Genomic DNA, 55,567 nt, shown 5'->3' with positions numbered 1-55,567 from the left:
TCGGTGAAGTCGAGCTCGACGCTCTCCATCTCGAACAGCTTCTGGTACTGCTTGACCAGCGCGTTCTTCGGTTCGGACAGGATCTTGACCAGCGCCGCGATGTCGAGGTCCTCGAGCGTCGCAATGACCGGCAGACGGCCGACGAACTCGGGGATCAGGCCGAACTTCAGCAGATCCTCGGGCTCGGTCTGGCGCAGATATTCGCCGGTCCGCTTCTCTTCCGGAGCGGCGACATAGGCACCGAAGCCGATCGATTTGCCCTGCAGACGGTCGCCGATGATCTTTTCGAGACCCGCGAATGCGCCGCCGCAGATGAACAGGATGTTCGTCGTGTCGACCTGCAGGAATTCCTGCTGCGGATGCTTGCGCCCGCCCTGCGGCGGAACGCTGGCGGTCGTGCCTTCCATCAGCTTGAGCAGCGCCTGCTGAACGCCCTCACCCGACACGTCGCGGGTGATCGAGGGATTCTCGGCCTTGCGGCTGATCTTGTCGATCTCGTCGATATAGACGATGCCGCGCTGCGCCCGCTCGACATTATAGTCCGACGCCTGGAGCAGCTTCAGGATGATGTTCTCGACGTCCTCGCCGACATAACCGGCCTCGGTCAGCGTCGTCGCGTCCGCCATGGTGAACGGCACGTCCAGGATGCGCGCCAGCGTCTGCGCCAGCAACGTCTTGCCGCAGCCGGTCGGCCCGACGAGCAGGATGTTGGACTTGGCAAGCTCGACATCGGCACCCTTGGCGCCGTGGTTCAACCGCTTGTAATGGTTATGCACCGCGACCGACAGGACACGCTTGGCCTGCTTCTGCCCGATGACGTAATCGTCGAGCACGTTGCAGATTTCCTGCGGCGTCGGCACGCCACCATCCTTCTTGGAGACAAGCGCGGACTTGGTCTCCTCACGGATGATGTCGTTGCACAGCTCCACGCACTCGTCGCAAATGAAGACGGTCGGCCCCGCGATCAGCTTGCGCACCTCGTGCTGCGACTTTCCGCAGAACGAGCAATAGAGGGTGCTTTTCGAGTTGCCACCGCTCACCTTGTCCATCAATCACCTCTCGCACGCGATACCGGTGCGCTACCGTTGCCGGGGTGCGCATCGTACCGCACCCCGATAAAGTCACAATCGAAATAAACCGTTCACAACGAACGGACCATCTTACGCCGAGGCCGACATATCGTCGGTCGGGGCCGGACGCTTGTCGAACACCTGGTCGAGCAGGCCGAATTCCTTGGCTTCCTCGGCGCTCATGAACTTGTCGCGGTCCATCGCGCGCTCGATCTCCTCGAGCGGCTTGCCGGTGTACTTGGCGTACAGCGAGTTCAGGAAATGCCGCATGCGAAGGATTTCGCGCGCCTGGATCTCGATGTCGGCCGCCATGCCCTGCGCCCCGCCCGAAGGCTGGTGGATCATGATGCGGCTGTTCGTGGTCGCCACGCGCATGCCCGGCTCACCGGCCGACAACAGGAAGCTGCCCATCGAGGCGGCCTGGCCGATGCACAGCGTGCCGACGCGCGGGCGGATATACTGCATCGTGTCATGGATCGCCATGCCCGCCGTGACGACACCGCCCGGCGAGTTGATGTACATGTAGATGTCCTTCTTCGGATTCTCCGACTCAAGGAACAGCAGCTGCGCGCAGATCAGCGAGGCCATGCCGTCCTCGACACCGCCGGTGACGAAGATGATGCGCTCGCGAAGCAGGCGGCTGAAGATATCGAACGACCGTTCGCCGCGGTTCGACTGCTCGATGACGATCGGAACCAGACCGGCCTGCGTCTGCCGGAGCCCGACGCCAGCCTGCGCCAGCGGGCTCGCGAAATCGCCGGTCTCGAACGGATTGTGCATGAAATTCTCTCTTATGCCCAGAAGAGCCCCTATGTCGCGTGACGGCTGCCCATATTCAAGCCCCGTCGTTGGTCCGCCGTGCCGCGATGCAGCGTTTACCCTTTTTGGGTACCGGACAGAACGCGATCACCCCGCCGAACCCGGCGCGGGCAGTGCCAGATAGGCCAGCCGCCGCACTTCCTGCCGCCCGCGCACCACGGTATCGAGGATCAATCCGGTGAACAGATTCAGCCCGGCCAGCAGCATCAGCCCGGTCGACAGGATGGCGGTGGGGAAGCGCGGCACCTGATGGGTGTCGAGATAGGTCAGGGCGAGCGGAATCGCGAGCAGCACGGCCAGCGCGGCGAACAGCGCGGCGATCGCGCCGAAGAACCACATCGGCCGTTCGATACGGTACAGCTTGATGATCGTGCGCAGGATGCGCCAGCCGTCCGAATAGGTGCTCAGCTTCGACGCCGAGCCTTCGGGGCGCGCATAATAGGGCGTCGCGATTTCGGCGCACGGCATCTTCAGTTCCAGCGCATGGACGCTGATCTCGGTCTCGATCTCGAAGCCGACCGACAGGACCGGGAAACTCTTGACGAAACGACGCGAGAAGACGCGGTAACCCGACAGGATATCGGTGAAACTCCGCCCGAACAGCTGCGCCAGCATGCCGGTCAGCATCGCATTGCCGAACCGGTGCCCGCGACGATAGGCGAGCTCGGCCTCGCTCACCCGCTGGCCGACGACCATGTCGAGCTGTTCCTCGACCATCCGGCGCACCAGGTCGGGGGCGGAGGCGGCGTCATAGGTCGCATCGCCGTCCGCCATCACATAGATGTCGGCGTCGATATCGGCGAACATGCGGCGCACGACCGCGCCTTTGCCCTGGATACGCTCCGACCGGACGATCGCACCCGCCGCGCGGGCGACCTCGATCGTGCGGTCGCGGCTGTTATTGTCATAGACATAGATGGCCGCCATCGGCAGCGCCGCGCGGAAACCCGCAATCGTCTGGGCGATCGCCGCCTCTTCATTATAGCAGGGCAACAGCACCGCGATCCGGGGTTCGTTCACAACCTATCCTCGTGCATGGTCGGGCGATCCGGCCCCCCGTCACGTCCCGACATCCCTATGCGCCATGACGGCCGGGCGGGACAGCCCGTTAGACGATCCTCCCCTGCAAGGGGAGGGGGACCGCCGCGAAGCGGGGGTGGAGGGGGCGTACCACGACGGACATCCCTTGAGGCGCCCCCCTCCACCATCCTGCGGATGGTTCCCCTCCCCGTGCCGGGGAGGATCGTATGAACGCAGGAAGGGCGACCGCTTGCGCGACCGCCCTTGCCTGTTCGTCACGAACGCGAAGTCCGGCGTCGACCTTATTCGGTCGGCGCGGCCTTCTTGGCGCGCGGCTTCTTGGCAGGCGCCTCGGCGGCTTCCGCTTCGCCTTCGGCCGGAGCGGCCTTCTTGGCACGTGCGGCCTTCTTGGGCGCGTCCTCGGTCGTGGCTTCCGCCTCGTCTTCGGTCGCCGCCTTCTTGGCGCGGGTCGCCTTCTTCGGGGATTCCTCGGCCGCCGCGTCGTCCGACGCCGCTTCCTCGGTCACGTCCGCCTTCTTGGCCTTCGCCTTCGACTTCTTGGCACCGTGGTCATGGCCGTGGTCATGATCATGGTCGTCATGATTGTGGACATGGGTGCCGGTCGCGAAACCGTCTTCGCTCTCGATCGCGGCTTCCAGCTCCTCGCGGGTGGTTTCGCGGTCGGCGATCTCGGCCTTGCCGAACAGGAAGTCGACGACCTTGTCCTCATAGAGCGGGGCGCGCAGCTGGGCGGCGGCCATCGGCTCCTGCTGGACATACTGGATGAAGCGCTGGCGATCTTCCGGGCCGTACTGCTGTGCGGCCTGGGCGATCAGGCGATTCAATTCCTGCGCGGTCACTTCGACGCCATTGGCCTGACCGATCTCCGAGAGGAGCAGGCCCAGACGGACGCGGCGCTCGGCGATCTTCTTATAATCGTCGCGCTCCTTCTCCATCTCGGCCTTGGCGGCCTCGGGGTCTTCCTCGTGCGTGGCTTCATGCTCGAGCTGCGCCCAGATCTGCGAGAACTCGGCCTCGACCATCGACGGCGGCACTTCGAAGTCGTGACCGTCGGCCAGCTGGTCGAGCAGCTTGCGCTTCATGTACGTGCGGGTCAGGCCGTTATGCTCCTGCTCGATCTGCCCCTTCAGCAGGCCGCGCAGCTGCTCCAGGCTCTCGAGGCCCAGATTCTTGGCCATCTCGTCGTCGATCTTGGCTTCGCCGGCGGTCTTCACCGACTTGATCGTCAGGTCGAAGGTCGCGGGCTGACCGGCCAGGTCCTTGGCGGGATAGTCCTCGGGGAAGGTGACCGAGATCTGCTTCTCTTCACCGGCCTTCACGCCGACCAGCTGGTCTTCGAAACCGGGGATCAGGCGACCGCCGCCGATCTCGACGGCCATGTCCTCGCCCGAGCCGCCCTCGAAGGCGACGCCGTCGGTGGTCTTGCCGACGAAGTCGACGGTGACCTGATCACCCTGCTCGGCGGCCTTGTCGCCCGCATCGTCCCAGCGCTTCTGCTGGTCGGCGAACTTCTGCAGCTGCTCGTCCACCGCCTCGTCGGCGACCGGCACGGTCAGGCGCTCCAGCTTCAGCGCGTCGATCGCGGGGGTCGGAACCTGGGGCAGGACCTCCAGCGTGACGGTCAGCTTGGCGTCCTGGCCGGGCTCATAACCCTCGGCCAGCTCGACCTGCGGCTGCATCGCGGGACGCAGATTCTGCTCGGCGATCAGCGACTGCACGCCTTCCTGCAGCGCGGTGTTCAGCGCGTCCTGCAGCAGGGCCGGGCCGTGCATCTTGCGGACGAGGTTGGTCGGCACCTTGCCGGGGCGGAAGCCGGGCATCTTCATCTGCGGAGCGATCCGCTTCAGCTCGGCATCGACCTTGCCCTCGATATCCTTGGCAGTGATGGTGAGCGTGTAGGCGCGCTTCAGCCCCTCGTTCAGCGTCTCGACAGTCTGCATCTAAAGGCCTTCAATCTGGAGAAATTCCGTGTGGCTGTCGCCCCGTTCTTGACCGGGGACTGGTGCGGGCGAAGGGACTCGAACCCCCACATCTTACGATACTGGAACCTAAATCCAGCGCGTCTACCAGTTCCGCCACGCCCGCACGAGGACACCGCCGATGGGCGCGCGTCTATATCACCCTGGGCCGCTTCGGCAAGGGACAACAGGCAACATGTGCGCGGGACATGCGTTTAAACCGTCCCCAGCCCGAAATATGGCATGAAACGGAGAGCGAGAATGGCGACCCAACCCCCGCCCGAGAGCCCGCAGCCGACCCAGCCGGCGCAGCCCGATACCCCGCCGCCCGAAATCGTGCCGCCCGGCCCCGATATCGACCAGCCCTCCCCCGGCGTCGGCCCGAGCGATCCCGGCACCCAGCAGCCCTTGCAGATTTGAGGCAGATGATGGCGACCAACCCCGTAAACCATCCCGACAGCCCGCCCAGCGAGGTGCCCGAGAACAACCCGGACAGCCCGCCGCGTGAGGATGAGCGCAGCGACATCGAACAGGCGGTCGAGGCGCGTTCGGACGCGGTGGAGCGTGGCGAGGGCGGCGAGGAACCGGCGACGTTTACCGATACCGGCGAGCATGACGGTGTCGGCGGGACCGGTGGCGTGGTGCGCAATCAGGATCTGGATGCGCAGTAACTAAGGGGTGGGCTCGGTGAGACACCGTTGCCCTCCCCCAGCCCCTCCCGCCTGCGGGAGGGGAGAGGCGCGTGATGAGGCGAGAGGATTATCGCAAGCCTGAACTTTCGATAATGCACAACGCTCACCCCAAGCACGCCCCTCCCGCAAGCGGGAGGGAATGGGGGAGGGAAAGCCGCAAGTCGTAGCCTCTGCGAGGCTCTCTGCCTCCCCCGGCCCCTCCCGCCTGCGGAAGGGGAGAAGAAGGGGGAGAACTCGCGCTGTTAGCCCGCCAACACCTTCTTCAACAGGTCATTGACCACTGCCGGGTTGGCCTTGCCGCCCATCGCCTTCATCGTCTGACCGACGAAGAAGCCGAACAGCGCCTCCTTGCCTCCACGATACTGACCCAACTGGTTCGGATTCTTCTCCAGAACCTCGGCGATCACCGCCTCGATCGCGCCGGTGTCGCTGGTCTGCTTGAGCCCGCGCTCCTCGACGATCTTGGACGGACCGTCACCCGTCTCCAGCATGATCTCGAACACCTGCTTCGACAGGCTACCCGACAGCGTACCGTCGGCGACCAAGGCCAGCAGCTCGGCGGCCTGGGTGGGCGATACCGGGCTCTCGGTGATGTCCTTGCCCAGCCGGTTGAGCGCGCCGAACAGCTCGGCCGCGACCCAGTTCGCCGCCTGCGCGGGCTTGGCCTGCGAGCCCTCCAGCGCCTCCAGCAGGGTATCGAACCAGCGCGCCGTCTCGACCTCGGCAGTCAGGACGCCAGCATTATACGGGGTCAGGCCCAGCGCCTCGTAACGGCGGCGCTTGGCATCGGGCAGCTCGGGCAGGCTGGCGCGGCATTCCTCGAGGAAGGCGTCGGTCAGCTCCAGCGGCAGCAGGTCGGGATCGGGGAAGTAGCGGTAATCATGCGCGTCTTCCTTCGACCGCATCGAGCGGGTGGTGCCGCTCTCGACGTTGAAGAGGCGCGTTTCCTGGACGATCTTGCCACCGTCCTCCAGCACCGCGACCTGACGTTTGGCCTCATATTCGATCGAGGCCATCACGAAGCGGACCGAGTTGACGTTCTTCGTCTCGGTCCGGGTGCCGAGCTCGTCGCCGACCTTACGCACCGACACGTTGACGTCGGCGCGCATCGAGCCTTCCTCCATGTTGCCGTCGCAGCTGCCGACATAGCGGAGAATGGCGCGCAGCTTGCGCAGATACGCCCCTGCCTCCGCTGGCGAAGCCATGTCGGGACGGCTGACGATTTCCATCAGCGCGACGCCCGAACGGTTGAGGTCGACATAGGAGCGCGTCGGATGCTGGTCGTGCATCAGCTTGCCGGCGTCCTGCTCGACATGGATACGCTCGACGCCGATCCGCTTGGTCGGGCCATCGGGGTTCTTTTCGTCCAGGCTGATCTCGATCGCGCCCTCACCCACCAGCGGGTGGTAGAGCTGGCTGATCTGATAACCCTGCGGCAGATCGGCGTAGAAATAATTCTTCCGGTCGAAGCGCGACCATGTGTTGATCTGCGCATCGATCGCCATGCCGGTGCGCACCGCCTGGCGGATGCACTCCATGTTCGGCACCGGCAGCATCCCCGGCATCGCGGCGTCGACCAGCGAGACCTGGGTGTTGGGCTCCGCACCGAACGCGGTTGCCGCGCCGGAGAACAGCTTGGCATTGGTGGTGACCTGGGCATGGACTTCCAGGCCGATCACGACCTCCCATTCCCCCGTCGCGCCCTGGATGCGATATTCGCTCATGTTCGATCTCGATGATGAAGATAGTTGATCGCCGTCAGGACGGCGTTGCTGCCCAGCAGCGCGACGATCCAGCAAGTCGACAGGATGCGCAGGATCGCGGTCTCGAAACCTAGGTTCCGCGCCTCGCGCAACCCGATAAAGGCCGCGCCCGCCCCCAGCAGCAGGAACAGGATACCCAGCCGCACCTCACCACGCAGGATCACGCTGTTGCCCACGCACAGGCACAGGATGAAGCCCGCCACGCCCAGAAAGAAGCGCGCCAGCGTGTGGTGGTCGAAGGGGTGGTTGTCGATATTGCTTAAGGATACGCCGACATAGGCGCTGAGGATCGCCCCGAACGCGACGTTCAGGGCGCCCTGCGCCTCCCGCAACACGGCGATGTTGCGGGCCGAAAAGGCTCGGTCGCTTACCACCAGGCCTGCGGACGGGCGGTGAAGCCCGCGCGCTGCTCGATGGCCAGGCTGGCGTTCAGCACGCCCTGCTCGTCCAGCGCCTTGCCGATGATCTGGAGGCCAAGCGGCAGCCCGTCCTTGTCCAGACCGCCCGGCACCGACATGGCGGGCAGCCCGGCCAGCGAAGCAGGCACTGTGAACACGTCGTTGAGGTACATGGCCAGCGGATCGGCCTGCTTCTCGCCCAGCGCGAACGCCGCCGACGGCGCGGTCGGGGTGAGCAGCACGTCGCACTGCTCGAACGCCCGCTCGAAATCGCGGGCGATCAGCGTGCGGACCTTCTGCGCCTGGGTGTAATAGGCATCGTAGAAGCCCGCCGACAGGACATAGGTGCCGATCAGGATACGGCGCTTCACCTCGTCGCCGAAGCCGGCGGCGCGGGTCGCGGCGTACATGTCCTGCAACCCCGCCCCTTCGGGCAGGTCGCGCAGGCCATAACGCACGCCGTCATAGCGGGCGAGGTTGGACGACGCCTCGGCGGGCGCGATGATATAGTAAGAGGGCAACGCGTATTTCGTATGCGGCAGCGAGACCTCGACGATCTCGGCGCCCGCATCGCGCATCCAGTCGATACCCTGCTGCCACAAGGCCTCGATCTCGGCGGGCATACCGTCGACGCGGTATTCCTTGGGCACGCCAACGCGCTTGCCCTTCAGATCCGCCGACAGCGCGGCTTCCCAGTTCGGCACGTCGAGCTTCAGCGAGGTCGCGTCCTTGGCGTCGAAGCCCGCCATCGCCTCCAGCATGATCGCGCAGTCGCGCACGTCGCGCGCCATCGGCCCCGCCTGGTCGAGAGAGGAAGCGAAGGCGATCGTGCCCCAGCGCGAGCAGCGGCCATAGGTCGGCTTGATGCCCGAAATGCCGGTAAAGGCGGCCGGCTGGCGGATCGAGCCGCCGGTATCGGTGCCGGTCGCACCCGGCGCCAGACCTGCCGACACCGCCGTCGACGAACCGCCCGACGACCCGCCGGGAGCGAGCGGCGCGGTGTCGTTCGGACGACGCCAGGGCGAGATGACGTTGCCGAACGCGCTGGTTTCGTTGGACGAGCCCATGGCGAACTGGTCGAGGTTCAGCTTGCCAAGCATCCCTGCACCGGCGTTCCACAGATTCTGCGAAACCGTCGATTCATAAGGAGGCACGAAGCCTTCCAGGATCTTGCTGGCGGCGGTGGTCGCGACGCCCTTGGTCGCGAACAGGTCCTTCATGCCGATCGGCACGCCGGCCAGCGGCTTGAGCGTCTCGCCCGCCGCGCGCGCGGCATCGGCGGCATCGGCAGCGGCGAGCGCATGGTCTGGCGTCTCGACCAGGAAGGCGTTGAGCGCCTTTGCAGCCGCAACCTTGGCGTTGAACGCCTCGGCGACTTCGCGCGCCTTGAACTGGCCGTCGCGCACGCCGTCGCGGATGGCGGCAATGCCGAGTGTGGTGAGATCAGTCATTATTCGATCACCTTGGGCACCGTGAAGAAGCCGTGTTCGGCCTGCGGCGCATTCTGCATGAGGAGGTCGCGGATGCCGCCGTCATTGACGACGTCGTCGCGCAGGCGAAGCTGGTTCGGGATCACCGCGGTCATCGGCTCGACCCCTTGGGTGTCGACCTCGCCCAGTTGCTCGATCCAGCCCAGGATGTTCCCGAGCTCGGGGGCGAGGCGCGTCGCGTCCTCCTCGGTGATCGCGATGCGGGCAAGGCTCGCGATCTTCTTCACGGTTGCGGTATCTACGGACATGGATTTGCGGCTAGCATCGCCGCGCGGCTTCGCGCAACGCTTTTGCCGCAAGAGCGATTGCAATGGGGGCAAGCGGGGCATCATGGATAGCAATTGCAGGCGATCCAGTTTTGCCGCACCGCACAACGGAGTGATGATTTGGCGCGCAAATTCCTCTATGTCGTGGCGGCGCTCATCGTGCTGACGATCGCAGCGGCCTTTGCCTATCGCCTGTTCGGCAACCAGCTGCTCCGCTGGTCGACCGTCCCCTCCGAGTCGTTCCGCGAACAGGCCGCCCCGCCGAGCGAACTGTACAAGCGGCGCGTGATGTGGCTGGCGCGGCCCGATATTCCGGGCAACCCGGCGCTGTGGACGCCGACCGGCTACACCCCCAGCCAGCCGGGTCAGGGGGCGGCGGTGTTCTTCATCCACCCCACCTCCTACATCAACAAGGCGCACTGGAACGCGCCGATCGACGATCCCGATACCAATGCCCGTGCCGAACTGTTCCTGCGCGGCCAGGCCAGCGCGTTCAACGGAGCGGGCGACATCTGGGCGCCGCGCTATCGCCAGGCGACCTTCGGCGCGTTCCTGACCAGCGTTTCGGATGCGGAGCGCGCGCTCGATCTGGCGTATCGCGACGTGGATGCGGCCTTCACCGCCTTTCTGGAACAGGTCGATCCCAAGCGCCCGCTGATCCTGGCCGGACACAGCCAGGGCGCGCTGCATTTGTCGCGCCTGCTGACCGACCGGGTGGCCAAGGACCCTGCGCTGAAGCGCCGGATCGTCGCGGCCTATGTCGTCGGCTGGCCGATCTCGATGACCGCCGACCTTCCCGCCATGGGCCTGCCCGCCTGCGAGCGGGCGGACCAGACCGGCTGCGTCCTGAGCTGGCAGAGCTTCGGCGAGCCTGCCGATCCGTCGCTGATCCTCGATGTGTTCGACCAGACCAACGGCTATACCGGCGCGTCGCGAAAGGGCACGGCGATGCTGTGCACGAACCCGCTGACCGGCACCCCCGACGTCGCCGCGCCAGCGACCGCCAATCTGGGCACGCTCTATCCCTCCGCCGACCTGACGACCGCGGCCATCGCGGCGGGCAAGGTGCCCGCCAGATGCGAGGGGCGCGGTTTCCTGACCATCGGCGAGGGGCCGAGCGTCGGGCCCTATGTGCTGCCCGGCAACAACTACCACGTCTATGACTACAGCCTGTTCTGGGCGAATGTCCGCGCCGATGCGGAGCGCCGTTTGAAAGCCTTTCGATGAGCCTGATCACCACCGACCGTAGCGAATTCCGCGCCGTCCTCCCCTCGGGCGGGCGGCTGATCGGGCTGGACGTCGGCACCAAGACCGTGGGCACCGCGCTGTGCGATGCCGGATGGAGCTTCGCCAGCCCCGCGACCCTGATCCGCCGGACCAAGTTCACCAAGGACAAGGAGTTGCTGGTCGCGATGATCGCGCAACAGGGGGTGAAGGGTCTGGTCATCGGCCTGCCGCTCAACTTGGACGGCAGCGAGAGTCCAAGGTCGCAATCGACCCGGTCCTTCGCCCGCAACTGTGCGGACCTGGGCCCGATCCTGCTGTGGGACGAACGCTGGTCGACCGTCGCGGTCGAACGTACGATGATCGAACAGGATATGAGCCGCGCCAAGCGTGCCGAGCGGATCGACAATCTGGCGGCCGCGCACATCCTCCAGGCCGCGATCGACGCGCTTGTAATGGCGTAAGAACCATTCCTCCCCTGCAAGGGGAGGTGGCGCGCTAAGCGCGTCGGAGGGGTGTCGCGCTATCGAGAGGGGTACACCCCTCCGTCAGGCCTCCGGCCTGCCACCTCCCCTTGCAGGGGAGGAATGGCTGCCTGCCGCCATTGATCGCAAATCCACCAAATCCGGCCAATATGTCATCAATTGGACTTGGCCCGGTCTCCAAGCCGTCATTCGAGCCCCCTAGCTGCGCCGCTTCTTCGAAGCCTTTGGGGGGCCCAGTCGTGAGCCGTTTTTCCATTCTGTCCCGTTCGATGCTGATGATCGGGGCCGCCGTCATCGCCGTGCCCGCCTGGGCGCAGCAGCAGGCCGATACGCCGTCGAGCGAGTCCGCGACCAATGGCGACCAGATCGTCGTCACCGCGACCCGCACCACCCGCTCGTCGGTCGAACTGGGCGCGGCGGAAATCCAGAAGGTGCTGCCCGGCGCGAACCCGGTGAAGGCGATCCAGACGCTGCCCGGCGTACAGTTCGAGACCGCCGATCCCTGGGGCAATAACGAACAGAATATCTCGCTGTTCGTCCACGGCTTCAACCAGAACCAGCTCGGCTTCACGCTCGACGGCGTGCCGCTGGGCGACCAATCCTATGGCAATTACAACGGCCTCAGCCCGCAGCGCGCGGTCATCAGCGAAAACGTGTCGCGCGTCCGCCTGACCGCCGGGGCCGCCGACCTGGGCACTGCCTCGGCCAGCAACCTGGGCGGCGGGATCGAGACCTATTCGAGTGATCCGGCCGCGACCATGGGGGTCCGCTTCGCCCAGACGCTGGGCAGCTATGACGCCAGCCGCACCTTCCTGCGCATCGACAGCGGCGAGGTCGAGGGGATGGGCGGCACCAACAGCGGCTATCTCTCGGTCGTCCGGCAAAAGGCCCGCGCCTGGGAATTCGATGCGCGCCAGGGCGGGTGGCAGGGCAATGCCAAGTTCGTCCACAAGGGCGAAAACGGCACGCTGACCGGCTATTTTAACATCTCGGACAAGGCCGAGCCGAACCAGGATTCGGTCGCCCACAATGCGGGCGGGATCGAGCCCTATTACCGCTCGCTGCTCTATCCGAACTGGCAGGCCGCCCTCGCCTATGTCGACGCCAACGGCGCGCCGCCGTCGAACAACCCGAACAACTACATGAACTATTTCGGCGACGCGCAGCGCACCGACTATCTGGGCTATATCAAGTACGAACACCGCTTCGGCGATGCGGTGACCTGGTCGAACCAGGTCTATTACCATCATGACGAGGGCCAGGGGCAGATCACCGGCCCGATCGCGGCGGCGGGCCTGCCGGGCCTGTTCCGCATCTATTATCCGGGGCAGAATCTGAAGGACGTCTTCGGCGGCTCGGGCTATGCACTGCGCACCACCGAATATGGGATCGACCGCAAGGGCGGTATCTCGACGCTGGCGATCCACGCGGGCGACCATGAGATCGAGCTGGGCGGCTGGTACGAGCATAATCGCAACACGATCTTCCGCCGCTGGTATGCCGCGCCGATCGACAATCCCCCCTCACCCTATGAATGGGCCGATCCCGCCAAGCGCCGCCTGACCCAATATGCCGCGATCACGAAGTACGACCTGGTCCAGACGCATATCCAGGATCGCTGGCACGTCAGCCCGACCGTGACGGTCGAGGCGGGCTTCAAGTCCAGCCTGCAATTCGCCGATGGCCGCGTGCCGACCCAGCCGCTGCCCGGCGCGTTGCCCGGCACCTCGACCGGCTATCCCGAAGGGCGGCTGAACACGAAGAAGTGGTTCCTGCCCGCCATCGGCGCGATCTGGGACATGACCGACAACGACCAGCTGTTCGGCCATATCCAGAAGAATGTGCGCCAGTTCCAGGCCTCGGTCGCGGCGGGCCTGTCGCCCTTCGCGGTGGGCAGCCAGCAGGCGTTCGACCAGATCAAGGCGAACACCTCGCCCGAAACCTCCTGGACCTATGAAGCCGGTGTGCGCTCGCACCACGCACTGGACCTGGGCCCATTGACCGCGATCGAGGGGCAGGTCAGCGCCTATCATGTCGATTTCGACAACCGCCTGCTCCAGATCAGCGCGACGCCGGTCATCGCGTCGGTCATCGGCGGTGTGTCGATCCTGCAGAATGTCGGTCGCGTGCAGACCAACGGCGTCGATGCGGCGGCAACCCTGCGCTTCGGTCCGCATCTGTCGGTGTATAACGCGCTGTCGTACAACAGCTCGAAATACCGCGACAATTATGTCAGCGGCACCACCACCATCGCGACCGCAGGCAAATATGTGCCCAACACCGCCAAGTGGCTGAACAAGACGGTGGTGTCGATCAATGACGGTCCGTTCGAGATCCAGGCGATCGGCGACTATGTCGGCCCGCGCTTCGCCACCTATACCAACGACCAAGGTATCGGCGGGCGTTATCTGCTGAACCTCCAGGCCAGCTACAGCCTGCCGCAGATCGAGGGGTTCGGCGTCAAGGACCTGCAGCTGTCGGTCAACGTCACCAACGTGACCAATCGCAAGGGCATCTACGAACTGGTCGTCGGTGCCGCCGCCCGGACCTGGAACAGCTATGCCCAGCCGCCGCGCATGGGCTTCATCACCCTGTCCGGCGCATTCTGATCCGCCTTGCGATGTCGTGCCGTGCCAGATCGGGAGGCCTCGGCCTTCCGGTCCGGCACGGCCGCTTGCCGGACGCCGGACGGCGGGGCAGACCATCGTCCCCATGATCCCGGACCGCCCTGCCCGCGCCCCCGCCCGATACCGGTTGCCGACCGCGCGGTCGGTCTGGACGGGCGCGATGCTGGGCATCGTCTACATCGCGCTCGTCTTCGCCATCGTCACCGCGATGCGGATGCGCGGGCCCTGGTATGACGAATTCTATACACTTTACGTCGCCCGCCCCGACATCCCGCTGCACCAGGCGGTCGGGCTCTGGCTTGCCGACAATCACCCCCCGATCTTCTATGCGCTGGCCCGTGCGACCGCCTGGGCCGGTGCGACGATCGAGGAGCGGCGCATCCTCAATCTGTTCCTGCTGGTCGGTGCCTGTATCCAGATCGCCTGGTGGTTGATCCCGCCGGGGCTGCGTCGCATCGGCTGGGTCTTCGCCGTCGCGCTGGCCAGCGCCTGGCCTGCGATCGACCGCGCGGCGGAGTTGCGTTCCAACTATCTCGCCTTCGCCGCCGCCGCCGTCGCGCTGGCCGCGCTGGTGGGATATGAGCGGGGGCAGCGCGCCCATCCCCGGATCGAATGGGCGATGCTGACATTGGCGCTGCTGATCGCGCTCAACGTCCATCTGGCGGCCAGCATCGTCGGCGGCGGATTGGTCACCGCGACGATCCTGCGTCGCCTGCTCGCCCGCGACGGGCAAAGCGCCGTCCGGCTGACCGCCGCCGCGACGCTGGCGGCCGCCCCGATGCTGCTTCATCTCGCTTTGTCGTTCGGGCGGATCGAGGCCAATACCCGCGACTTCTGGATCAAGGGCGGTTTCGACGCCGCGCGCTGGGCGATCACGTTCGAGGTGGAGCGCATCCTGACCGCGAACCTGCCGGTCACGATCCTGGCGGTCGCGGGTTTCCTCGTGCTTGCCTATCGCAGCTGGCAGGACCGTCGCCTCGCCGCCGCGCTCGACCGGGCGATGACGCTTGGCGTCGGACTGGTCATCGCCTGCGTGCTGATGGTCGCGATCCACCTGTGGCGGCCCTTCATCATCGACCGCTATCTGGTCACGCTGCACCCGGCGATCGCCATGATCCTGGCCCTGGGCGCGTCGGCGCTGCTCAAGCGTATACGCCCGCTGTTCGCGGTCCTGCTGTCCGCCGTCATGACCCTTGCCGCGCTGTTGGCAATCCAGGCCAATATGATCCGCACTGTGTCTCGGGCCAGTTGGTACGACACGGGCCGGACCATCGCCGCGATCCGCCGTGGCTGTCCGTCGACGCTGGTCCATGTCGACTGGAACGGCAACCGCCGCGCCATCGCCGCCCCACCAACCGAAAATTATGCCGTCTTTCCCCATGCGTATCGCCTCGTCGCGGCGCACTATGGCTTTGCGCTGGCGCCCGATGGCGACCGAAGCATGGCGCGCGATTGCCCGACGCTGTTCTGGACCGAGCATGTTGCGGGGGAGAATGTAACGGAGGAGGGATTGGCCGCTCAGCTCCGCGCCGACAGCTTTCCGATCGGTCGCACCCGACTGATCCGGGTAGGCGACGGTCATGTGCTGGAGGCGTGGCCCGCCCGCTGAACCAGCGGTCTTTCGTCATCGAGCCTTGCCGAACGTCGCGCGCGCCGCTACCCGGCGGCTTTAATGCAGACATCGGATCATCGCCCCGGCACGCTCATTCAGGGTGGCGCCGTTTTCCCGCACCGGCATCTGACCGGCATCGACGGCCTTCAACCGCATGAGATCATGTTCCTGCTCGACGAAGCGGAACATTGGCTCGATCGCGGCGCGACCGACACGCCCGACACAAGGCTGGCGGGCCTGACCCAGATCAACGCCTTCTTCGAGAACTCGACCCGGACGCTCCTGTCCTTCGAGATCGCGGGCAAGCGGCTGGGCGCGGACGTCGTCAACATGCACGCGGCGCAGTCGAGCGTGAAGAAGGGCGAGACGCTGATCGACACGGCGATGACGCTGAACGCGATGCGCGCCGACGTCATCGTGATCCGCCACATGGCGTCGGGCGCGGTCCGCCTGATCGCCGACAAGGTCGACTGCCCGGTGCTGAACGCGGGCGACGGGCGGCACGAACATCCGACGCAGGCTCTGCTCGACATGCTGACCATCCGCCGCCGCCGGGGCAGCGTGGCCGGGCAGAAGGTCGTGATCTGCGGCGACATTCTCCACAGCCGGGTCGCACGCTCGGACATTCTCGCGCTCACCGCACTGGCGGCCGAGGTGCGGGTCTGCGCGCCATCGACGCTGATGCCCAAGGGGATCGAGCAGATGTTCGTGACGCCCTTCACCGATTTCGACGAAGCGATCGAGGATGCCGATGTCGTCATGATGCTGCGTGTCCAGAACGAGCGGATGGCGGGCGGCTATATCCCCTCCACCCGCGAATACCGGATGCGCTACGGCCTGACGGCGGAGCGGCTGAAGCGGGCCAGGCCCGGCGCGCTGGTCATGCATCCCGGCCCGATGAACCGGGGGGTCGAGATCGATTCGGAGGTGGCCGACGGCCCGCAATCGGCGATCACCGAGCAGGTGGCGATGGGCGTCGCGGTGCGCATGGCGTGCCTGGACGTGCTGACCCGCCGCGCCCGCAAGCTGGAAGGCTGGGCATGAGCGTCACGGCCTTCACCAATGCCACGCTGGTCTGCCCCGTCGGCGGCGAGATACGCGGCCAGACCCTGTTGGTCGAGGACGGCGTCATCACCGGAACCGGTGACGCGCCCGAGGGTGCGACCGTCATCGACTGCGGCGGCAAGATGCTCGCCCCCGGCATCGTCGATCTTGGCGTGTTCAAGGTGGACCGCGCCGCCTGCCGTGCGGGCGGGATCGTGCGCGTCGGCCTGATGCCCGACCAGTCGCCGGTGCTGGACGATCCGGGTGTGGTGCAGCGTGCCGCGCTGATCGGGCGGCCGGACCTGTGGATCCACCCCATCGCGGCGGCGACCCGCTCGCTGGCGGGGACCGACCTGGCGGAAATGGCGGTGTGTATCTCGGCAGGCGCGAAGGCGGTCGGCACCGGACGCGGCTGGGTCGCCGATTCGGGCGTGATGCACCGGGTGCTCGCCTATGCGGGCGACCTGGGCCTGACCGTCATCTCCCATGCCGAGGATGGTCGCCTGGCCGCCGGTGCCGTCGCGACCGAGGGCGAGACGGCAAGCCGCCTGGGCCTGCCCTCCGCCCCCGCCATCGCCGAATCGCTCGCCATCGCGCGCGACCTGATGCTGGCTGAGGAAACGGGCGCGAAGCTGCATATCCGCCAGGTCACGACCGCCTCGGGCTTCGACCTGATCCGCGCGGCCAAGCGGCGCGGGGTGAAGGTGACGTGCGGCATCACACCTGCGCATCTCCACCTGTCTGACATCGCGGTCACCGATTTCCGGACCTATGCCCGCCTCTCGCCGCCCTTGCGCGACGAGAGCGACCGGCAGGCGGCGCTGGCGGCGGTCGCGGACGGCACGGTCGACGTCATCGGCTCGGGCCACGACCCGCACGGGCCCGAGGCCAAGCGCCTGCCCTTCGTCGATGCGGAGGCAGGCATGGCGGGGGCGGAGACACTCTTGCCGCTCGCGCTGATGCTGGTGCGCGACGAGCGCATCACCCTGCCCCGGCTGTTCACGCTGCTGGCGCGCAATCCGGCCAGGGTGCTTGGCCTCGACACCGGCACGCTGGAAGCCGGCAAGCCCGCCGACCTGATGCTGTTCGATGCTGATACGCCGTGGATGGTGTCGGGCGACGCCTTCGCCTCGGCGGGGAATACGCCGTTCGATGGCTTCCCGGTTCAGGGCCGCGCGCTGCGGCTGTGGAAGGCCGGACGGGAAATCGCCTGAAAACGCCTCTCCATCGGCGATAGCGGAGGACCCCGCCCTACCACCACCGAGCTGACGCCCGGCGTTCCCCCTCCCCAAGCACGGCTTGGGGAGGAATTGCTGGCGGCGACGTTCGGGAAACCCAATCCTCCCCATTTCCGATGGGGAGGGGGGACCGTCGCGTCGGCGATGGTGGTGGGGCTGGCACCGCCAGCGAGGGGCCTGCTCCTTCACCACCGGACTATGCCCACCATCGATGATGGGCGCCGCCCCAAACGAAAAGCCCTCCCCGAGACGTCTCGGGGAGGGCTTTTCGTTACACCGCGAAGGGCTTAGCCGCGACGGGGACCGCGCGGGCCGCCCTGGGTGGGACGCGGCGAGTAGCGACGCGGACCGCCGGGGCCGCCCGCACCGTTCGGGCGACCGCCGGGACGACCACCGCCACCCGGACCGTTGCGACGCGGGCCGCCATGGCTCGAACCGCCGGCGGGCGGGCCGTCGGCCTGCTCGATCGCGATATCATCCTCGGCATGGTCCGCCTCGGTCCGCTTCAACGCGGCGACGAAGCGCGAAGCCAGGGCGCTGGGGATTTCGAACATCGTCTCGTCGGGCTGGATGCGGATCGCACCGATCTCGTTGCGGGTAATGTGCCCGCGACGGCAAATCAACGGCAGCAGCCAGCGCGGATCGGCATTCTGGCTGCGGCCCACGCTCATGCGGAACCAGACGGTGTCGTCGAAACCTTCGCGACGCTCGCGCGGCGCAGGCGTGTCGCCCTCGACCAGTTCCTCGGCCTGCGGCAGTGCCGCGCGGTGCGCCCGGACGAGCGCCGCCGCGATTTCCTCGGCCGACTTCTCGGCGAGCAGGCGGGTCGCCAGTTCGCGATCGGCGTCATCGACCTCGACCGGTGCCAGCAGCGCCGACAGCAGACGCTCGCGGTCCTGCTCGCGAATTTCCTCGAGCGTGGGTGCACGACGCCACTCGGCGTCGATGCGTGCACCGCGCAGCATGCCCTCGACCCGGCGACGGCGCGGATAGGGGACGATCAGGATCGCGGTGCCCTTGCGGCCCGCGCGGCCGGTACGGCCCGAACGGTGCTGCAAAGCCTCGGCATCGCGCGGGATTTCGACGTGGATGACCAGCGTCAGGCCGGGCAGGTCGATACCGCGCGCGGCGACGTCGGTCGCGACGCAGACGCGGGCACGGCCGTCGCGCAGCGCCTGGAGCGCATGGTTACGCTCGTTCTGCGAATGCTCGCCCGACAGCGCGACCGCCGAGAAGCCACGCTCGACCAGGCTGGCGTGCAGATGGCGGACATTGTCGCGCGTGGCGCAGAACAGGATGGCGACCTCCGCCTCGTGCAGGCGCAGCAGGTTGACCACCGCCGCTTCGATATCGGCGGGGGCGACCGTCACCGCCTGATAGGCGATGTCGGCATGGCCCTTGTCCTCGCTGATCGTCTCGATCCGCTTGGCATTGGTCTGGTAACGCTTGGCGAGCTGCACGATCGGGCGCGGCATGGTCGCCGAGAACAGCAAGGTGCGCCGCTCGGACGGCGTGCCGTCGAGGATCTGCTCCAGATCCTCGCGGAAGCCCATGTCGAGCATCTCGTCGGCCTCGTCGAGGACGACGAACTTCAGCGACGACAGGTCGAGCGCACCGCGCTCCAGATGGTCGCGCAGACGGCCCGGCGTGCCGACGACGATGTGCGTGCCGTGGCTGAGCGCCCGACGCTCGCGCGAGGCATCCATGCCGCCGACGCAGGTGGCGATGCGGGCGCGGGCGCCGGCATAGAGCCATTCCAGCTCGCGGCTGACCTGCAGCGCCAGTTCGCGGGTCGGCGCGATGACCAGCGCCATCGGCGCGCCCGGCTGGGGCAGGTGGTCGCCGCCGTTCAGCAGCTCGCTCGCCATGGCGAGGCCGAAGGCGACGGTCTTGCCCGAACCGGTCTGGGCGGACACGATGAGGTCGCGGCCTTGGGCGTCATCCTCGATGACGGCGGCCTGGACGGGGGTCGGCGCGGTATAGCCACGCGCGGAGAGAGCAGCCGACAGGACCGGCGGCAAAGCAGAAAAAGGCATGGGGACTCCAACAGAAAAAGGAGCGCGTACCGCCGAACCAAGGGACCCATCCCTCTCGGTTGGCGGATACACCCATGCGGCACGGGTGAATGTTTGCGTTCCGTGAAAGCGTGGCCCTTTACACCAATCGGCGGAAAACTCAACCCGTGCTTGCGGTGAACCGAACGCCCCGTCATGGAGCCGCGCCATGAGCCTGAGCGTTTATACCCTATGAGTGTCGCCTTTCGCCGCGAATCCGATGAGGAACATCTCGAACCCAAGTTCGAGCTGCCGATCCCGTCCGGCCCCAATCTGGTCACGCCCAGGGGGCTGGACCTGACCCGCGCCAAGGTGGCCGAAGTCGAGGCGGCGGTCGCGGCGGCGGAGACGGAGGAGGACCGCACCAGGCTCCAGCGCGAACTCCGTTACTGGCACACGCGCGCCGCCACCGCCGAACTCGCCCCCGCTCCCGCCGAGGACGAGGTGGGAATCGGCAGCGTGGTGACGATCCGGCTCAACGGCCAGACGCGGACGCTGACCATCGTCGGCCACGACGAAGCCGACCCCGCGCATGACCGCATCGCCTATGCCGCGCCACTGGCGCGCGCCCTGATGGGCGCGATGGCGGGCGAAACTGTCCCGTTCGCGGGCAAGGCGGACGCGGTGGAGCTGGTCGAGGTGAAGTAAGGCGCGACCCTCTCCTTTCTGCCTCCCCTCCCGCAGGCGGGAGAGGGCCGAGGGGAGGGCAAGGGGGCTCACGGAGACCAGCGCTGGTGGCACCCGCCCTCCCCCATCCCCTCCCGCCTGCGGGAGGGGCGTGCCAAGGGGCTACTGATGGCGCCTTCTCTGCCGTGTCGCGTGTCACGACCCCACCGGGTGGCGAGACCCGAGCATTGGTAATAACTGATCCACCCCCAAGCATGACAGTGTCGCCTACGCCGCACCGGTGCCGTTCGGCAGGAGGATCAAGACGGTCGAGGTAGGCCAAAACCCGGCCCTCTCCCTTCTTCCTCCCCTCCCGCAGGCGGGAGGGGACCGAGGGGAGGGCAAGGGGTCTTACAGAGACCATCGCTGGTGCCCCCACCATCCCCTCCCGTAAGCGGGCGGGGCGTGCCAAGGGGCGACCGTCGGACCTATCTCTGCCGCCCATTCCCCCCTAAAAGCCCATCCATGCAACATTATGACGCGATCATCCTGGGCGCGGGCGCGGCGGGGCTCATGGCGGCGGCGACGGCCGGGCAGCGGGGGCGGCGGGTGCTGGTCGTCGATCATGCCGAGGCGCCGGGCAAAAAGATCCTGATCTCCGGCGGCGGTCGGTGCAACTTCACCAATAACGGGACGACGCCCGACCGCTTCTTGTCGGCCAACCCGCATTTCGCGAAGTCCGCGCTCGGCCGCTACACGCCCGCCGATTTCCTGGCGCTGGTCGAGGCGCACGGCATCGCCTGGCATGAAAAGACGCTGGGCCAGTTGTTCTGCGACGGATCGGCGCGGCAGATCGTCGAGATGCTGCTCGACGAATGCGACCGGGCGACGCGCTCGGGAGGGCTGGTCGACATCGCACTGGGCAAGCCGGTCGACGGCGTCACCCATGACGGTAACGCGTTCCACGTCGAGAGAAGCGGTGCAGCCTTCACCGCCCCGCGCCTGATCGTCGCGACCGGCGGGCCCAGCATCCCGAAAATGGGGGCCACCGGCTATGCCTATGACCTGGCGCGCCAGTTCGGTTTGAAGGTGATCGAGCCGCGCCCCGCGCTCGTTCCCCTGACGCTGGGCGGCGAGGAAACGCTGTTTCGCTCGCTATCGGGGGTCGCGTCGGACGTCGTTGCCCGGTCGGGCAAGACACGCTTTCGCGAGGCGGCGCTGTTTACCCATCGCGGCCTGTCGGGCCCGGCGATACTGCAAGTCTCGTCCTATTGGCGGCACGGCGAGCCGGTGGGCGTCGACTTCGTGCCCGATCAGGAACCCGACTGGCTGCTGGCGGCCAAGCGAGCGGCACCGCGAACCAGCCCCCGGCGCGTGCTGGCGCAAGTCCTGCCCGACCGGTTGGCCGAAACGCTGGCCGAGCGCCTGGCCCTGCCAGCCGAACTGGGGCTCGCGACCGACAAAGCGCTGGCGGCAGCGCAGGCGAAGCTGGCCGACTGGCCCTTCCACCCCAATGGCAGCGAGGGTTATGCCAAGGCCGAGGTGACGGTCGGCGGCGTGTCGACCGCCGGGCTGTCGTCGCGGACGATGGAGGCCAAGGCGGTGCCCGGCCTGCATTTCGTCGGCGAGGCGGTCGACGTCACCGGCTGGCTGGGCGGTTATAATTTCCAATGGGCATGGGCCAGCGGCCGCGCGGCGGGCGAGGCCGTCTGATCGCCGATCAGATCGACGCGGAGCCGATCCCCGGTCGCGCCCAATGCGCCATGCGGTCGTCGGCCTGGCGCCGCACGAAGCACGCGCCCCCCGCACCGCGATAGCGCTGGCACAGGCGGTCGGCGTCCGCCCTGGTCAGGCTGCCCACCGACAGACGGTGAAGCTGCCCACTGGCCAGCCGCACGGTTCCGCTCTGCGGCACATAGCCGGACAAGTCGGCATAGCGGCGGGTCAGCGCGGCCCAGGCACGCTGCGCGCCGTCTTCCTGGCCGAACGCGCCGAGCTGGACGTTCCAGTCGCCACGCGGGCGGATCGTCTGGCGGCGCTCCTCGGCCCGGCGCAGCAACGTGGGCGTCGAGACGAGCCCCGCCGCCATCCGCCGAACGCGCGCCTCTCGGTCCGGGGCGGGCGTCGTTTCGGGCGACGGCTGGGCCATCGACATGGTGTCGGTGGAGGCCAGCGCGGTTTGCGTCGTCGGCAAGGGCTGAGCCACGTCCTGCCGTGCGGCGAAGGCGATGCGGGCTGCGGAAGAATCGACGGTCGCCGGAACATCGGATCGGGGTTGGGGCAGCGCCTGCACCATGTCCTGCATCACCGCCGCCGACGGGGCGGCGTTCAGCGCCAGCGTCACCGGCTGGCCGCCGTCCGATACCGGATGGATGCCCAGCAGCGACGCGACCTGGTCGGCCGGATTGGCGGCTGCGGCGAAGTCGGCCCATTCCTGCATCCGCACCTCGACGTCGGAGGGGGCCATGTCGGCCGAGGCGGCCATGCGCGCCAGATCCCATTGCCCGGCCAGCGCCAGCGACAGGGCCAGGTTCTGCCGCGTCTTGACGCTGGCCCCCTGCTCGCGCGCCGCCGCCGTCAGGATGCGCACGCCCTGCGCCGGATCACCGGCCAGCGACAGGGCAAGCCCCAGATCGGCCGCCGGGATCACCGATGCGTGCCGATTGAGCAGGGCACGCGCCCCTGCCCCATTGCCGCCCGCGACCATCGCCAGCGCCAGGTTCAGCGCCGAGCGACCATCCGCCGGATCGAGTTGCAACGCATCGGTAAAGGCCTGCCGGGCCGAGGCGAAGCGCCCCGCCTGCAAATAGCTTTGCCCCAGAAGCGCCCGATACGCCGCCTGGTGCGGCTCCGCCGCCACCAGCCGCTCGGCCAGCGCCACCGCACCGATGCCGTCACGCTGCGCCAGCACGCGGCGCGTCTGGTCGGCGAGCGCGACGGTGGCGCGCGTCGTACCCCCCTGCTCCGCGCCGTCGCCCAGCCGCGCGGTGCGGGGCCCCGTTGCGGTACAGCCGCCGAGCCCGCCCCCGACGACCAGCGCGCCGATGCTGCAGGTAAGGAAAGTGCGGAGCGTCGTCATGCGGGTCATCCGTTGCCAGCCGATAGGGAGAGCGCGACCATCGCCACGCCACCACTGAGTCCGCATATGGCCACCCGCTCCGCCGCCCCGTGGCGGACGGTCGTGGCGCGTTGCGACGAACAGGACGGTGCGTGCATGACCCCATGTCTCCGATTGGGGCGGACGCTAGGGTCGAAGCGTCTAAGGAAGGGTTAAACCCGCCAACTGCCTGCTTTACCCACGCTCGGGGGCGGGGCATGGATGGCGGACAGAAGGTTGGGGAAGATCGAAGATGATGCGCAGTTTCCCGATTGTCGGTGCGGGCATGATCGCCCTGGCCATCGGCCTGATCGCCGCCCCGGCTTTCGCCGATGTGAAGGCAGGCACCGATGCCTGGGCCCAGGGCGATTTCCGCAAGGCGGTCGAGGAATGGCGCGGGCCTGCGATCGCGGGGGACCCCGATGCGCAGTTCAATCTGGCCCAGGCCTATAAGCTGGGTCGCGGCGTCCCGCTCGACCCCGCGCTTGCCGAAAGCTGGTTCCGCAAGGCCGCGATCCAGGGTCATATCCCGGCCTCCGACAATTACGGGCTGGCGCTGTTCCAGTCGGGCAAGAAGGCCGAGGCCGCACCCTGGTTGGAAAAGTCGGTCGCGCATGGCGAGCCACGCGCGCAGCTGGTGCTCGGCACGATGCTGTTCAACGGCGACGGTGTGCCGCGCGACTATCCGCGCGCCTATGCGCTGATGACGCTGGCCTCGCAGGCCGGACTGCAATCGGCCTCGCAGACGCTGGCGCAGATGGACCAGTATATCACCCCGCCCGATCGCGAGCAGGGCACCCGCCTGGTCCAGCAATATCGCGCCCGTCTGGCCGCGCTTCCCACCCTTACCGCCAGCGGCCCGACGCGGGTGATGGTGGGGGCCGAGCCCATGCGCACCGCCGCTGCTCCCGCATCGGCACGGCCACGCTCCAGCGTCCAGTCGGTGCCGGTTGTCCCGTCGCGCCCCGCCACGCCCGGCTATGGTGCCAGCTATCCGGTTCCAGGCCCGGTCCCTGGCACTACCGCCGCAACGTCGCGCCCGGCCGAGCCGGTCGTCGAGGAAGCCTCGGACCTGACGGGTGGCGCGCAGCCGATGCGCTCGTCTCCGCCCGCGCCCCGCACCGCACCGGTCCGTATGGCCACGCCGCGTCCAGCCAAGCCGGCGACGACGCCCCGCGCCAGCGGCGGCGGCTGGCGCATCCAGCTGGGTGCCTTTCGCGATCGGGAGAATGCGACCACGCTGTGGCAGCGGGTCCGGGGCCGTCTGGGTGGTGCCCAGCCCTCCTATGTCACGGCGGGCGGTGTCACCCGGTTGCAGGCGGGCGGCTATGCCAACCGCGCCGAGGCCCAGGCCGCCTGCACCCGCTCGGGCCAGCCCTGCGTCGTGGTCGCGCCCTAACGACGATCGTCATTGCGGCGCGGCTTCATGCCTCCCCTGTAAGGGGAGGTGGCAGGCCGAAGGCCTGACGGAGGGGTATTCTCTCCTTGAGAAAACGGTCCAACCTCGCGACCGGCGACACCCCTCTCCCCTCAAACAAGGGCGAGGGAAGGAAAAGAAGCGCCGGTGCCACGCGACAGGCACCGGCCTGGATCAGGCGGTGACCCACTCCGCGCTTGGAATGCCCTGCGCATAGAGGAGCGCGGTCAGGTCGTTGTGATCGATCCGCGCCGCCGCCGCGCTCGCGACGATCGGCTTGGCGTGGTAGGCGACGCCCAACCCCGCGCGGCGGATCATCGCCAGGTCGTTGGCGCCGTCGCCCACCGCCATGCTTTCTTCCGCACCGATGCCGAGTTCGCCGAGCGCGGCGAGCAGCGTCTTTTCCTTGGTGTCCGAACCCACGATGGGCTTGCGCACCGTGCCGGTCAGCTTGCCGTCCGCGATCTCGAGCACATTGGCGATGGCGCGGTCGAAGCCGATCTGGGCCGCGACCGGCTCGGCGAAGCGGGTGAAGCCGCCCGACACCAGGATCGCATGGCCGCCACGCGCCTTCATCGTCTGCACCAGCGTCCGCGCGCCCGCCATCAGCACGACACGCTCGGCCAGGCACTGCGCGATGACCGTTTCATCCAGCCCTGCGAGCAGCGCCACCCGCGCATCCAGCGCGGCGGCGAAGTCGAGTTCGCCGCGCATCGCCCGCTCGGTCACTTCCGCGACCTGATCCTTGATTCCCGCATAATCGGCCAGTTCGTCGATGCACTCGACGGTGATCATGGTGGAGTCCATGTCGGCGACCAGCAGCCGCTTTGCGCGGTTCGCCGCCGGCTGCACGATGACGTCGAGCGACAGGTCATGGCCGTATCCGCCCTTGGCGATCGAACGAGCCTCGTCCTTCAAACGGTCGGCCAGCGCCGCACAATCGCTCGGCAAGAAGCCCTCGCTGGGCTCGAAGGTCAGGTCGAAGGCGCGCCCTTCGTCCAGCCACTCCCCCGAAACCAGCCGTCCCGCCGTCGAGTCGCCGTCGAATTCGAAGGCCACGTCAGAAAGCATCGAGGCGTCGAAGGTCTGATCCGCTATGTAGGTCGCAATGAACACAATGGCTCTCCCGAATGTGGCGCTCATTGCAGGGCCGACCGCCAGCGGCAAGTCCGCATTGGCGCTCGATCTGGCAAGGGCGACCGGCGGCACGATCATCAATGCCGATTCGGCGCAGGTGTACCGCGACCTGTCGATCCTGACAGCCCGCCCCTCTCGCGAGGAAGAAGCACAGGCGCCGCACCGGCTGTTCGGCCAAGTTGATGGCGCCGACACCGGCTATTCCGCGGCGCGCTGGGCGGCGGAGGCCCGCGCGGCGATCGAGGATAGCGTGACGGCGGGATCGCTGCCGATCCTCGTCGGCGGCACCGGCCTTTATATGCGCACCCTGCTCGACGGCATCGCGCCGGTGCCCGAGATCGATCCCGTCATCCGCGCCGAGGTCCGCGCGCTGCCCGTCGCCGAGGCTCATGCCGCCCTGTCGCGCGAAGACCCGGTGGCCGCCGCACGGCTCAACCCCGCCGACACCACCCGTGTCGCCCGCGCGCTGGAGGTGGTGCGCTCCACCGGCCGTGCGCTGCACGAATGGCAGGCACGGAAAGAAGGCGGAATCGGCGACCGCATCACGCTGTCCGCCATCATCCTGCTGCCCGACCGCGACTGGTTGAACGCCCGTATCGACCGGCGTTTCGGCGAGATGCTGGACGACGGGCTGGACGAGGCCGCCGCGCTGCTCGCACGGACCGACCTGCCCCCCGACGCACCGATCCGCCGGGCGATCGGCGTGCCCGAGGCCGCCGCGCTGCTCGACGGCCGCATGACCCGTGGCGAGGCGGAAGCGGCGGGGGCACTGGCGACGCGGCGCTACGCCAAAAGGCAATATACCTGGTTCCGCCACCAACCCGGCCCCGACTGGACGGTGATTCCCGAGACGGAGCCGGATGTGCGGCGCAACATAATAGAAACTTTATTGCGCCGTTGACGGTTGACGCGCACTTTTTAAACCTGTAGCCGCGCTGTTCCTGACAGGCTCCATGGGGAGCACGGACGTATGAGGACTGGAATGATGACCGAGAAAAGCGGAGCCGATATCCTGGTCGAGGCGCTGTGCGATCTCGGCGTGGAGGTCGTCTTCGGCTATCCGGGTGGTGCGGTGCTGCCGATCTATGACGCGTTGTTTCGCGCCAACAAGAACGGAGTGCGCATCCGCCACATTCTGGTCCGCCACGAACAGGCGGCGACCCATGCGGCGGAGGGCTATGCCCGCTCGACCGGCAAGCCCGGCGTGGTGCTCGTCACCTCCGGCCCCGGCGCGACCAATGCGGTCACCGGCATCACCGACGCGCTGCTCGATTCGATCCCGATGGTGGTCATCACCGGCCAGGTGCCGACCGCGCTGATCGGCACCGACGCGTTCCAGGAAGCCGACACGGTCGGCATCACGCGCCACTGCTCCAAGCATAATTACCTGGTGAAGGACCCCGCCCGGCTGGGCGAGGTGGTGCACGAGGCGTTCCACATCGCGACCCAGGGCCGTCCCGGTCCGGTGGTGATCGACATCCCCAAGGACGTGCAGGTCGCCACCGCCCGCTATCAGAAGCCGGGCCCGATCCGTCACAAGACCTATCGCCCGCAGGTGAAGGCCGACCAGACGCAGGTCGAGCAGCTGGTCGACATGCTGGCCGCCGCCGAACGCCCGATCCTCTATACCGGCGGCGGCATCATCAATTCGGGTCCGGCCGCGTCGCAGCTGCTGCGCGAACTGGCCCGCATCACCGGCGCGCCCGTCACCTCGACCCTGATGGGTCTGGGTGCCTTCCCGGCCAGCGATCCGCAATGGCTGGGCATGCTGGGCATGCACGGCACCTATGAAGCCAATATGGCGATGAACCAGGCCGATCTGGTGGTCGCCTTGGGCAGCCGGTTCGACGACCGCGTGACCGGGCGGCTGGACGCGTTCAGCCCCAACAGCCGCAAGGTGCATGTCGATATCGACCGGTCGAGCGTGAACAAGAATGTCCGCGTCGACCTGGCGATCATCGCCGATGTCGGCCACGCGCTGGAGGATGCGGTGCGCATCTGGAAGTCGCGCCAGCATCCCAAGCCCGACACCGCCGAATGGCAGCGCCGTATCGCGGGCTGGCGCGCGGTCGGCTGCCTCTCCTTCCCCGAGGCGGGCGACGCGATCATGCCGCAGCGGGCGATCCGGGCTTTGTACGAGGCGACCAAGGCGCGCCAGCCGATCATCACCACCGAGGTCGGCCAGCACCAGATGTGGGCCGCGCAGCATTTCGGCTTCGAAAAGCCGAACAAGTGGCTGACCAGCGGTGGTCTCGGCACCATGGGTTACGGCCTGCCCGCCGCGATCGGTGCGCAGCTCGGCAATCCGGGCGCGCTGGTGATCGACATCGCCGGTGAAGCCTCGATCCAGATGAACATCCAGGAACTGGCGACGGCGACGCAGTATCGCCTGCCGGTCAAGATCTTCATCCTGAACAACGAGTATATGGGCATGGTCCGGCAGTGGCAGGAATTGACCTATGAGAGCCGCTATGCCGAAAGCTATTCGGACTCGCTGCCCGACTTCGTGAAGCTGGGCGAGGCTTATGGCTGGAAGGGCATATTGATCGAACACCGCGACGAGCTGGAGGACGGCATCGCCGCGATGCTCGACCATGACGGGCCGGTGATCGTCGACTGTCGCGTGGCCAAGCTCGCCAACTGCTTCCCGATGATCCCGAGCGGTGCCGCGCATACCGACATGATCCTGCAGGCCAATGAGGTATCGGGCACCATGGACGACGAGGCCAAGGCGCTGGTTTGACCTTCAAGCTCCTCCCCGCCCGCGGGGAGGGGGACCGTGACGTGAAGCGGCACGGTGGAGGGGGATCGCCGCGTGGGTCAGCATGGGTGGAGGGCCCCCTCCACCATGCTCCGCATGGTCCCAGTGACAGGTCGATCGTGCCCCCGGCATGATCTGGATTGCCTGGGGGGCAATCCACCTGCCACTCCGTTCCGGGGAGGAAGAGATTAGAAATGCATATCAAGACCGAACAGGTGGAACGCCACACGCTGGCGGTGATCGTCGACAACGAACCGGGCATCCTCGCCCGGATCGCGGGTCTGTTCACCGCGCGCGGCTATAATATCGAGAGCCTGACCGTGTCGGAGATCACCGCCGACAAGGCGGTCAGCCGCATCACCATCGTCACCAGCGCCTCGCCGCCGGTGATGGAGCAGATCATCGCCCAGCTCGACCGGCTGGTGCCGGTCCACTCGGTCACCGACCTGACCATGCTGGGCGACCATGTCGAGCGCGAGCTGGCGCTGGTGAAGGTGGCGGGCACCGGCGACCGCCGGATCGAGGCGCTGCGCCTGGCCGAGGTTTACCGCGCCCGCGTGGTCGACGCGACGATCTCCAGCTTCGTGTTCGAGGTCACCGGCGGCATCGCCAAGATCGACAAGTTCGTCGAACTGATGAGCGAAGTCGGCCTGGTCGAGGTCGCCCGCACCGGCATCGCCGCCATCTCGCGCGGGGCCGAGGCGGCCTGAGCCACCCTTCATTTTTCATTTTCCGAGGCCCGATGCGGCCCAACCATTTCGAAAGGGAAGTCCAATGCGTGTGTATTACGATCGCGACGCCGATCTGAACCTGATCTCCGAGAAGAACATCGCCATCCTGGGTTACGGCTCGCAGGGTCATGCCCATGCGCAGAACCTGCGCGATTCGGGCGTCAAGAATGTCGCGATCGCGCTGCGCCCCGGTTCGGCCTCGGCCGCCAAGGCGGAAGGCGCGGGCTTCAAGGTCCTGTCGAACAAGGAGGCCGCCGCCTGGGCCGACATCCTGATGATCCTGGCCCCCGACGAGCATCAGGCCGCGATCTATGACGCCGATCTGAAGGGCAATATGAAGCCCGGCGCGGCGCTTGCCTTCGCACACGGCCTGAACGTGCATTTCGGCCTGATCGAGCCGCCCGCCGACATTGACGTCATCATGATCGCACCCAAGGGTCCCGGCCACACCGTGCGCAGCGAATATGTGCGCGGCGGCGGCGTGCCCTGCCTGATCGCGATCCACCAGGATGCCAGCGGCAACGCGCATGACGTGGCGCTGGCCTATGCGTCGGGCGTCGGCGGCGGTCGTTCGGGCATCATCGAGACGAATTTCCGCGAAGAGTGCGAAACCGACCTGTTCGGCGAGCAGGCCGTGCTGTGCGGCGGCGCGACCGCGCTGGTCCAGGCGGGCTTCGAGACGCTGGTCGAGGCGGGCTATGCCCCCGAAATGGCCTATTTCGAGTGCCTGCATGAGCTGAAGCTGATCGTCGACCTGATGTATGAGGGCGGCATCGCCAACATGCGCTATTCGATCTCGAACACCGCCGAATATGGCGACATCAAGACCGGCCCGCGCATCATCACCGAAGAGACGAAGAAGGAAATGAAGCGCGTCCTGGCCGACATCCAGTCGGGCCGCTTCGTGAAGGACTTCGTTCTCGACAACCGCGCCGGCCAGCCCGAACTGAAGGCCAGCCGCATCGCCGCCAAGCGCCACCCGATCGAGCAGGTCGGCAGCGAACTGCGCGCGATGATGCCGTGGATCGGCGCGAACAAGCTGGTGGACAAGGCGAAGAACTGATTTGTTCTTGGGGGTGGGCTCGGTGAGACACTGGGCCCTCCCCCATCCCAGTTTCAGGTAAACGATGCCCCGCATCGTTCAGGTCATGCCGGGGGCATGACCGACCTGAAACTCGCTTGCGGGAGGGGCCTGCCAAGCGGGCGCCGCAAGCGCTTCAACTAACCAGCGGCTTCTGCGAAAAATGGAACAGCCGCCCCAAACCTCTCCCCTCCCGCAAGCGGGAGGGGATGGGGGAGGGCAAGGGACCTCGCAGAGACCAACCCTCCCCATTCCAACCCGGAAACGCATCGTTGCGACCTTGGCCTTTGACGTGCGTTGAGCGCACAGCCCACAAAGGCCACCGTCCAACAGGGAGTTACCACCCATGCGTTTCGTTCTTCCCGCCGCCATGGCGCTCGTCATTGCCGCCCCTGCCATCGCCCAGACCAAGGCCGCCCCGACCGGCACGCCGGGCGCCGCCATCGCCTCGCGCGTCGTCGCGGGCACCTATGCCGTCGACCCCGCACACACCCAGGTCACCTGGTCGCTGAACCATATGGGCTTCTCGATGCTCGAGGGGCAGTTCGGCGCGTCGGAAGGCACGCTGACCATCGATCCGGCCCGCCCGCAGGCGGCCAAGGTCGACGTGACCTTCAAGATCGACAACCTCTCGGTCACCGCCGCACCTTTCGCGAACCACCTGAAGTCGAAGGACTTTTTCGACGCCGCGACCTATCCGACCGCGCGCTTCGTCTCGACGGGCGTGAAGGTGATGGGCAACAAGGCCGTCATCACCGGCAACCTGACCATCAAGGACCAGACCAAGCCGGTCACGCTGAACGCCACCTTCTTCGGTGCGGGCACCAATCCGATGTCGAAGAAGCTGAACATCGGTTTCCGCGCAATGGGCAAGATCAAGCGTTCGGACTTCGGCGTCGGCGCCTATGTCCCGGTCGTGGGTGACGAGGTCGACCTGACGATCAACGCCGCCTTCACCGCGCAGTAATTCCGGGCCCGCCCCAAGACCAGGGTCCTTGCAGCCTCCTATACACCATCCCGGCGAAGGCCGGGATCCAGATGGGTAAACGCCGGTAAGCCACCGGCATCGCTCGGGAACTGGACCCCGGCCGTCGCTGGGGTGGTGTACAGGGGGGCGAATGACCAGTCCTTGGGGCAATCCGTAGACCGCAAGGCCGCTCCCATAAGGGGCGGCCTCGTTCGTTTGTGCCGCCGTCGTCAGGCGCGCGTCATCAATCTCGATATGGACAACAGGGCCCCGACGCGGCATGAACCGCTCCATCATGATCGCCGCGCCGCTGCTCCGTTCGCTTCGACTTATCCGCCCTTAGGGGAGGATCGGCGTGGCCATGCGCGACTTCCCTAAGGGCGGAATGAACCGATAAGCCTGTCCCCGCCGCACCTTTGGCCAGATGCGGCCGAGAATGCTGGAAGACCCGACGATCATGCTGCGCGATCCCTCCACCAAATACCGCCCCTTCCCCACCATCGCCCTGCCCGACCGGCAATGGCCGAACCGCACGATCACCAAGGCGCCGCGCTGGCTGTCGACCGATCTGCGTGACGGCAACCAGGCACTGATCGATCCGATGGACGCGGAGAAGAAGACGCGGATGTTCGACCTGCTCGTCAAGGTCGGACTGAAGGAGATCGAGGTCGGCTTCCCGAGCGCGGGCGCGACCGAGTTCGACTTCATCTCCGGCCTGATCCGCGAGGATCGCATCCCCGAGGACGTGACGATCCAGGTGCTGACCCAGTCGCGCCGCGACCTGATCGAGCGCAGCTTCGAAAGCCTGGAGGGCGCGCGCACCGCGATCGTCCATCTGTACAATGCGGTCAGCCCGGCGTGGCGCAAGATCGTGTTCGGCATGACGCGCGACGAGGTGCGGAAAATCGCGGTCGAGGGCGCCAAGATCCTGCGCGACGAAGCCGCCAAGCGCCCCGACACGCGGTGGCAGTTCGAATACAGCCCCGAGACCTTCTCGACTGCCGAGCTGGATTTCTCGGTCGAGGTATGTGCCGCCGTCATGGACGTGCTGAAGCCCACGCCCGAGCATCCGCTGATCCTGAACCTGCCCGCCACCGTCGAGTGCGCGACGCCCAACGTCTATGCCGACCAGATCGAATGGTTCGGCCGCAACATCCCGAACCGCGATTCGGTGGTCATATCGCTGCACACGCATAACGATCGCGGGACGGGCGTCGCCGCCGCCGAGCTGGGCGTGATGGCGGGTGCCGACCGGGTCGAGGGTTGCCTGCTGGGCAATGGCGAGCGCACCGGAAATTGCGACCTCGTGACGGTCGCGCTCAACCTGTACACCCAAGGCGTCGACCCCCGCCTCGACCTGTCGGACATCGACGAGGTGGTGAACACGGTGAATTATTGCACCAACCTGCCCGTGCATCCGCGCACCCCCTATGCGGGCGACCTGGTCTTCACCGCCTTTTCGGGCAGCCACCAGGACGCGATCAAGAAGGGCTTTGCCGCCCAGGGACAGCGCAACGACGATCTGTGGGAAGTGCCGTACCTCCCCATCGATCCCGCCGATCTGGGCCGCAGCTATGAAGCGGTGATCCGCGTCAATTCGCAATCGGGCAAGGGCGGCGTCGCCTGGGTGATCGAGCAGGATAAGGGGCTGAAACTGCCCAAGCGGCTCCAGGCCGATTTCAGCCGCCACGTCCAGGCGATGGCCGACGCGACCAGCCGCGAATTGAACGCCGCCGATATCTGGGGCGGGTTCGAAGCAACCTATCTGCCGCGCGACGACGACCGGTTCGTCCTGCGCGACTATGAGGAAAGCGGCACGGCGGGACAGCGGACCTTTATCGGCCGCGTGCTGGTGGCGGGCGAGGAACGTTCGATCTCTGGGCGCGGCAACGGCCTGATCTCCAGCGTGATCGCCGCGCTCGCCGACACGACCGGCCCGGCGCTGGAGGTGATCGACTATAACGAACATGCCATCGGTCACGGTGCCGATGCGCAGGCCGCCGCCTATGTCGAGGCGCGCACCGCCGACGGGCGAATCGTCTTCGGGGTCGGCCTCGATACCGACATCGCCACCGCCAGCGTCCGGGCGGTGCTATCCGCCGCCAATCGGGCCTGATGCGCGCGCACGCGACCTTTCCCGGCTAAGACGACGACGATGGCGGTGGTCGCTCCTCCTTCGTCGTCGGGCCGGTGGGCGTTCATCCCCGAACGCTATCGCGAGAAGCTGCGCGAGCGGGGCGCGTCGATCACCCTCACGGTGATCGCGCACCTGCTCCTCGCATGGCTGCTGTTCCACCTCGCGCCCAAGCTGATCGAGCCCGAGCGGTCCTCCGCGCTCAACACCTTCTCCGTGTCGCCGTCGGACAGGGAGGCCGGCGCACCGGTGCCCGAAACCCGCACCGTGACCCGCAAACCGGCGGCGGCGGGTGGGTCGAAGGCACCCGCGACGCAGAAACAGCCCGACACGCCCACGCCGCCGACCGAAAAACAGGCCGACACCTCCGCGCCGACGCCCTGGCAATGGGGCGACAAGTCGCTGTTCGAAGGCGGTAACATCGCCGCGATGCCCAAGGGTGAGGGCAAGGGTGTCGGGTCGAGCAATGGCGACGATCGTGGCGAGGACAGCGCCTCGGCCTATGGTCCGGGCGAAGGCCCTGGCGGCCAGAGGCTGTACAATGCCGAATGGTATCCGCACCGCCCGAGCAATGCCGAGTTGAACGGCTATCTCCGCGCCGCACCGCCGCCCGGCAGCTGGGCGCTGATCGCGTGCAAGACCATCCCCGACTACCGGGTCGAGAATTGCCGCATCCTGGGCGAGTCCCCGGTCGGACTGGGCCTGGGCCGCTCGATGCGCGAGGCCGCCTGGCAGTTCCGCGTCCGCGCGCCACGTATCGGCGGCAAGGTGATGGTCGGCGAATGGGTGCGCATCCGCATCGACTTCAACGGCCCCGGCGGGGGCGATTGAAGCAGATGATCCTCCCCGGCACGGGGAGGTGGCAGGCCGCTAGGCCTGACGGAGGGGGGCTTCCACGGCGTGCATCCTTTGCGGAGAGCCCCCTCCACCATGCTACGCATGGTCCCCCTCCCCGTGCCGGGGAGTATCGGCGCCACCCTCAATAGGTGAACTGCAACTGGGTCCGGATCAGGTCGCCGGTGGCGCGGCCGAAGCGGCGGGGATCCGCCTCCCGTCGTTCCATCCGGGCATAGGCCAGGGTGAGTTCCAGCGCGTCGACCAACTGGATTTCGGTGCCCAATTCCCACTCGTCGGTTTCCAGACGCGGCGCATCGACATTGGCTTTCCAGCCGCCGCGATAATGCTGCCAGCGGACATAGGGGATGGCGCGACCGATCGGGGTCTGGCCGACATTCGCCATCAGCTGGACATAGCCGCCGCCCAGACGGCTGGAGCGGACGAGCCCCAGCGCATTGTCATATTGCGGTCCCCAGCCGGTGGTCCATTCGGTCTGGATACCGAAAGGCTGCGGGTAGAGGATGGCATGGACGGCGACCCGATCATCGCGATAGTCGACGGTGCTGACCCCGCCGCTGCGCAGTTCGGGGCGAAAACGGTTGAACAGCGCGGAGCCGCCCACTTCCAGCACCTGCCCCCGGAACAGCGGCCCCAGCCCGTCGAGCGCGAAGGGCCAGCTGGCCATGGCGACCTTCATCAGATTGTCGGTCCGCTCGGTCCGGTTGGTCCCCTGCCCGTTATAGACGGCCAGCCCGAACGCACCGTAATTGCCGAACAGCTTCTGCTTGTTCTTGGTCAGCCGGTCCCAGATCGCCTGAACCGGCGCGGGGGTGTAATAGACGTTGATCCCGACGTCGCGCTCGCCCGGCACGCCGCTGTTGATCGCATCCGAGCGGTCAAGCGGCAGGCGGTTGGATGAGGATTGCAGATTCTCCCAGCCGAACGGCACCTTGGACTGGCCGAAGCGCAGGCGCAGGCGGCGTTCTGGGTCCAGGAACCAGTCGACATAGACATCGCGCAACTGGCCGAAATTCTCGCGCCGCTCGGTGCTCGACTGGTTGTTCACCGCCGCGCCGAAGTCATGTTGGAAATAGAGTTGCAGCCGATCGGTGATATCGCCCTGCAAAACCAGCCGGACGCGGCGCAGCAGGAAGCCGCCATCATCGTTGATCGAGGCGTCATGGACCGAGCGCAGCCGCGAACCATTGGGGCCCGGCGCATCCTCGCTGTCGAGCAGGGCGTTGTAGCGAAGCTGCGTATAACCGCGCAGGCGCAGCCGTTCGTACCAGGGCGAGCGGGCGGACGGCGGCTTGGGGGCGCTGGCCACCCGCTGCGGCTCCGGCGTCACCACCGGTGGCACCGCGGGCGCAGGCTGCACGGCGGCAACGACAGGCGGGGCGGCGGGCAGAACGGCGGGCGGCATCGGGGCAGACGTCAACCCAGCCTTCTGCGCGTCGGTCAGCGCCTTGATCTGCGCCTTCAACTCGTTGATCTGCTGCTGAAGCTCTTGCACGGTCTGTGCGACGGCAGGCGCAGGAACGACGCCGATCGCGAGCGCGACCGCCAGCCCGATAGGGCCGCGATGGAATAACGTCTTGGTCACGCTGAACGCCCTGCCCTGTTGGTCGCGGCGGCTTAGGGCAGCAGCAGGTCCTTTCGCAACAGTTTGATGACATTCCCGTTAAGATGAACGGCAGGCCCATCGGCCATGGTCAGCGGGTGCGTTCGATCTCGCAGCCGATCCGGGCGTCGGGATAGATATCGGTCTTGGTCGAGCGAACCTTGACCGCCGTCACGCGCGGGTCGGCCAGGCACAAGGCCGCCACCGCCTCGCACAGGCTTTCCTGCAGCGCGAAGCCCGGCCCGCGCGCCATCGCCAATATGCCCTCGCGCAGGAAGTCATAGTCGAGGACCTCCTCGATCCGGTCGGCATTGGGTGCGGCCGGATAGGTGACGGTCATCGCCACCGACAGGCTGACCGGCTGGGGCGCGACCTCATGCGGATAGATGCCCAGATGCATCGCCACCGTCATCTCGTCGAGCAGGATCTTGTAGGTTGCGGTCACGCCCGTCCTTCGAACATCACATCGCCGTCGCGGCGGCAGAAGCGCTGGCCGCAATCGACATACAGCGTCTGGCCGCGAAGCCCCTTGGCCGTCAGCAGGAAGGATACGGCCTCCGCCACCGCCGCCGCACCGATGGCGCAGCCTAGCAGGTTCTTTATCGCCGCCTCGGCAAATTCCGCATCGCTCTGGTCGCCGCTCTGCAGCGTCAGGCCGGGCGCCACCGCATTGACCGCGATGCGCGGGCCCAGCGCCTGCGCCAGCATCGTGTTGGCCCCCGCCAACGCGAATTTGGCGCAGCTATAGGCGAAGAAATCGGGGTTCGGATTGGCCAGCTTCTGGTCGAGGATATCGACCACCGCGCCGTCCTGCACATCGTCCTGCCGCGCCAGCGCCGACGCCAGCAGGGCCGGCGCGGCAGCGTTGATCGCATAGAGCCTGGCCATCAGGGCGGCGTCCGTTTCCGGTGGCCGGTCGAAGACAAAGGCCGAGGCGCTGTTGACCAGCCCGTCGATCGGCCCGCCCGCCGCCACGCGCGCGCGGGCGAACAGCGCGTCGATGCCGTCCAGCTCGGCCAGATTGCCCTGCACCATCGGCGCGTCCAGTTCCGCCGCCAGCGCCACCGCCTCTTCGCACGAGCCGTTATAGTGGATCACCGGCCGATGCCCGTCCGCCGCCAGCCGCCGGGCGATATGCGCGCCCAGCCGCTTGGCCGCTCCGGTGATCAGGACGGTGCGGCGCGTCATCCGCGCTGGCCCATCAGCGCCAGCACTTCCTTGCGGCTGCGATCGTCGTCGCGGAACGTGCCCATCATGCGGCTCGTCACCATCGAAACGCCCGGCGTGCGCACCCCGCGAGAGGTCATGCAGCCATGCGTCGCCTCGATCACCACCGCGACGCCCAGCGGCTTGAGGTTTTCCCAGATGCAGTCGGCGACCTCGGCGGTCAGCCGCTCCTGCACCTGCAACCGGCGGGCAAAGCCATGCAGCACGCGCGCCAGCTTGGAGATACCGACGACATGATTGCGCGGCAGATAGGCGATATGCGCGACGCCGATGATCGGGGCCATGTGGTGTTCGCAATGCGACTGGAAGGGAATGTCCTTCAGCAGCACGATCTCGTCATAGCCGCCAACCTCCTCGAACACCCGCGACAGGTGGACGGCCGGATCGTCGGCATAGCCCGCGCAATATTCAGCCCAGGCGCGTGCGACGCGCTTGGGCGTATCGACCAGCCCCTCGCGCGTGGGATCGTCCCCGGCCCAGGCGATCAGCGTGCGGATCGCGTCCGCGACATGGTCCGGGACAGCGATCTTGCCGTCTTCGCCGATCAGATCGCCATCGTCCGGGTCGCCGTGCGCGCAACTCATATATTGTCCTTCACGTCAAAGTCGGTGCGTTAGCGGATCGATGGCGAGGGTGCAAAATCTGGGTCTTGGCCCAGCCCTCCGTTCAGCCAGAAGATAGTTTGCCCCGAATTCCTCCCCTTACAGGGAAGGAACATGCGCTGATCCTACTTGATCCGCTCATAGCAGGGCCTGCGACTTCGCCAGGACTGAACAGGGATTAGCTTACCGCCGCAGCCGCTCCGCCGCCCAGGCCACATGGTCGGCCATGAAGGTCGAGATGAAGTGGTAGCTATGGTCGTACCCCGGCTGCATCCGCAGCGTCAGGGCGATCCCCGCCTGCTCGCACGCCTCGGCCAGCAATTCGGGGCGGAGTTGCTCGGTCAGGAACTGGTCGGCATCGCCCTGGTCGACCAGCAGGTCGGGCACCCGCGCGCCGTCCTCGATCAGCGCGACCGCATCCGCCTGTCGCCACGCCGCCCGGTCCGGGCCCAGATAACCGCCCAGCGCCTTCTCACCCCAGGGCACCTGGGACGGTGCGACGATGGGGGCAAAGGCCGACACGCTGCGGAAGCGGTCGGGATTGCGCAGGCCGATGGTCAGCGCGCCGTGGCCGCCCATCGAATGACCGGTGATCGCTTGCGCGCCCATGTCGGCGGCCGGGGAATGCTCGGCGATCAGCGCGGGCAGTTCCTGTTCGATATAGGTCCGCATCTGGAAATGCTTCGCCCAGGGTTCCTGCGTGGCATCGACATAGAAGCCCGCGCCCTGCCCCATGTCATAGGCGTCGTCATTGGCGACACCTTCCCCGCGCGGCGAGGTGTCGGGGGCGATGAAGATCACCCGGTGCTCGGCGCATGGGCCCCGATACTCGCCCTTGTCAGTGACATTGGCATGGGTGCAGGTCAGCCCCGACAGATACCAGAGCACGGGCAGCTTCTCCCCCGCCTCATGCTCCGGCACGAAGACCGAGAAGGTCATGCGCGTGCCGGTTGCCGCGCTGTCATGCGCGTACACGCCCTGGATGCCACCAAAGGCCTTGGAGGTCGAAATCGTCTCGATCGTCATCGGAACACCACCGTCCGGTTGTCATTGAGGAACACTCGCCGCTCACCCACCCAGGCGACCGCGCGGGCCAGCACCTGCGCCTCGATATCGCGGCCGATGCGGATCAGGTCGTCGACGCTGGCGCGGTGATCGACACGCTCGACCGCCTGCTCGATGATCGGCCCCTCGTCCAGGTCGGCGGTCACGAAATGCGCCGTCGCACCGATCAGCTTCACGCCGCGCGCATGGGCGCGGTGATAGGGCTGCGCGCCCTTGAAGCCGGGCAGGAAGCTGTGATGGATGTTGATGCACCGCCCCGGAAGCGCCGCGACCAGCCGCTCGCCCAGCACCTGCATGTAACGGGCGAGCACCAGATAATCGGCGCGGGTGCTCTCCATCAACGCCAGCATCGCCGCTTCCTGTTCGGCACGATTGCTGTTGTCGACCGGCAGGTGATGCCAGGGCAGGCCATGCCATTCGACGAGCGGGCGAAGGCTGTCATGGTTGGAGACGACGCCGACGATCTCGACCGGCAGCGTGTTGGTTCGCCAGCGATGGAGCAGGTCGTTCAGGCAGTGCGACCCCTTCGACACCGCGATCAGCATCCGCGGCCGCTCGGCGGCGGGGGCGACATGCCAGTCGAAGCCGAACCGCGTGGCGGGCTCGGCCAGCGCAGCCCTCACCCCCTCGACCGAGGTGGGGAAGCGCGCCCCCTGTCCGGTGAAGACGATGCGCAGGAAGAAGCGCCCCGTCTCCAGATCGGCATATTGCTGGCTGTCGAGGATGAAGCCGTCGATCCCCGCCAGCGCGCCCGACACCGCCGCGACGATGCCGACCCGGTCCTGGCAGGCCAGCGTCAGGATATAGTCGTTGCTCACGCTTTCGGCGGACGACAGCCGAGGCAAAGCTTGTTGCCGTCGGGATCGCGCAGATAGCCGAGATAGGCCGGTCCCATCGGCGTCTGACGCTCGCCCACGGGGGCTTCGATCGCCGTACCGCCATGCGCGACACCCGCCGCATGTGCGGCGTCGAGCTGCGCCGGATCGGCCGCGCCCAGCCCGATGGTGCCGCCATTGGCGAAAGTCGCCGCCTGCCCGTCGATCGGCCGGGTCACCATGAAGGCCGCGCCGTTGTGACGGTAAAGAAGCCGCTCCCCGGCCTGCATGCCCGGCTCGCCGCCCAGCGCGGTAAACAGCGCGTCGTAGAATGCCTTGGACCGTGCGATGTCGTTCGATCCGACCATGACATGCGTATACATCAGTTCGCCTCCACCAGATGCCGCGCGCACAGCTTGTTGCCGGTCGGATCACGCAGATAGGCCAGATAGACCTTGCCCACCGGCGGATGGCGATAGCCCGGCGGGTCCTCGATCGCGGTGCCGCCATGCGCCAGGCCCGCGCTATGCCAGGCATCGGCCTGTTCGGGCGAGTCCACCGCGAAGCCCAGCGTCCCGCCATTGGCATGGGTCGCGGGCTCGCCGTTGAGCGGCCGGGTGATCAGGAAGCGCGAACCCTTGTGGCTGTAGACCAGCCGCCCGAGCGGATCGACCACGCCCTCCGGCGCACCGATCACGCCCAGGATCGCGTCATAGAAACGCTTGGCCTGCGCGATGTCGTCCGCGCCGATGACGATATGGCTGAACATCAGAAGATCACCACGCTGCGGATGCTCTCGCCCGCATGCATCAGGTCGAAGCCCTTGTTGATCTCCTCCAGGGTCAGCCGGTGGGTGATCATCGGGTCGATCTCGATCTTGCCGTTCATATACCAGTCGACGATCTTGGGCGTGTCGGTCCGCCCGCGCGCGCCGCCGAACGCCGTGCCGCGCCAGTTGCGCCCTGTCACCAGCTGGAACGGCCGCGTGCTGATCTCCTTGCCCGCCTCGGCAACGCCGATGATGATCGAGGTGCCCCAGCCGCGATGGCAGGATTCCAACGCGGTGCGCATCACCTCGGTATTGCCGGTCGCGTCGAAGCTGTAGTCCGCGCCGCCATCGGTCAGCTCGAGGATCTTGGCGATCGTCTCCTCGCGGCTCAGCCCCTTGGAGTTGAGGAAATGGGTCATGCCGAAGCGACGGCCCCATTCCTCGCGCGCCGGGTTGATGTCGACACCGATGATCCGACCCGCGCCCGCCAGCTTGGCGCCCTGGATGACGTTCAGGCCGATGCCGCCCAGACCGAAGACGACGATATTCTCGCCCGGCTGCACCTTGGCGGTGTTGACCACCGCGCCGACGCCCGTCGTCACGCCGCAGCCGATATAGCAGCTGGTGTCGAACGGCGCGTCCTCACGAATCTTCGCCACCGCGATCTCGGGCAGGACGGTGAAGTTCGAGAAGGTCGAGCAGCCCATATAATGAAAGATCGGCTGCCCCTTGTAGCTGAAGCGGGTCGTGCCGTCGGGCATCAGGCCCTTGCCCTGGGTTGCGCGGATCGCGGTGCACAGGTTCGTCTTGCCCGACAGGCACGACTTACACTGGCGGCATTCCGGCGTGTAGAGCGGGATGACATGATCGCCCGGCACCACGCTGGTCACGCCCGCGCCCACCTCGCGCACGATGCCGCAACCCTCATGGCCGAGCACGCTGGGGAAGATGCCTTCGCTGTCCAGCCCGTCCAGGGTATAGGCGTCGGTATGGCAGATGCCGGTCGCCATGATCTCGACCAGGACCTCACCGGCCTTGGGCCCCTCCAGATCGAGTTCGACGATTTCGAGCGGCTTCTTCGCCTCGAAGGCGACGGCGGCGCGGGTCTTCATGGTTCCTGTCTCCTTGGATGGCGGCCCTGATGCCCCGTGGCGCGCGCCGGTGCAACCAACGAAAGCCCTGGAGGATTGGTACCGACCACCAGTCAGGAGAGTGACGATGACCGAGTTCAAGAAGGGCGATCATGTCGAGTGGAACAGCCATGGCGGCACCGCCGAAGGCAAGGTCGTCAAGAAGCAGACCAGCGACACCCAGATCAAGGGCCATACCGTCCGCGCATCCAAGGACGAGCCGCAATACATAGTAGAGAGTGACAACGGCGGAAAGGCGGCGCACAAGGCGGACGCGCTGAAGAAGGCGTGATTCACGCGCGACCCACCGGCACGGTCGGGGCGCAGAAGGATTAAGGGAAGGAATATCATGGCCACCGCAACCACGGGCACCGGCATCCACGCACCGGTCCAGCCCTCCGAGGAACTGGGCGCGATCGTTGGCAACGAGAAGCTGCCGCGCAGCCAGGTCATCAGCAAGGTGTGGGATTACATCAAGGCCAACAACCTGCAGAACCCCGAGAACAAGCGGGAGATCCTGGCCGACGACAAGCTGAAGAAGGTGTTCGGCAAGGACAAGTGCACGATGTTTGAGATGAACAAGTACATCTCGGCGCACCTGAAGAAGTAACCGTCACCTGCGCCCTGGCCACCATGCCGGGGCGTCGTCTCCGTCCGTGCGCGACTATCGCAGGTCCAGGACCAGCGGCTTGCGTGCGGACGGTGTCGCGGTGGCTCTGGGTGCCCGTGCCGCAGACGGCACAGCACCGCTACGCCCCGCAGCGACCGGACCGGCCGACGGTGTCGGCGTAGCCACCGGAGCGGCATCGCCCGCCACCCGTCCCGCCTCAATCTGGTTCAATCGCTGCTCGACCAGTTGCGCATCCAGCATCTTGCGATCCGCCTGCATCAGGGCGACCTGCGCCTCCAGCGCCGCCAGACGCTGCTCCAGCATCTTGACCCGCACCTGATCCTCGGTCTGCGCGACCATGTCCTTGGCGACCTTTTCCTGCCGTGCGCGCTCCTGCGCGTCCGCGTCGGCGACGCGTGCGTCGGTGTTGCCGCGCTGGTCACAGGCGGTCAATGTCAGGGTAAGGATCAGCAGGATAGCGGCACGGCGCATGGGCGGTCTCTGTTCGAAGCATTCCTCCCTTGCAAGGGAAGGGGCACCGCCGCGAAGCGGTGGTGGAGGGGTGTAACCGACAGCGATGGATCACGCCATCGGCCGTGGCACCCCTCCGTCAGGCCTTCGGCCTGCCACCTCCCCTTGCAGGGGAGGAATTACTGGTCGCGCAGCTTCACCCAGGTCGGGGCATGGTCACTGGCCTTTTCCCGCCCGCGATAGTTCTTGTCGACGCCCGCATCGACCAGCCGGTCGGCGGCCTGCGGACTGAGCAGCAGATGGTCGATGCGGAACCCCGCATCGCGCTGCCACGATCCGGCCTGATAGTCCCAGAAGGTCCACACCCCGCCCTTGGGCGCGCGGGTGCGCAGCGAGTCCGTCCACCCCTGCGCCAGCAACCGGCGATAGGCCTCACGGCTCTCCGGCTGCATCAGCGCATCGCTTGCCATCACGGGAACCGAAAAGGTGTCGTCGTCATTCGGGATGACGTTGTAATCCCCCGCCAGCACGGCGGGCACTTCCTCGGCCAGCAATTCGCGCGCACGCTTGGCCAGCCGCTCCATCCAGCGCAGCTTATAGTCGAATTTCGGCCCCGGCTGCGGATTGCCGTTGGGGAGATAGAGCGAGGCGACGACTAGGCCGTTCACCTCGCATTCGAGGTAGCGGCTATGCTCGTCCTCGTCCTCTCCCGCCAGGCCGCGTTGCCGCTCGACCGGCTGGGCACCGCGCGCGAGGACCGCGACGCCGTTCCAGCTCTTCTGGCCATGCCAGACCGCACCGTAACCAGCGGCCTCGATATCCTTGATCGGGAACGTTTCATCGCTGGCCTTCAACTCCTGAAGGCAGACGATGTCGGCATCCGCCTCGGCCAGATATTCGAGCAGGCGGGGGCCACGGGCCTTGATCCCGTTGACGTTGTAGGTGGTGATCTTCACGTCAGACCGAGAAGCTGGTGCCGCAGCCACAGCCCGAGGCCGCGTTGGGGTTCTTTACCTGAAAAGCCGCGCCGCCGAGGGACTCGACATAATCGACCTGCGCACCCCGGACCAAATCCAGGCTGATGCTGTCGACGACCAGCGTGACGCCGTCCGTCAGCGCGACCGCATCGTCCTGGGCCGGGGCGTCGGCCAGGCCGAATTTATACTGGAAGCCCGAACAGCCGCCGCCTTCGACCGACAGGCGCAGGATGGCGGGCTTGTTCTGCCGCTCGGCGATCGTCGCGACGCGAGCCGCGGCAGCCGGGGTCAGCGCGATTTCGGAAATGCTGGTGGCCATGGAGTTCAGATAGGCGCGGGGGGCGGTAGGGGCAATCCCACTAAATCCTCCCCGGCTCGGGGAGGTGGCAGACCGAAGTTCCGACGGAGGAGACTTCCCCAGGCGACGCCTCTGGCCGCGATTCCCCTCCACCGCTCTGCGAGCGGTCCCCCTCCCCGTGCCGGGGAGGATCGAAATTCAGTCCTGCGCCGCCGGGCCGTCGGTCGACACGGGGATCTGGTGGATCGCATGATCCTGCGAGGCGGTCAGATAATCGCCCGTCGTCAGGAAAGGCACGGGATTGACGGCGTGGCCGTCCATGCGGACTTCGTAATGAAGGTGCGAGCCGGTCGAACGGCCGGTCGAACCCATCAGCGCGATCAGCTGGCCACGCGTCACCCGGGCGCCATCGGCGACGAGGATCTTGGAGAGATGGCCGTAACGGGTCGCGATGCCCTTGCCATGGTTGACCTCGACCAGGTTACCATAGCCCCCCTGCCAGCCCGCATGGTCGACGATGCCGTCGGCGGTGGCATAGATGGGGGTGCCGATCGGACCCGGAATATCGACCCCGGCGTGCATCGCGGCGGTGCCGCGGAACGGATCGGACCGGATGCCGAAATTGCTGGTGAACTGAAGCTTTTCGACCGGATGGACCGACGGGATCGCGATCACGCCATTCTGGCGGGCGTCCATCTTCTTCCAGCTTTGGAACAGGGTGCGAAACTGCTGGTCGGTGCGAAGGTCGGCCGAGGCCTCGGCGCTGTTGGCGGGAATGAACTCACCGCCGACCGAGGCGGGGGCCCGGCTCGACGCCTTGGGCGCGGCGGGTGCCGAGGCGGCGAAGGCTGCGGGCGTGATCAGGCCGATGACGGCGGCGGTGGCAACAACGGATCGGACGCGCGAAGCAATCGATTTACCGGATAGTGCAAGCTGCTTCATCGAACCCCGACATGCTCTCGCCGAGCGATCCCACAGTCGGGATTGCCGGCTTCGTCCATCCAATCCTGTTTCGCAGCCCCACCGCGTTACAGACGGTCAGCTTGTGCCTTTACGGGTTCCATGTCCGCAAGGGGTTCATAGAAATCGCGCGTCAAACCGGCTGACTCGCGCGCCGAAACGTTGAACGGTGGCTTAACGACGCCCCGGAAGTGCCGCCGGACCAGCATCTGCCAGTGCTGCGCGGGTTCGATTTCGTGACCGGCGGCGAGATAACCGAACCATTTCGCGCCAAATCCGACATGCCGGATTTCGTCGGTATAGATGCGCTGGAGGATGCGGGCCGAGGGTTCGTCGCCCCCGGCGCGGACCCGCGCCACCGTCTCGGGCGTGACGTCGAGCCCCCTTGCCTCCAGCACCATCGGCACCACGGCCAGCCTCGCCATGGCATCATGCGCGGTCGCCTCCGCCGATTCCCACAGACCGGCATGGGCGGGCAACGCGCCATAGCCCGAGCCCAGCGTGCGCAACCGGCGATCGAGCACCGCGAAATGCATCGCCTCGTCCGCGCCCACCGAGATCCAGTCGTCGACAAAGGCGCGAGGGAATTGCGCACCGAACCGCCCCGCCGCGTCGAAGGCCAGGTCGATCGCCGAGAACTCGATATGCGCCAGTGCATGGAGCAGCGCGATCCGCCCCTTTTCGGATCCGCCGCGCCCACGCTTGGGCATCCGGTTGGGTGGCAGCAGCTCGGGGCGATCGGGTCGCCCCGGCGCGTCGGGCATGGCGACATCGAATTCATGCGCCAGCGCTCCCCGACGCCAGCCACGCGCCACCGCCCGCGCGGCCCGCACCTTGGTCCGCGGATCGCTTTCGCGCAGCACCGCCGCGCAGGCTTGGGCGATCGTCGTCAAAGCGCGCGCACCGCCTCCAGCACGGCCTGGGCATGGCCCGGCACCTTCACCTTCCGCCAGCTCTGCGCCAGCGTGCCGTCGCGACCGAACAGGAAGGTCGCGCGCTCGATGCCCATATAGGTCTTGCCGTAGAGCTTCTTTTCACCCCAGACGCCGAACGCCTCGCATGCCGTGCCGTCCTCATCGCTGACCAGTTCGACCGCCAGCGCATGCTTCTCGGCGAACTTGCGGTGCTTGGCGGGGCTGTCCTTCGAGATGCCGATCACCCGTACGCCCGCCTGCTCGAAATCCCCGGCCAATGCGGTGAAGTCCTGCGCCTCGCGCGTGCAGCCGCTGGTGTCGTCCTTGGGATAGAAATAGACGACCAGCGGCCCGGTCAGGTCGCCCAGCGCCAGCGGCGCGTCGTTCGCGGCCGTGACCGTCACCGCCGGGATCGCATCACCCTGTTGCATCTTCATCTCCCCATCACGCTTGGGACCATATCCGGCCCACCTCCTGACGCGTCGCCGCCAGCGTGGCAACCACCGCCGCCCAGTCGGGCAGGCCCATGGCGCGCACGATCAGCGGGCGGGTCAGCTCGGACGGCTCCTGCCCATCGGGCACCAGCAGGCGGAAGGCGACCAGCGCGCGGGTCAGCACGTCATGCGCCTGCGCCATCGACGGCGGCATCAGCCCAGCCGCGACCAGCCCCGCGATCGCCTGGCCCAGATCGGGATCGAACCCGGTCCGGTGGATCAGCTGCGCCCGGTGCACCGCAAACTCCAGGTCGACCAGGCCACCGGGCAGCAGCTTGATGTCGAGCGGCCCCTGTGGCGGCTTGTGCCGCGCCATTTCGGCACGCATCTCACCGGCCTCCGCCGCCACGTCGCGAGGTGGCCGGTTGCCGTTCAGTACATCGGCGATGATCGCGGCCACCTCTGCCCGCGCCGCGTCCGATCCGTAGATCGGGCGGGCGCGGGTCAAAGCCATATGCTCCCAGGTCCAGGCATTCTCGCGCTGATATCGCGCAAAACTCTCGACCGACACGACCAGCGGCCCCTGCGTGCCCGAGGGCCGCAGCCGCGTATCGACCGGATAGAGCGGTCCGGCCTGGGTCGGCACCGACAGCGCCGCCGTCACCCGCTGCGCCAGCCGGTTGTAATAAAGCGTCGCGCCTAGCGGCTTTGGCCCGTCCGACTCCCCCGCGAAGTCGCCGGTAAACAGATAGACGAGGTCGAGGTCGGAGGCATGGGTCAGCGCCGCCCCCCCCATCCGCCCCAACGCCAGGATGACCAGCTCACTGCCCGGCACCCGGCCATGCGCCGTGGTGAATTCATCCACCGTCGCCTGCGCCAGCACCGCCACCGCCGCCTCCGCCACGCGGGCATAGCCGCCCGCCACCTCCAGCGGGTCGGCGCGCCCCGCAACGATCTGCGCGCCCAGGGCGAAGCGAAGCTCACCCACCACGCGGCGGACATGGTCCAGCCGGTCCTGATAATCCTGCCCGCTCTCACCCCCGCGCATGTCGCGTTCGAGGAATGGGACCGCAGGCAGGGGCTCAAAGGCCGAGGCATCGATCAGCCCGTCGAGCAGCGCCGGCCGTCGCGCCAGTTCAGCCGCCAGCGGCGCGGCATGGCTGAGGATCGCGACGGTCAGGCTGGCCAGGCCCGGCCGCGCCTCCAGCAGGCGGAAGATGTTGATCGCGCTCGTCATCCGCTCGAACAGCGAATCGAGCTTCAGGATCGCGGCATCGGAGTCGGGTGCCTCACCCAGCGCCTCCACCAGGGTGGGCAGCACCGCGTCCAGCGCCTCGCGCGCCGCCGGGCTGCGCAGCGCGGCATAATCGCCACCACGCCACGCCGCGATCCGCCGGGTCGCCGCCTCGACATCCTTGAGGCCCGCCGCCGCCAGCCGTTCGTTCAACAGCACCGGATCATGTGGCAGGCGCGGTCGCTCATCGGCATCCAGCGCATCATAGATCGCCCCGACCCGCGCCGTGACCGGCGCCAGCAACCCGACAAGCGCCTGCCCATCGGCCAGGCCGTGCAACCGGGCGACGCGTGTCGTCCCCTCGCCCGTTGGCAGTTGGTGGGTCTGGCGATCGTCGATCATCTGCACCCGGTGCTCGATCGTCCGCAGCAGGACATAGGCATCGGACAGCGCCACCGCATCGATCGCGTCGATCCGCCCCGCCTCCGCCAGCCGGGCCAGCGCATCGCGGGTGGCGGGCGCGCGCAGGGCGGGATCGCGGCCGCCATGGATCAGCTGATGGATCTGCGCAAAGAACTCGATCTCGCGAATGCCGCCCCGTCCGCGCTTCAGGTCATAGCCCGGCCCCATCGCCTGGCCCTGTGCATGATGGTCGCGGATGCGGCGGGTCAGGTCGCGAATCTCGCCGACCGCGCCGAAATCGAGCGCGCGGCGCCAGACGAACGGGCGGATCGCGTCGAGGAAACGCTGGCCCAGCGCGGTATCACCCGCCGCCGCCCGCGAGCGAATGAAGGCCGCCCGCTCCCAAGTCAGCGCCTGGCTTTCATAATAGGCGATCGCCCCCTCGACGGGAATTGCGATCGGTGTCGCCTCGGGCGAGGGGCGCAGGCGCAGGTCGACACGCAGCACATAACCGTCGCCGTCGCGCGCCTGGAGCAGTTCGGCCACCCGTTTGCCGATCCGCACCGCCGCATCCTCCGGCTCCTCGCGTGGGCGCCGCGGCAACGTCATGGGATCGAAGATCAGGATGGGGTCGATATCGGACGAATAATTGAGTTCACGGCTGCCTTGCTTGCCCAGCGCGATGGCGGCGAAGCCGACCGGCTCTGCCCCTGGCGTACGCTCCTCGATCGCGGCGCGGATCGCTTCGTCGAGCGCGCGGTCGGCGAAGTCGGTCAGCCGGTGGGTCACGCCCGTCAGGTCGTACAACCCCGCCAGATCGCCGAGTGCCACCGTCAGCGCCAGCGCGCGCCGCTCGCGACGCAGGCGCGTACCGACCGGCACATCATCCGCCACGCCCCGGAGCGCGAGCAGCTCACCCGCCTGCGCCGCCGCCGCAATCTCCGGCTCCCGGTCGAGCAGCATCGCCAGGAAGGACGAATGCCGACGCGCGCGATCGACCGCGTCGGGCAATAGGGAACGGGACAGGGTGTTCATGCCACGGCTTCTACCCCGTCCGCGCCGTCGAAAGAAACGCTTTCCAGCAGGTCAACAAAAAGCAATTCAGAGGATTTGCAACTTGTCAAGACGTGATTGGTTATGTTGGCATGACGAGCACCGAATCCGAGACCAGCGACATCCGCTTCGTCCGCGCACCCCAGCGCACGGACGATATCGGCTGCGCGCTCCGCTCGGCCTATTCGCGGCCGACGCGGCTCCCGGACATCTGGGTGCGCCTGCTGGCGCGACTGGACCAGCGGTGCAAGCGGACTTGAACGGCTATAGCCTCTTACCCGGCGGGCACTGGCCGTATATCTTGTCCATGCCTGCCAGATAGTCTGGCATGGGCTTGAGCCCTACCTTTGCGCGCAGCCGGTCAACCGCCTTATCATTTTCCAAGGGCTGCGGTACACGCTTGCCATTGTCGCACATAGCCTGTGTTGCATAACGCTGCTTGCCAGTAATCTTCAGCATCACCCGGTCATAGAGATAGGCATAATTCGTCTTGGATACCTCGCCGCTGGGACCAAGAGGTTCCATTGCGCGCAGCACCGTGAGTTGGAACGCCGGGTCGGCATCGGCGTGCTGTACCAGTAACCAGGCTTCGTCCGCCGCGTCGTCACCGACCTCTGATCGCTTGGGCCACCCCTGCGCCTTGACGATCCGCTTGAGCCATTCGGTATTGGCGCGATCTTCGAGCATTCCTGCCGCCATAATCCGCGACAGTACGATCGCTTTGACCGGCTCGGGAACAACGGGCGCCGCCACCGTGCCATCAGCCCCCCAGGCACCGCCATAACGCAGCATCTGCTCTCCCATCGGGCGGGCCATCAAAAGATCATGAAGTTTGGCCGTTCTGGAGGCGCTGATCGTCTTGGCGGACTCCACCGCCATCAGATACATGTCCGCAATCGGTGCAGCCGTCGCGAGAGATTGCTGGAAGGCAGCAAAACTCGGCCAAAGCGATGTATCGAGCCCGGCCGAAACCTAGGAATCAATGACGCCACCAACCGGTACGCCCTTTAGCTGGGGATCGTCGATGCCCATGGTCCGAAGCTCGGCACGCGTGTCATTCAAGGCCGCCATATAGGAAGCCATCATCCAATCCCGGACCTGCTTGTCCTGCGCCTTCTCCTCCGGCGTTGCATCGGGGAAGCGCCCCTTCATCCATCTGTAATCGCCGGGATCGAAGCGATCGCCGTGGATATACGGTTTCAGCACATCCGGGACCGGCGGCGTGGCCGCTGTCAGTAGAAAAGCGGAAAAGATCAGGGCCATTACGCGCATGATCAGATCGGACAGGATCACCCCCATGACTGTCAAGCGGATCGCCCAAACAGAAAATGGCCGCCCCGATCAACACCGGGGCGGCCACTTGTTAAAAGCTGAGAAGAAAAGCGCTTACCGCCCGCCGCTCAGCTGATCGACATCACCCATGATCGTATCGAGCGCGGTCTTGCTGCTGTCCGTTTCATGCAGACGACGCGAGGGAAGCGAGCCTTCGGTCAGGATCGTCTCCAGCGCAACGCGACCGCGCGCCACGCGGCTCTTAATCGTGCCGACCGCGACGTTGCAGATCTCGGCCGCTTCCTCATAGGCAAAGCCACCCGCGCCGACGAGGATCAGCGCCTCGCGCTGCGGCTGAGGCAGGTGCATCAACGCGCGCTGCATATCGCCCAGTTCGACATGGCGGTCCTGGCTGGCCGGGGCAGCCAGGATGCGGTCGGCAACCAGGTCATCCCACTCGCCCTTGAAGCGCGCACGGCGCATCTGCGACAGATAGAGGTTGCGCAGGATGATGAAGGTCCAGGCGCGCATGTTGGTGCCTGCTTGGAACCGCTGCCGCGCGGCCCATGCCTTGAGCAGCGTTTCCTGCACGAGGTCGTCGGCGAGGTCACGGCTGCCCGACAGCGAGCGGCCAAAGGCGCGAAGATGGGGGATGACCCGCGCCAGCTCCGCCTTGAATTCGGAATCTGGCAGCGCGACGTGTTCGACGGGCGCTTCGACCGCGTCGTCCTCAATATCGTCCCGCGTCAGTGGCTGCGTCATGAAAATCCGATCATCGGAAACGGCCGAAGCATCGACCGTTTCAAAATATAAGGTGGCCGGGACAGAATTGCCAGCCATACCGGGACCATATTCGGCCGGACTCGTATCAGCGCAACACCAGGAAGGCGAAGATCACGATCACGAGCACCAACGATATGGGCAGGACATACCGCGTGACATGCGGCGTGGAGCCTGCCCTGGCATCCTCTTTGGCGACATGAATGGGTTCATTGGGATCAGCCATGTCTACCTCAACGCCTCTCAACCGTTTTGGGTCCGTAACCGATTGCTTTATGCCCGCCCCGGCCCTGCCGATTACTCGGCGGGAACCGTGCTCTGGTCGAAGAACAGCGCCTGGCTGATCGCCGCCTTTACGGTCGAACGCTGGAAGGGCTTGGTGATCAGGAAGGTCGGCTCCGGACGCTCGCCGGTCAACAGGCGCTCGGGGAAGGCGGTGATGAAGATCACCGGCACCTCGAACTCGGCCAAGATGTCCTTGACCGCATCGATGCCCGAGCTGTCGTCGGCGAGTTGGATATCCGCCAGCACCAGGCCGGGACGATCCTCCATGGCCAGCGCCACGGCCTCGTCACGGGTCACGGCGACGCCGGTGACTTCGTGACCCAGGTCGCGCACGATCGTCTCGATATCCATCGCGATGATCGGCTCGTCCTCGATGATGAGCACGCGGGCACGGGTCTGGTTCTCGATCTCGGCCAGCGCCTCGGAGACGAGATTCTCGACCTCGCTCGGCTCGACGTCGATCAGATAGGCCGCGTCCTCGGGCGTGAAGCCCTCCATCGCGGTGAGCAGGAGCGCCTGCCGCGACAGCGGGGTCATCCGGGCAAGGCGGGCGCGCGCCACGCCTTCGTTACCGTCCGCATCGGTGCCGTCATTGTCCAGTTCGTCATAATTGGCCGACGACCAGATGCCCTGGAACATGCGGTACAGGCCAAGACGGGGATCGACGTCCCGCGGAAACTGGTCCGGGGCCGCGACAATCGCCTCCAGCGTGGCGCGGACATATTTGTCGCCGTGCATCTGGCTGCCGGTCAGGGCCCGGCCATAGCGCCGCAGGAAGGGAAGATGGGGCGCAAGCTGCTGTCCAAGCGACATGGGTAATGATCACTCCCTGAGGTATTGGCGAGGACCCGATGTGCTGGTCCACGCTCGTGTTTTCAATGCCGTTCCGCGAAATCACCGCCCGCCATGCCGCGAACGGCAGGGCACTCGGATTTTTCGTATCGTATCGGGAACCAACCAGATCGAATTTGGTTTCATCGCCACATCAACTATGGCTTTGGGCGTCACGCCGACCGGCGGTGCCACGGCTGCCAATGCGTCGGTTGCCCCGCTAGTGGGTCGTGCAGGGGGATATTTTGAGTTTGGGCAACAAGACGAAGAAGACGCCGTCCGCCGCTCTCCAAAAGGGTGGCGAGAAAGATGCGGGCTCGGCGCTTCGCCAAGCCTATCAGAAGACGGTGGACGAAAAGATCCCCAACGAGATGCTTGATCTTCTCAGCAAGCTGGGCTGACGTCCGGCCACATGGCCAGCATTCCACCCACTGACGTCGAGGCGCCCGAGCGCCTCCGTCCCGCCCCGCCCCGCCTGGCGACGGGCGCCAAACTCGTGCTTGTCCTCGGCAGCACCTTGCTCATCCTTGCCGCGATCGCCGTCTTCGCCACGCTTCAGACGACGCGCCTGGCCGACAGCGAGGCCAGCGGCCGACTGCGGATCGCCGCGAACGAAGATGCCCGGGCGATTGCCGCCGAATTGATGGGTGACATGACCGCGCTGCGCGTCGCGGTGCGCGCGATGGGCAAGGACCCGCTGGACATGGCGAGCTGCGCACGGGCGCAGGGCGTCTTCGCGCAGCAGTCGCTGACCGGCGCGCGTTTCCTGATCACCGATCGCAACGGCCGGACGCTGTGCGGCGATCCGCTGCCCGCCGCGCTGCCGACCCCGGTCGACGGATCGCCGTTCAGCGCGGACGTCCTGCCGGGCAAGGGACTGGTCCTGGCGGCGTCCAGCCAGGACGGTCGCGCCCAGGCCCGCGCCTTCTTTCCCCTCCCCTTTCTCCAGTCGCTGATCGACCAGAGCAGCACCGCGATGCCGGTCGAATCGGCGCTGGAACTGGATGGTGAGTTGTTGCCCATCCATCAGCGGCCGAAATCCTCGACGCTGGAGCGCATGAAGTCGATGCGCACCGAACTCGGCATCGCCGGGCTGGTCCTGCGCACCTCGGCACCCAGCGCGCCGATCACCTCGTCGCTAATCGTCGCACTCGCTCTGCCGCTGCTGATGTGGCTGGCCGCCGTCGTGCTGGGCTGGTTCATCGTCGACCGGCTGCTGATCCGTCCGCTGCGGCGACTGCGCGCCATCGTCGCCACCTATCAGCCAGGCGAGGTGCTCGACATCTCGCAGGTCGAGGCGGCACCCGCGCAGGAAATTCGCGACCTGGCCGACACGTTCGAGGCGATCACCCGCACCGTCGCCACCCATGAGGCCGGTCTGGCCGAAGGGCTTGTCCGCCAGACCAAGCTGACCCGTGAAGTCCATCACCGGGTCAAGAACAACCTGCAGGTCATCTCCAGCCTGATCAATTTCCATGCACGCGGCGCGACAAGCCCCGAGGCCATGGCGGCCTATTCGTCGATCCAGCGGCGCGTCGATGCGCTGGCGGTCGTGCATCGCCATCACTTTGCCGAACTGGAGGAAAATCGCGGGCTCAACCTGCGCACCATGATCGGCGAACTGGCCGCCAATATCCGCGCCACCGCGCCAGAAAATGCGTCCGGCATCGGCATCTCGCTCGATGTGGCGCCGCTGCTGGTCAACCAGGATGTCGCGGTCGCGGTCGCCTTCCTGGTGACCGAGACGATCGAGCTGGCGATGAACTGCGACTCCGCTGCGCAGATTCGCGTGGCGATCAAGCCGGCCGAGCAGGAAAACCGCGCCCTGGTGCGTGTGGTGTCGCGCGCGCTGGTGGAAACCGACGAACTGCGTAGCCTGATCGGTAAGCGTTATGGGCGCGTGATGGAAGGCCTGGCGCGTCAACTGCGCGCGCCGCTGCACCACGATCCGCTGACCGGCGCCTATGAGATCGCCGTGCCGATCGTCGGCCGCGACTGATCCTAAAAAAAGATTCGCGATTGCAGGGAAAGCCGGGAACCCCTGCCTTGGCAGCGTGTTCTGATCTTCGGATAGCGAACTTATGCCCCCCCGCTCTCGCTGTCCAAGCCATAGGCCTGGAAGCGTCCACCCTCCCCCCCCCCCGGTGACGCTTCCAGGCCTTAATCTTTTTCTCCAGTCGCGCGCGAAGCTACGTCAGTCCGTAACAGGACCGGAACGAATGTCTTGCTGACGCATTGGGCGATCAACGATTTCGTAGAGGAGACAAAGAATGCGTAAGCTGATGGGTCTGGCGATCGTTGCCGGTGCACTTCTGGTCAGCGCCTGCAACACCGTCGAAGGCGTGGGCCGCGACGTGAGTTCGGCAGGCAACACCGTCGCCAAGACGGCGAACGACGCGAAGTAAGCCTTTCACCCGGCTGAACTGCAAAGGGCTCCGACGGATTTCGTCGGGGCCCTTTTCCGTTTGGGGCGGGGTGGGCGTGTAGCCTTTGGCTTCGGTTGGGGTGAACGGGTCTTGGGGTACAATGTCGTTTCCACTCGTGAGCGAGGCGGCGCAATTCCAGTTTGATCCCCTGATTTGAGATATCGTCCAGCGAATCCGGCGGGGGCCGAGGTCTGGTCGGGAAGGCTTATTGACGAAGCGCACTGGACCATTGCGCCCGTGCCCCCAACTAAGGCCTATCGACATTCCATTTATTCCTCCCCTGCAAGGGGAGGGGGACCAGCGAAGCTGGTGGAGGGGTGTCGCTGGTGGCGAGTGATCCCCAAACTCTCCAACCGGTACACCCCTCCGTCAGGGCTGCGCCCTGCCACCTCCCCTTCCAGGGGAGGAATGAAATGAACGTCGATCAGGCCTAGGCCTTCGCAGGAGTTTAGGCTGGATTTGACTGCGATGACGTCAGCTTGATCTACCCCTCCCTTTGTGGGTGGGACGCTCCCACAAACGCCAAGCCGGGGGCGATGCCCCACCCCAACCCCTCCCCTGAAGGGGAGGGGCCTTTTTCGCATCCACCTCTTGTCATCGCGTTCCAACTTTGGGGTTGGGCGCAACAGCGCTTTGACCGTCGCTCGATAGGTCGGCTAGAGCGGTTTTCAGCCGAATTGAATCATCGGGGCTTCACATGACGGCCGTTTTCTGATTCACGATCCGTGCTGGGGAAGGAGGCTGGCGCGAATGGGTCGAGCTTTATCACGTGATCTGCGGGACCGTGTCGTTGCGGCTGTTGAGGGTGGGCTATCGTGCCGACAGGCCGCCGAACGGTTCGG

General features: G+C 66.7%; 56 protein-coding genes and 1 tRNA gene (1 of these 57 cut by a window edge). 24 read left to right on the top strand and 33 right to left on the bottom strand.

The window, feature by feature from the left end; genetic code table 11:
• The 5 genes from clpX to U1703_RS09685 all read right to left on the bottom strand — a co-directional run.
• Nucleotides 1-1,049 carry the 5' portion of an ATP-dependent Clp protease ATP-binding subunit ClpX gene (clpX, locus tag U1703_RS09705; RefSeq protein ID WP_320451982.1) on the bottom strand. The gene continues 223 nt to the left of window position 1, outside the view, so the window shows 1,049 of its 1,272 coding nt (coding positions 1-1,049); it begins with the start codon at nt 1,047-1,049; its stop codon lies beyond the left edge, outside the window.
• Between the two features lie 111 nt (nt 1,050-1,160).
• The gene (locus tag U1703_RS09700) at nt 1,161-1,850 is read right to left on the bottom strand and encodes an ATP-dependent Clp protease proteolytic subunit (RefSeq protein ID WP_320451981.1); all 690 of its coding nucleotides are present in this window, start codon (nt 1,848-1,850) and stop codon (nt 1,161-1,163) included.
• A 126-nt stretch (nt 1,851-1,976) separates the two neighbouring features.
• On the bottom strand, nt 1,977-2,909 hold the full coding sequence (locus U1703_RS09695; protein WP_320451980.1) for a glycosyltransferase family 2 protein: 933 nt from the start codon (nt 2,907-2,909) through the stop codon (nt 1,977-1,979).
• A gap of 302 nt (nt 2,910-3,211) precedes the next feature.
• Nucleotides 3,212-4,870 (bottom strand): trigger factor, encoded by a 1,659-nt coding sequence (gene tig, locus U1703_RS09690; protein ID WP_332785521.1) that lies wholly within the window; start codon nt 4,868-4,870, stop codon nt 3,212-3,214.
• Nucleotides 4,871-4,930: 60 nt separating this feature from the next.
• Nucleotides 4,931-5,015 (bottom strand) — tRNA-Leu (locus U1703_RS09685).
• Nucleotides 5,016-5,149: 134 nt separating this feature from the next.
• Here U1703_RS09685 and U1703_RS09680 point away from each other — a divergent pair.
• Nucleotides 5,150-5,308 (top strand): hypothetical protein, encoded by a 159-nt coding sequence (locus tag U1703_RS09680; RefSeq protein WP_320451978.1) that lies wholly within the window; start codon nt 5,150-5,152, stop codon nt 5,306-5,308.
• 5 nt (nt 5,309-5,313) lie between these two features.
• The gene (locus U1703_RS09675) at nt 5,314-5,559 is read left to right on the top strand and encodes a hypothetical protein (protein WP_332785520.1); all 246 of its coding nucleotides are present in this window, start codon (nt 5,314-5,316) and stop codon (nt 5,557-5,559) included.
• 263 nt (nt 5,560-5,822) lie between these two features.
• Here the strand turns inward: U1703_RS09675 and gatB are convergent, their stop codons facing one another.
• From gatB to gatC, 4 genes are read right to left on the bottom strand one after another with little or no spacing between them, the layout of a single operon-like run.
• Nucleotides 5,823-7,304, bottom strand: a complete 1,482-nt coding sequence (gene gatB, locus U1703_RS09670) for an Asp-tRNA(Asn)/Glu-tRNA(Gln) amidotransferase subunit GatB (RefSeq protein ID WP_332785519.1) — start codon at nt 7,302-7,304, stop codon at nt 5,823-5,825.
• Nucleotides 7,301-7,717, bottom strand: a complete 417-nt coding sequence (locus U1703_RS09665) for a hypothetical protein (RefSeq protein ID WP_320451975.1) — start codon at nt 7,715-7,717, stop codon at nt 7,301-7,303. Before U1703_RS09665 ends, gatB begins: the two co-directional genes overlap by 4 nt.
• Nucleotides 7,711-9,192 carry an Asp-tRNA(Asn)/Glu-tRNA(Gln) amidotransferase subunit GatA gene (gene gatA / locus U1703_RS09660; RefSeq protein ID WP_332785518.1) on the bottom strand — a complete coding sequence of 494 codons (1,482 nt, stop codon included), beginning with the start codon at nt 9,190-9,192 and terminating at the stop codon, nt 7,711-7,713. Before gatA ends, U1703_RS09665 begins: the two co-directional genes overlap by 7 nt.
• Complete coding sequence (gene gatC / locus U1703_RS09655; RefSeq protein ID WP_037568622.1) at nt 9,192-9,479, bottom strand: Asp-tRNA(Asn)/Glu-tRNA(Gln) amidotransferase subunit GatC; 288 nt, start codon at nt 9,477-9,479, stop codon at nt 9,192-9,194. The genes gatA and gatC overlap by 1 nt, the downstream gene beginning before the upstream one ends.
• Before the next feature lie 138 nt (nt 9,480-9,617).
• On the opposite strand from gatC, the gene U1703_RS09650 reads away from it, so the two are divergent.
• From U1703_RS09650 to U1703_RS09625, 6 genes are all read left to right on the top strand, one after another.
• Nucleotides 9,618-10,724, top strand: coding sequence for a DUF3089 domain-containing protein (locus U1703_RS09650; protein WP_332785517.1), 1,107 nt, complete (start codon nt 9,618-9,620; stop codon nt 10,722-10,724).
• On the top strand, nt 10,721-11,185 hold the full coding sequence (ruvX, locus tag U1703_RS09645; RefSeq protein WP_320451972.1) for a Holliday junction resolvase RuvX: 465 nt from the start codon (nt 10,721-10,723) through the stop codon (nt 11,183-11,185). The genes U1703_RS09650 and ruvX overlap by 4 nt, the downstream gene beginning before the upstream one ends.
• A 260-nt stretch (nt 11,186-11,445) precedes the next feature.
• Nucleotides 11,446-13,815, top strand: a complete 2,370-nt coding sequence (locus U1703_RS09640) for a TonB-dependent receptor (protein ID WP_332785516.1) — start codon at nt 11,446-11,448, stop codon at nt 13,813-13,815.
• 103 nt (nt 13,816-13,918) lie between these two features.
• Nucleotides 13,919-15,442, top strand: a complete 1,524-nt coding sequence (locus U1703_RS09635; RefSeq protein WP_332785515.1) for a glycosyltransferase family protein — start codon at nt 13,919-13,921, stop codon at nt 15,440-15,442.
• Between the two features lie 63 nt (nt 15,443-15,505).
• Complete coding sequence (locus U1703_RS09630; RefSeq protein ID WP_332785514.1) at nt 15,506-16,489, top strand: aspartate carbamoyltransferase catalytic subunit; 984 nt, start codon at nt 15,506-15,508, stop codon at nt 16,487-16,489.
• Nucleotides 16,486-17,703 carry a dihydroorotase gene (locus tag U1703_RS09625; protein ID WP_332785513.1) on the top strand — a complete coding sequence of 406 codons (1,218 nt, stop codon included), beginning with the start codon at nt 16,486-16,488 and terminating at the stop codon, nt 17,701-17,703. Before U1703_RS09630 ends, U1703_RS09625 begins: the two co-directional genes overlap by 4 nt.
• A 311-nt stretch (nt 17,704-18,014) precedes the next feature.
• Here U1703_RS09625 and U1703_RS09620 read toward each other — a convergent pair whose 3' ends face one another.
• Nucleotides 18,015-19,763 carry a DEAD/DEAH box helicase gene (locus U1703_RS09620; protein WP_320451968.1) on the bottom strand — a complete coding sequence of 583 codons (1,749 nt, stop codon included), beginning with the start codon at nt 19,761-19,763 and terminating at the stop codon, nt 18,015-18,017.
• A 210-nt stretch (nt 19,764-19,973) separates the two neighbouring features.
• Between U1703_RS09620 and U1703_RS09615 the strand changes: the two genes are divergently transcribed.
• Entirely contained in the window at nt 19,974-20,429 is a 456-nt protein-coding gene (locus tag U1703_RS09615; RefSeq protein WP_332785512.1) for a GreA/GreB family elongation factor, read from the top strand.
• Between the two features lie 483 nt (nt 20,430-20,912).
• On the top strand, nt 20,913-22,100 hold the full coding sequence (locus tag U1703_RS09610) for a BaiN/RdsA family NAD(P)/FAD-dependent oxidoreductase (RefSeq protein ID WP_332785511.1): 1,188 nt from the start codon (nt 20,913-20,915) through the stop codon (nt 22,098-22,100).
• 7 nt (nt 22,101-22,107) lie between these two features.
• On the opposite strand, the gene U1703_RS09605 is transcribed toward U1703_RS09610, so the two are convergent.
• Nucleotides 22,108-23,466 carry an SPOR domain-containing protein gene (locus U1703_RS09605; RefSeq protein ID WP_332785510.1) on the bottom strand — a complete coding sequence of 453 codons (1,359 nt, stop codon included), beginning with the start codon at nt 23,464-23,466 and terminating at the stop codon, nt 22,108-22,110.
• 271 nt (nt 23,467-23,737) lie between these two features.
• Here U1703_RS09605 and U1703_RS09600 point away from each other — a divergent pair, with 271 nt between their 5' ends.
• Entirely contained in the window at nt 23,738-24,883 is a 1,146-nt protein-coding gene (locus tag U1703_RS09600; RefSeq protein ID WP_332785509.1) for an SPOR domain-containing protein, read from the top strand.
• A 192-nt stretch (nt 24,884-25,075) separates the two neighbouring features.
• On the opposite strand, the gene serB is transcribed toward U1703_RS09600, so the two are convergent.
• Complete coding sequence (gene serB, locus U1703_RS09595; RefSeq protein ID WP_332785508.1) at nt 25,076-25,972, bottom strand: phosphoserine phosphatase SerB; 897 nt, start codon at nt 25,970-25,972, stop codon at nt 25,076-25,078.
• 37 nt (nt 25,973-26,009) lie between these two features.
• Between serB and miaA the strand changes: the two genes are divergently transcribed.
• From miaA to U1703_RS09560, 7 genes are all read left to right on the top strand, one after another.
• A complete protein-coding gene (gene miaA, locus U1703_RS09590; protein ID WP_332785507.1) occupies nt 26,010-26,939 on the top strand; it encodes a tRNA (adenosine(37)-N6)-dimethylallyltransferase MiaA in 930 nt (309 codons plus the stop codon).
• 84 nt (nt 26,940-27,023) lie between these two features.
• Entirely contained in the window at nt 27,024-28,781 is a 1,758-nt protein-coding gene (gene ilvB, locus U1703_RS09585) for a biosynthetic-type acetolactate synthase large subunit (RefSeq protein ID WP_332785506.1), read from the top strand.
• 212 nt (nt 28,782-28,993) lie between these two features.
• Nucleotides 28,994-29,509, top strand: a complete 516-nt coding sequence (ilvN, locus tag U1703_RS09580) for an acetolactate synthase small subunit (RefSeq protein ID WP_320451960.1) — start codon at nt 28,994-28,996, stop codon at nt 29,507-29,509.
• A gap of 64 nt (nt 29,510-29,573) precedes the next feature.
• Nucleotides 29,574-30,593 carry a ketol-acid reductoisomerase gene (ilvC, locus tag U1703_RS09575; protein ID WP_320451959.1) on the top strand — a complete coding sequence of 340 codons (1,020 nt, stop codon included), beginning with the start codon at nt 29,574-29,576 and terminating at the stop codon, nt 30,591-30,593.
• Between the two features lie 364 nt (nt 30,594-30,957).
• Entirely contained in the window at nt 30,958-31,578 is a 621-nt protein-coding gene (locus tag U1703_RS09570) for a YceI family protein (protein WP_332785505.1), read from the top strand.
• Between the two features lie 457 nt (nt 31,579-32,035).
• On the top strand, nt 32,036-33,694 hold the full coding sequence (gene leuA, locus U1703_RS09565; RefSeq protein WP_320452352.1) for a 2-isopropylmalate synthase: 1,659 nt from the start codon (nt 32,036-32,038) through the stop codon (nt 33,692-33,694).
• A 39-nt stretch (nt 33,695-33,733) separates the two neighbouring features.
• Entirely contained in the window at nt 33,734-34,543 is an 810-nt protein-coding gene (locus U1703_RS09560; protein ID WP_332785504.1) for a hypothetical protein, read from the top strand.
• A 148-nt stretch (nt 34,544-34,691) separates the two neighbouring features.
• On the opposite strand, the gene U1703_RS09555 is transcribed toward U1703_RS09560, so the two are convergent.
• From U1703_RS09555 to U1703_RS09515, 9 genes are all read right to left on the bottom strand, one after another.
• Nucleotides 34,692-36,152: a porin gene (locus tag U1703_RS09555; RefSeq protein WP_332785503.1), complete on the bottom strand. Its 1,461-nt coding sequence runs from the start codon at nt 36,150-36,152 to the stop codon at nt 34,692-34,694.
• A gap of 109 nt (nt 36,153-36,261) precedes the next feature.
• A complete protein-coding gene (locus U1703_RS09550; RefSeq protein ID WP_320451955.1) occupies nt 36,262-36,615 on the bottom strand; it encodes a dihydroneopterin aldolase in 354 nt (117 codons plus the stop codon).
• Nucleotides 36,612-37,358 (bottom strand): SDR family NAD(P)-dependent oxidoreductase, encoded by a 747-nt coding sequence (locus U1703_RS09545; protein WP_332785502.1) that lies wholly within the window; start codon nt 37,356-37,358, stop codon nt 36,612-36,614. The genes U1703_RS09550 and U1703_RS09545 overlap by 4 nt, the downstream gene beginning before the upstream one ends.
• Complete coding sequence (gene folE / locus U1703_RS09540; protein ID WP_332785501.1) at nt 37,355-37,981, bottom strand: GTP cyclohydrolase I FolE; 627 nt, start codon at nt 37,979-37,981, stop codon at nt 37,355-37,357. The genes U1703_RS09545 and folE overlap by 4 nt, the downstream gene beginning before the upstream one ends.
• Nucleotides 37,982-38,182: 201 nt before the next feature.
• The gene (gene fghA, locus U1703_RS09535) at nt 38,183-39,025 is read right to left on the bottom strand and encodes an S-formylglutathione hydrolase (RefSeq protein WP_332785500.1); all 843 of its coding nucleotides are present in this window, start codon (nt 39,023-39,025) and stop codon (nt 38,183-38,185) included.
• On the bottom strand, nt 39,022-39,882 hold the full coding sequence (gene purU / locus U1703_RS09530; RefSeq protein ID WP_332785499.1) for a formyltetrahydrofolate deformylase: 861 nt from the start codon (nt 39,880-39,882) through the stop codon (nt 39,022-39,024). The genes fghA and purU overlap by 4 nt, the downstream gene beginning before the upstream one ends.
• Complete coding sequence (locus U1703_RS09525) at nt 39,879-40,262, bottom strand: VOC family protein (protein WP_332785498.1); 384 nt, start codon at nt 40,260-40,262, stop codon at nt 39,879-39,881. Before U1703_RS09525 ends, purU begins: the two co-directional genes overlap by 4 nt.
• Complete coding sequence (locus U1703_RS09520; protein ID WP_332785497.1) at nt 40,262-40,648, bottom strand: VOC family protein; 387 nt, start codon at nt 40,646-40,648, stop codon at nt 40,262-40,264. The genes U1703_RS09525 and U1703_RS09520 overlap by 1 nt, the downstream gene beginning before the upstream one ends.
• On the bottom strand, nt 40,648-41,760 hold the full coding sequence (locus U1703_RS09515) for an S-(hydroxymethyl)glutathione dehydrogenase/class III alcohol dehydrogenase (RefSeq protein ID WP_320451948.1): 1,113 nt from the start codon (nt 41,758-41,760) through the stop codon (nt 40,648-40,650). The genes U1703_RS09520 and U1703_RS09515 overlap by 1 nt, the downstream gene beginning before the upstream one ends.
• Before the next feature lie 106 nt (nt 41,761-41,866).
• On the opposite strand from U1703_RS09515, the gene U1703_RS09510 reads away from it, so the two are divergent.
• Both U1703_RS09510 and U1703_RS09505 read left to right on the top strand, forming a co-directional pair.
• Nucleotides 41,867-42,070, top strand: a complete 204-nt coding sequence (locus tag U1703_RS09510; RefSeq protein ID WP_183952827.1) for a hypervirulence associated TUDOR domain-containing protein — start codon at nt 41,867-41,869, stop codon at nt 42,068-42,070.
• Nucleotides 42,071-42,127: 57 nt separating this feature from the next.
• Nucleotides 42,128-42,388 carry an SWIB/MDM2 domain-containing protein gene (locus U1703_RS09505; protein WP_320451947.1) on the top strand — a complete coding sequence of 87 codons (261 nt, stop codon included), beginning with the start codon at nt 42,128-42,130 and terminating at the stop codon, nt 42,386-42,388.
• Nucleotides 42,389-42,442: 54 nt separating this feature from the next.
• Here U1703_RS09505 and U1703_RS09500 read toward each other — a convergent pair whose 3' ends face one another.
• The 7 genes from U1703_RS09500 to U1703_RS09470 all read right to left on the bottom strand — a co-directional run bounded on the left by U1703_RS09500 (nt 42,443) and on the right by U1703_RS09470 (nt 49,113).
• Nucleotides 42,443-42,880, bottom strand: coding sequence for a hypothetical protein (locus U1703_RS09500; protein WP_332785496.1), 438 nt, complete (start codon nt 42,878-42,880; stop codon nt 42,443-42,445).
• Nucleotides 42,881-43,038: 158 nt separating this feature from the next.
• Nucleotides 43,039-43,815: an exodeoxyribonuclease III gene (gene xth / locus U1703_RS09495; RefSeq protein ID WP_332785495.1), complete on the bottom strand. Its 777-nt coding sequence runs from the start codon at nt 43,813-43,815 to the stop codon at nt 43,039-43,041.
• Nucleotide 43,816: 1 nt separating this feature from the next.
• Nucleotides 43,817-44,155 carry an iron-sulfur cluster insertion protein ErpA gene (erpA, locus tag U1703_RS09490; protein WP_320451944.1) on the bottom strand — a complete coding sequence of 113 codons (339 nt, stop codon included), beginning with the start codon at nt 44,153-44,155 and terminating at the stop codon, nt 43,817-43,819.
• Nucleotides 44,156-44,332: 177 nt separating this feature from the next.
• A complete protein-coding gene (locus U1703_RS09485) occupies nt 44,333-45,076 on the bottom strand; it encodes a M23 family metallopeptidase (protein ID WP_443025786.1) in 744 nt (247 codons plus the stop codon).
• 86 nt (nt 45,077-45,162) lie between these two features.
• The gene (locus U1703_RS09480; protein WP_332785494.1) at nt 45,163-45,987 is read right to left on the bottom strand and encodes a ferritin-like domain-containing protein; all 825 of its coding nucleotides are present in this window, start codon (nt 45,985-45,987) and stop codon (nt 45,163-45,165) included.
• Entirely contained in the window at nt 45,984-46,439 is a 456-nt protein-coding gene (locus U1703_RS09475; protein WP_332785493.1) for a peroxiredoxin, read from the bottom strand. The genes U1703_RS09480 and U1703_RS09475 overlap by 4 nt, the downstream gene beginning before the upstream one ends.
• A gap of 13 nt (nt 46,440-46,452) precedes the next feature.
• Nucleotides 46,453-49,113 carry a bifunctional [glutamine synthetase] adenylyltransferase/[glutamine synthetase]-adenylyl-L-tyrosine phosphorylase gene (locus tag U1703_RS09470; RefSeq protein ID WP_332785492.1) on the bottom strand — a complete coding sequence of 887 codons (2,661 nt, stop codon included), beginning with the start codon at nt 49,111-49,113 and terminating at the stop codon, nt 46,453-46,455.
• Nucleotides 49,114-49,223: 110 nt separating this feature from the next.
• Between U1703_RS09470 and U1703_RS09465 the strand changes: the two genes are divergently transcribed.
• Nucleotides 49,224-49,391 carry a hypothetical protein gene (locus U1703_RS09465; RefSeq protein WP_320451941.1) on the top strand — a complete coding sequence of 56 codons (168 nt, stop codon included), beginning with the start codon at nt 49,224-49,226 and terminating at the stop codon, nt 49,389-49,391.
• A 4-nt stretch (nt 49,392-49,395) separates the two neighbouring features.
• On the opposite strand, the gene U1703_RS09460 is transcribed toward U1703_RS09465, so the two are convergent.
• The 5 genes from U1703_RS09460 to U1703_RS09440 all read right to left on the bottom strand — a co-directional run bounded on the left by U1703_RS09460 (nt 49,396) and on the right by U1703_RS09440 (nt 52,281).
• Entirely contained in the window at nt 49,396-50,019 is a 624-nt protein-coding gene (locus U1703_RS09460) for a DUF6624 domain-containing protein (protein ID WP_332785491.1), read from the bottom strand.
• An 84-nt stretch (nt 50,020-50,103) separates the two neighbouring features.
• Nucleotides 50,104-50,430, bottom strand: a complete 327-nt coding sequence (locus U1703_RS09455; RefSeq protein WP_332785490.1) for a hypothetical protein — start codon at nt 50,428-50,430, stop codon at nt 50,104-50,106.
• A gap of 87 nt (nt 50,431-50,517) precedes the next feature.
• Nucleotides 50,518-51,165 (bottom strand): sigma-70 family RNA polymerase sigma factor, encoded by a 648-nt coding sequence (locus U1703_RS09450; protein ID WP_320451939.1) that lies wholly within the window; start codon nt 51,163-51,165, stop codon nt 50,518-50,520.
• Nucleotides 51,166-51,271: 106 nt separating this feature from the next.
• Nucleotides 51,272-51,409, bottom strand: coding sequence for a hypothetical protein (locus U1703_RS09445; protein WP_253556788.1), 138 nt, complete (start codon nt 51,407-51,409; stop codon nt 51,272-51,274).
• 71 nt (nt 51,410-51,480) lie between these two features.
• A complete protein-coding gene (locus U1703_RS09440; protein ID WP_320451937.1) occupies nt 51,481-52,281 on the bottom strand; it encodes a response regulator in 801 nt (266 codons plus the stop codon).
• Nucleotides 52,282-52,529: 248 nt separating this feature from the next.
• Between U1703_RS09440 and U1703_RS09435 the strand changes: the two genes are divergently transcribed.
• From U1703_RS09435 to U1703_RS09425, 3 genes are all read left to right on the top strand, one after another.
• The gene (locus U1703_RS09435) at nt 52,530-52,700 is read left to right on the top strand and encodes a NepR family anti-sigma factor (RefSeq protein WP_332785489.1); all 171 of its coding nucleotides are present in this window, start codon (nt 52,530-52,532) and stop codon (nt 52,698-52,700) included.
• A gap of 11 nt (nt 52,701-52,711) precedes the next feature.
• On the top strand, nt 52,712-54,298 hold the full coding sequence (locus U1703_RS09430; RefSeq protein WP_332785488.1) for a sensor histidine kinase: 1,587 nt from the start codon (nt 52,712-52,714) through the stop codon (nt 54,296-54,298).
• Between the two features lie 271 nt (nt 54,299-54,569).
• Complete coding sequence (locus U1703_RS09425) at nt 54,570-54,704, top strand: entericidin A/B family lipoprotein (protein WP_056434194.1); 135 nt, start codon at nt 54,570-54,572, stop codon at nt 54,702-54,704.
• Nucleotides 54,705-55,567: the final 863 nt, after the last annotated feature.

The sequence above is a fragment of the Sphingomonas flavida genome (assembly GCF_036663655.1).
Lineage (GTDB): Bacteria > Pseudomonadota > Alphaproteobacteria > Sphingomonadales > Sphingomonadaceae > Sphingomonas.
This window is presented reverse-complemented; position numbering and strand designations above follow the sequence as displayed.

What these genes read in the sequence shown, in the direction of transcription:
- U1703_RS09700 (WP_320451981.1), bottom strand. Translation starts at nt 1,850, where the DNA reads ATGCACAATCCGTTCGAGACCGGCGATTTCGCGAGCCCGCTGGCGCAG.
- tig (WP_332785521.1), bottom strand. Translation starts at nt 4,870, where the DNA reads ATGCAGACTGTCGAGACGCTGAACGAGGGGCTGAAGCGCGCCTACACG.
- U1703_RS09680 (WP_320451978.1), top strand. Translation starts at nt 5,150, where the DNA reads ATGGCGACCCAACCCCCGCCCGAGAGCCCGCAGCCGACCCAGCCGGCG.
- U1703_RS09675 (WP_332785520.1), top strand. Translation starts at nt 5,314, where the DNA reads ATGATGGCGACCAACCCCGTAAACCATCCCGACAGCCCGCCCAGCGAG.
- gatB (WP_332785519.1), bottom strand. Translation starts at nt 7,304, where the DNA reads ATGAGCGAATATCGCATCCAGGGCGCGACGGGGGAATGGGAGGTCGTG.
- gatA (WP_332785518.1), bottom strand. Translation starts at nt 9,192, where the DNA reads ATGACTGATCTCACCACACTCGGCATTGCCGCCATCCGCGACGGCGTG.
- gatC (WP_037568622.1), bottom strand. Translation starts at nt 9,479, where the DNA reads ATGTCCGTAGATACCGCAACCGTGAAGAAGATCGCGAGCCTTGCCCGC.
- ruvX (WP_320451972.1), top strand. Translation starts at nt 10,721, where the DNA reads ATGAGCCTGATCACCACCGACCGTAGCGAATTCCGCGCCGTCCTCCCC.
- U1703_RS09635 (WP_332785515.1), top strand. Translation starts at nt 13,919, where the DNA reads ATGATCCCGGACCGCCCTGCCCGCGCCCCCGCCCGATACCGGTTGCCG.
- U1703_RS09630 (WP_332785514.1), top strand. Translation starts at nt 15,506, where the DNA reads ATGCAGACATCGGATCATCGCCCCGGCACGCTCATTCAGGGTGGCGCC.
- U1703_RS09625 (WP_332785513.1), top strand. Translation starts at nt 16,486, where the DNA reads ATGAGCGTCACGGCCTTCACCAATGCCACGCTGGTCTGCCCCGTCGGC.
- U1703_RS09620 (WP_320451968.1), bottom strand. Translation starts at nt 19,763, where the DNA reads ATGCCTTTTTCTGCTTTGCCGCCGGTCCTGTCGGCTGCTCTCTCCGCG.
- U1703_RS09615 (WP_332785512.1), top strand. Translation starts at nt 19,974, where the DNA reads ATGAGTGTCGCCTTTCGCCGCGAATCCGATGAGGAACATCTCGAACCC.
- U1703_RS09610 (WP_332785511.1), top strand. Translation starts at nt 20,913, where the DNA reads ATGCAACATTATGACGCGATCATCCTGGGCGCGGGCGCGGCGGGGCTC.
- U1703_RS09605 (WP_332785510.1), bottom strand. Translation starts at nt 23,466, where the DNA reads ATGACGACGCTCCGCACTTTCCTTACCTGCAGCATCGGCGCGCTGGTC.
- U1703_RS09600 (WP_332785509.1), top strand. Translation starts at nt 23,738, where the DNA reads ATGATGCGCAGTTTCCCGATTGTCGGTGCGGGCATGATCGCCCTGGCC.
- serB (WP_332785508.1), bottom strand. Translation starts at nt 25,972, where the DNA reads ATGCTTTCTGACGTGGCCTTCGAATTCGACGGCGACTCGACGGCGGGA.
- miaA (WP_332785507.1), top strand. Translation starts at nt 26,010, where the DNA reads ATGAACACAATGGCTCTCCCGAATGTGGCGCTCATTGCAGGGCCGACC.
- ilvB (WP_332785506.1), top strand. Translation starts at nt 27,024, where the DNA reads ATGACCGAGAAAAGCGGAGCCGATATCCTGGTCGAGGCGCTGTGCGAT.
- ilvN (WP_320451960.1), top strand. Translation starts at nt 28,994, where the DNA reads ATGCATATCAAGACCGAACAGGTGGAACGCCACACGCTGGCGGTGATC.
- ilvC (WP_320451959.1), top strand. Translation starts at nt 29,574, where the DNA reads ATGCGTGTGTATTACGATCGCGACGCCGATCTGAACCTGATCTCCGAG.
- U1703_RS09570 (WP_332785505.1), top strand. Translation starts at nt 30,958, where the DNA reads ATGCGTTTCGTTCTTCCCGCCGCCATGGCGCTCGTCATTGCCGCCCCT.
- leuA (WP_320452352.1), top strand. Translation starts at nt 32,036, where the DNA reads ATGCTGCGCGATCCCTCCACCAAATACCGCCCCTTCCCCACCATCGCC.
- U1703_RS09560 (WP_332785504.1), top strand. Translation starts at nt 33,734, where the DNA reads ATGGCGGTGGTCGCTCCTCCTTCGTCGTCGGGCCGGTGGGCGTTCATC.
- U1703_RS09545 (WP_332785502.1), bottom strand. Translation starts at nt 37,358, where the DNA reads ATGACGCGCCGCACCGTCCTGATCACCGGAGCGGCCAAGCGGCTGGGC.
- folE (WP_332785501.1), bottom strand. Translation starts at nt 37,981, where the DNA reads ATGAGTTGCGCGCACGGCGACCCGGACGATGGCGATCTGATCGGCGAA.
- fghA (WP_332785500.1), bottom strand. Translation starts at nt 39,025, where the DNA reads ATGACGATCGAGACGATTTCGACCTCCAAGGCCTTTGGTGGCATCCAG.
- U1703_RS09525 (WP_332785498.1), bottom strand. Translation starts at nt 40,262, where the DNA reads ATGTATACGCATGTCATGGTCGGATCGAACGACATCGCACGGTCCAAG.
- U1703_RS09520 (WP_332785497.1), bottom strand. Translation starts at nt 40,648, where the DNA reads ATGTTCAGCCATATCGTCATCGGCGCGGACGACATCGCGCAGGCCAAG.
- U1703_RS09515 (WP_320451948.1), bottom strand. Translation starts at nt 41,760, where the DNA reads ATGAAGACCCGCGCCGCCGTCGCCTTCGAGGCGAAGAAGCCGCTCGAA.
- U1703_RS09510 (WP_183952827.1), top strand. Translation starts at nt 41,867, where the DNA reads ATGACCGAGTTCAAGAAGGGCGATCATGTCGAGTGGAACAGCCATGGC.
- U1703_RS09505 (WP_320451947.1), top strand. Translation starts at nt 42,128, where the DNA reads ATGGCCACCGCAACCACGGGCACCGGCATCCACGCACCGGTCCAGCCC.
- U1703_RS09500 (WP_332785496.1), bottom strand. Translation starts at nt 42,880, where the DNA reads ATGCGCCGTGCCGCTATCCTGCTGATCCTTACCCTGACATTGACCGCC.
- erpA (WP_320451944.1), bottom strand. Translation starts at nt 44,155, where the DNA reads ATGGCCACCAGCATTTCCGAAATCGCGCTGACCCCGGCTGCCGCGGCT.
- U1703_RS09485 (WP_443025786.1), bottom strand. Translation starts at nt 45,076, where the DNA reads ATGAAGCAGCTTGCACTATCCGGTAAATCGATTGCTTCGCGCGTCCGA.
- U1703_RS09475 (WP_332785493.1), bottom strand. Translation starts at nt 46,439, where the DNA reads ATGCAACAGGGTGATGCGATCCCGGCGGTGACGGTCACGGCCGCGAAC.
- U1703_RS09470 (WP_332785492.1), bottom strand. Translation starts at nt 49,113, where the DNA reads ATGAACACCCTGTCCCGTTCCCTATTGCCCGACGCGGTCGATCGCGCG.
- U1703_RS09465 (WP_320451941.1), top strand. Translation starts at nt 49,224, where the DNA reads ATGACGAGCACCGAATCCGAGACCAGCGACATCCGCTTCGTCCGCGCA.
- U1703_RS09460 (WP_332785491.1), bottom strand. Translation starts at nt 50,019, where the DNA reads ATGTATCTGATGGCGGTGGAGTCCGCCAAGACGATCAGCGCCTCCAGA.
- U1703_RS09455 (WP_332785490.1), bottom strand. Translation starts at nt 50,430, where the DNA reads ATGGGGGTGATCCTGTCCGATCTGATCATGCGCGTAATGGCCCTGATC.
- U1703_RS09450 (WP_320451939.1), bottom strand. Translation starts at nt 51,165, where the DNA reads ATGACGCAGCCACTGACGCGGGACGATATTGAGGACGACGCGGTCGAA.
- U1703_RS09445 (WP_253556788.1), bottom strand. Translation starts at nt 51,409, where the DNA reads ATGGCTGATCCCAATGAACCCATTCATGTCGCCAAAGAGGATGCCAGG.
- U1703_RS09440 (WP_320451937.1), bottom strand. Translation starts at nt 52,281, where the DNA reads ATGTCGCTTGGACAGCAGCTTGCGCCCCATCTTCCCTTCCTGCGGCGC.
- U1703_RS09430 (WP_332785488.1), top strand. Translation starts at nt 52,712, where the DNA reads ATGGCCAGCATTCCACCCACTGACGTCGAGGCGCCCGAGCGCCTCCGT.
- U1703_RS09425 (WP_056434194.1), top strand. Translation starts at nt 54,570, where the DNA reads ATGCGTAAGCTGATGGGTCTGGCGATCGTTGCCGGTGCACTTCTGGTC.